The following is a 57,671-nucleotide window of genomic DNA, read 5'->3' on the forward strand; positions in this document are numbered from 1 at the left end:
TATGGCATCTGTTGAGGGACGGGACCCTTATCAAGATTTTGTTACAATTAATAATGAATTGAAAGAATATCATATGCGTCTGACCGAGCGTCCGATGATTATCGCTGCTAATAAAATGGATATGCCTGATGCAGAGGAAAACTTGAAAAAATTTAAGGAGCAATTAGAAGAAGATATTCCAATATTTCCAATATCAGCAGCAACAAGACAAGGGATTCGAGAATTACTTTATGCAGTTGCCGATACATTAGAAAAAACTCCTGAGTTTCCGTTACATACCGATGAGGAAAATGATACCATTAACCGTGTTGTTTATAAATATGAAAAAGAAAAAGAAGATTTCATCATTACTCGTGATCCAGATGGTGCTTTTGTACTAAGTGGCGAGAAGATCGAAAAATTATTTAAAATGACCGACTTTACCCATGATGAATCTGTCCGTCGATTTGCGCGTCAATTGCGTGGTATGGGAGTAGATGAAGCATTACGGAAACGTGGCGCACAAGATGGCGACACAGTCCGATTATTAGATTTTGAATTTGAATTTATTGAATAATAGGCAGTTTAAGGACATCCTTTTGATAACAAGTATGAAACTTGGTTATCAAGGATGTCCTTTTTTATATATTAAGAAGTAAAAGAGTTTTTGATTATGTATATATTTCCCTCACAAACTCACATAAAATAGCATTTTTTATCATAAGTTTTTACGAGAATGATTAGCAATTTGCCCACTCTTTCATACAATAAGAACGACAGAAAATTAGGAGGGAAATTGAGTGAGGATTCATATTGTCCAAAAGGGAGATACGCTTTGGAAAATAGCCCAAAAATACGGTGTTGATTTTGAACAATTAAAAAGCATGAATTCACATTTATCCAATCCAGATATGATTATGCCAGGTATGAAAATAAAAGTTCCAACGAAAAGCGGCTCTGTAAAAAAAGAGATGCCGATGGCAGAACAACCTTTTGCCCAAAAAGAAACACCTGTTATGCCCGTAGAACAACAACCAGTGAAAGAACAGCCAAAGGAAACGAAAAAAGAAGTACCGAAACCAGTGAAGAAAGAAGTACCTAAACCAATTTATATGCCTAAACCACCTCAACCAATCATACCAGAGATTGACATTAATAATTATTATTTATTAAACATGCAAAAAATGAATATCGAGCAACAACAGCCTGCACCACAACCTGTACAACCAATCCTAGAAGTTCCTGAACTGCCAGAAATACCTAAGGAAGAACCAATAAAAGAAGAACCTGTCAAAGAAGAACCTGTTGCCCCTGTTCAGCCGCAAATGTACGTTCAACCAATGCCATGTCAACCATGCTATCCGATCACACCAGTACTTCCTGGTTCAGGATTACCATGTATGCCAATACCGTGTTATCCGATAGGATATGCTCATGGATGGGGTGGTCATCAGCCATTTATGGGAGGAGTATATCCGCAAATGATGCAACCCCAAATGGGTCAAGAGATGGCAACATACGATCCTTCTATGATGTATCAGCAAACACCGACCAATGAAGGGATGTATAGTTCAAATACTGGAGATCAATCGATGTGGCAACAGCCGCAAAATCAAATGAATGTACAACCAATGTATGATGATTATGACAATAATGATTATAACAACGATGATCAGAACGATTATGATACGGCCCAACTGCCTATGTCACAGGTCCAAGGTGCTTATGATATGAACGATATGAACCCAGGAGGAATGCCGCAATGGGGTTTGCAACCTATGTATCCTACAATGATGCCGCATTATCCAATGCAACAGCCAATGTATCCAATGACGCAACAGTCTGATTGTGGTTGCGGATCTCATCAACTAGTAGGAACGTATGGTCCAGAGACAACGTCACAACCGTCACATTTACAATTTCCGACAGGAGGTTTTGTAACTCCAGATATGATGGGCGGTATGCCAATGCAACAACAAGGGGATGGACTGATGTATAGTAATCAAATGCCACAAACGATGTACGGTACAACTCCTTATTTTGGTCCGATGTCAAATGGGCAAGTTCAAGGTATGGATATAAACTATCCATTTAATCAGTACAGACCTGAAGACGATTATGATGAAGACGGTGAATAAAAGAAAAATGAAGCTAAAATTTGTAAGTATGAGCGGATGAACAAGTGTTCATCCGCTTGCTTTTTTAATAGGGTTTATCTTAAGTGTGAAAAATAAATTTACAGGTTTTAATTTAATGAATTAGGAAAAATTAATAAAGAAGTGTAAATACATTGATAAGGGTGAGAAAAATCAATATGAAGATTCGAATATTCATTATGATTGTCCTCATCATACTAGCAATATTAGATTTGTTTGTTTTTAAGAAAGGTACAATTAAGGTACACGCTGAAAATGGAACGAATATTGAACAACAAGAACTTGATGAGCTTCAATTCAAATTACAATTACTATATATTGACGGTGAAGTTACCGGAGAAGTAATAAAAGAGGATGTCAATGATATTGAACAGTTGTGGAATGAATATAAAGATTGGCATTTAGTTGAGATTAATGTCGATCACATTATTTTTGAAAAAGAAATTAATGATATTTCACCAGTATTGAAGGCAAATGGTTATTTTGGTCTCACGGATGAAGGGATGTTAACCGTTTTTTATGGTAAGCCGGAAAACAACAACAAGATTCGCTCATTCTATCAAATTGACTTAGAAAAATTAAAAAACATCCAACGTGAGCAATTAAAAAAGGGCATTCCCGTTCAATCTAAGGAAAATTTTCAACATATCTTTAATACCTTTAAACAATATAAGAAAACAGCCTCACAATAACCTACAAATTTCGTAGATTCTTTTCCGTAAAATTGCACGATATAGCCATTTTTTGCATGGTTATGTAGTGCAATTTTTTTATGTCTTAGAGGAATTCCAATCCTGTAATTTCAATATTGCTTCGAAAAGTTTTTTTAATATGGTAAAATAGTCTAGGTTATATAAACGATCAATCATCGAGGCAATAAAAAATACTAAGTCACTTTAACACCTCAAATAAAAACCCTTCGAATGACTACCATTGATTTCCAAATTGCGTGGAAAGGAAAATGCACAATGAAGTACATCACGATTGAAAATTTAGTTAAAACTTTTTCACTTGAAGTTCTTGCAGGCGAGAAAAATTTAGATAAGAAAGTAACGAAAGCAAGAACATATCGACCTGGACTTGAGTTTACCGGTTACTTTGAATATTTCCCACAAGAAAACATTCAAATTTTAGGGCGGAAAGAAGTGACTTACTTACATCAATTTAGTCATGAAGAACGAAGGAAAAGAATCGGGAATGTAGTAAAATATCATCCGCCATGCTTTATCGTAACAAGCGGTCAGGAAGGGTTGCAATATTTAACACAGTATTGCAATGAGGAAGGGATACCTTTATTACGAACGGAAGAACCGAGCTCGGAATTCATTGATAAATTAAATGGGTATTTAACAAATAAATTAGCTCCGGAAGTGACCATTCATGGAGTTTGTATGAATGTGTACGGCCTAGGTATTTTAATTCGAGGTTCATCCGGGATTGGAAAAAGTGAAACCGCCCATACTCTACTTGGCAAAGGACATCGTCTTATTGCTGATGATGTTGTCGTCTTGAAAAAAATTAATTCGAAAACGATTATCGGAACCCATAATGAAGTAAATAAGGAATTTCTTGCGTTAAGAAGTATCGGTTTATTAAATATTGTTCGTATGTTTGGTCGCAAGTCGTTCCAGGAGGAGACAAGAATTGCCCTTGATATTGAACTAATGAAGTGGGAAGAGAAAGAATTACATAATGATTTAATCCTTGAACCCAAATATACGGAATATTTAGGGGTAAAAGTTCCTCATGTTGAAATTCAAGTTCATCCAGGTCGAGATATAGCGGGGCTTATCGAAGCAGCAGCCAATAACTGGTATTTAACAAACCAAGGTTATAGTGCAGCGGACGAATTTTTTTCACGAATAGAAAAAAAGATGAATAACGCTTAAAGGTATAACAGTCATTTAGACCATAACATGTACATCGTATGGTAAAATGATAACAGTTAAAGGAGAGAGAACACGTTGTATGAATATATTATCGGAACGGTTGAATATGTCAGTCCACAATACATCGTTGTGGAAAATAACGGGATCGGTTATCAAATTTTTACACCAAATCCTTATCTTTTTACAATGGACGGGGAAATCCAAAAAGTTTATACGTATTTGCATGTACGGGAAGATGCACAAATTTTATACGGATTTAAGAATTTAGAAACAAAAGCGTTTTTTATCAAACTGATTAATGTTTCAGGGATCGGTCCAAAAGGGGCACTGGCTATCTTGGCTTCCGGTAAACCTAATACAATTGCTCATGCGATTGAAGAGGAAAATTATAAATTTTTAACGACATTTCCAGGTGTTGGTAAAAAAACAGCACAACAAATTATTTTAGATTTAAAGGGGAAATTACACGAGTTTCTGCATGACTTTCCTGAGAAGTCTGAGACAACTCAACATATAGAAAAAAATCGTGAGTTGGAAGAAGCTTTACTTGCTCTTGAGGCTCTCGGCTATTCGTCTAGAGAAATTAATCGGATAAAAAATGGACTGGCCAATGAAAAATTAACAACAAATGAATATATTAAATTAGCATTAAAAAAATTATCAAACAGTTAGGGGGGATTTTCATTGTCAGAACGAATAATATCTGATCATGCAGATTCAGAAGATTTATCGTTGGAACAGCATTTGCGCCCCCATTCATTTGATCAATATATCGGACAAGAACAAGTAAAGCACAATTTGCACATTTTTATTGAAGCGGCAAAAATGAGGAAGGAAACATTAGACCATGTTTTGTTATATGGACCGCCAGGCTTAGGGAAAACGACACTAGCACAAATTATTGCCAACGAAATGGGAGGGAGTCTTCGAATGACTTCAGGTCCTGCGATTGAACGACCTGGTGATTTAGCTGCCATATTAACGAGTGTTAAACCGGCAGATGTATTGTTTATAGATGAAATTCATCGACTTCCTCGTTCGATCGAAGAAATATTATATCCGGCAATGGAAGATTTTTGTCTTGATATTGTTGTCGGGAAAGGTGAAAGTGCTCGATCCATTCGCATTGATTTACCTCCTTTTACCCTAGTAGGTGCAACAACAAGAGCAGGTGCCTTATCTGCGCCATTACGAGATCGTTTTGGTGTTTTAAGTCGACTCGAATATTACACGGCAGATGAATTGAAAGAAATTATTTTACGTACTGCACAAGTATTGGAAACGGAAATAGATGATGAAGCAGCAAGCGAAATAGCCTTGCGATCTCGTGGAACACCTCGAATTGCCAATCGACTTCTCAAACGTGTTCGGGATTTTGCCCAAGTAAAAGGGGATGGTAGAATTACCGTAGAGCTTTCTACTGAAGCACTCGATTTAATGCAAGTTGATCAATTAGGATTAGACCATATCGATCATAAATTATTAAAGACGATCATTGAAAAATTTAACGGTGGACCCGTTGGGTTGGAGACGATAGCTGCTACGATTGGAGAAGAAGCTGGAACAATTGAGGATGTATATGAACCTTATTTATTGCAAATCGGCTTTTTGCAACGAACGCCTAGGGGACGTGTTGTCACACATGCGGTTTACAACCATTTTCAAATGGAGGTGCCAAAAAAGTGACAGGTTTTGGGAAATTGTTAATGGTGTTAGGTGGTATTATATTTGTCGTAGGTTTACTCATGCAATTTACGAAAATCGGAAAATTACCTGGTGATATTGTTATTGAAAAGGGAAATACAACCTTTTATTTTCCGATCGTAACTTGTATCGTATTAAGTATTGTTCTTTCGTTAATATTTTATATTGTAGGTAGATTTAAATAGAAGTTGGTGGATATATGAAATTAAAAGACTTTGACTTTACATTACCTGAAGAATTAATTGCACAAACCCCGCTTGAAGATCGTTCAAGTAGTCGCCTGATGGTGTTAGATAAAAATTCAGGAGAGATTGAGCATCGAAAATTTAAAGACATCGTTCATTATTTGAATGCTGGTGATTGCTTAGTATTAAATAATACGAAAGTAATGCCTGCTAGATTATTCGGCATAAAAGAAGAAACAGGTGCCCATGTTGAGATTCTTTTATTAAAACAATTAGAAGGAGATCAGTGGGAAACGTTAGTAAAACCAGCAAAAAGGGTGAAAGTTGGGACGGTTATTGATTTTGGTGAAGGAAAATTGAAGGCGAAATGTATCGACACATTAGAACATGGTGGGCGAATCTTTCAATTTTCCTATGACGGCATTTTTTATGAGATTTTAGACGAGCTAGGTGAAATGCCGTTACCACCGTATATTCATGAACAATTAGATAATCCAGACCGTTATCAGACTGTGTTTGCCAAGGAGATTGGTTCGGCTGCAGCACCAACAGCAGGTCTGCATTTTACAGAAGAGTTATTGGATGAAATTCGTGCAAAAGGTGTAAAAACTGTGTTTGTAACGTTGCATGTGGGACTCGGTACTTTTCGTCCTGTCAGCAGTGAAAATATAGAGGAACATGAAATGCATGCCGAGTTTTACCATATGTCTGAAGAGACCGCTGAACAATTAAATGAAGTTCGTAAAAACGGCGGCAGAATTATCTCGGTAGGAACTACTTCCACCCGAACCCTAGAAACGATTGCCAATCGTCATAATGGTAGATTTGTTGGTGAAAGCGGTTGGACGGATATATTTATATATCCCGGATATCAATGGCGAGCAATTGATGGATTAATCACGAATTTTCATTTACCTAAATCTTCTCTCGTTATGCTCGTGAGTGCTTTAGCGGGCAGAGAAAATATATTACGTGCCTATCACATTGCTGTAAAAGAACGTTATCGTTTCTTTAGCTTTGGTGATGCAATGTTTATTCGTTAATTGTTTTAAAAATGTTGCATCAATGTCAAGAATAAGAGATAATGAGTTGGTGTCTATAATTTTTTATTATTTGTGTAAAAAAGATTAAAGTTATACAGCTGAAAGGGGTAGCAAAATTTGGCTGCTATTCGTTATGAATTAATCAAAAAGGACAAGCAAACCGGTGCAAGATTAGGCATTTTACATACGCCCCATGGCTCATATGAAACACCGATGTTCATGCCTGTGGGAACCCTTGCGACAGTGAAAACAATGTCGCCTGAGGAACTGAAAGAATTAGGTGCCGGTGTAATTTTAAGTAATACATACCATTTATGGCTCCGTCCGGGACATGAAATTGTTCGGGAAGCTGGTGGCCTTCATAAATTTATGAACTGGGATCAAGCAATCTTAACGGATTCTGGCGGATTTCAAGTGTTTAGCTTGAGTCAATTTCGTAAAATTGAAGAAGAGGGAGTTCACTTCCGTAACCATTTGAGTGGTGAGAAACTCTTTTTATCACCTGAAAAAGCGACAGAAATCCAAAACGCACTCGGTGCAGATATTATGATGGCTTTCGATGAGTGTCCTCCTTTCGATGCGGATTATAATTATATGAAACAATCCGTTGAGCGAACTTCTCGTTGGGCAGAACGATGCTTAAAGGCCCATTCTAGATCACATGATCAAGCCTTATTTGGTATTGTTCAAGGCGGTGGAAATGAAGATTTACGAAAACAGAGTGCGAGGGACTTGATATCACTTGATTTTCCGGGTTATGCGGTTGGAGGACTTTCGGTTGGTGAACCGAAAGAAGAAATGAATCGGGTATTAGAATTTACGACCCCTTTACTTCCTGAAAATAAACCTCGTTATTTAATGGGAGTCGGCTCTCCAGATTCACTTATCGACGGTGCCATCCGTGGAATTGATATGTTTGATTGTGTGTTACCTACTCGTATTGCAAGAAATGGTACTTGCATGACATCTTCGGGTCGCTTAGTTGTAAAAAATGCAAAGTATGCACGAGACTTCAGGCCGATAGATGAACATTGTGATTGCTATACATGCCGGAATTATAGCCGTGCATACATCCGACATTTGATTCATACAAATGAAATTTTCGGATTTCGACTTTGTACTTATCATAATCTCCATTTTTTGATAAAATTGATGGAGCAAGTACGTCAAGCGATTCGTGAAGACCGCTTGCAAGATTTCCGTGATGAATTTTTTGAACAATACGGATTTAATAAACCAAATGCAAAAAACTTTTAATTTTAAGGGGGTGAAATAAGTGAGTCAATCAGCATACAGTATTATTATGCTTATTGTCATGTTTGCGATTTTCTATTTCCTATTAATTCGTCCGCAACAAAAACAACAGAAAAAAATCCGCCAAATGCAAGCAAGTCTTGAAAAAGGAGACAAAGTTGTAACAATTGGTGGTTTACACGGCTATATCGATGCGCTTGATGAAGGAACTGTTGTCATTAAGTGCGGTGATGGAAGTCGTCTTACATATGAACGTGGTGCTATTCGCGACGTTATAGAAAAAGCAAACGAAAATTAATCCTAAAATAGGAGGCTATCGAAAACGGTAGCCTCCTTTATTTATCTTTACAACAACTATTTCCTTGATTAGTGTTCTAAGATTCCCTTGTCGGACTACTAAACATATTCACTCCCAAAATACCGCCCATAACTGCTGTTAACGTGAAACACATATAGTAGATCCATTGCTGAGTGGTGAAAATAGTATCATATCCTAAATATTGGAAAAGAAAATTAATGACCGTATAGAGTAGCCCTGTTAACCCTCCTAAAAGCCATCCTTTTTCTTTCGCTCGTCCGCCAGCAACAAGTCCGCCCATAAATAAGGCAATAAAAGATATGATTGTAATAATTAAACTTAACTGATCTTCTTGGGCAGAAGTAAACTTCAAAATTAGTGAAAAAATGAAACTAAAAAGGGCTGCAACGACGTAAATGACCCCCAAACCAATTAATACAGAACTTGTTATTTTACTCGTATTCATTTTCTCTCCCCCTAAACCCACTCATATCATCATCCATTCATTTTATATATGAGAGCATTGCTACTCGATTATCTTGCTTCAGTACAAGCATATTCACGAGTCGGCTTGTTTAGAATAGAAAAATTTAAAAAGATATAATATTTCATCATTTTGAACATCACTTTATTTTCTAAATATAAAATTCTTAAGAGCATAAAAACTAGAATTCAAGGCAAAATATGGGGTGATAGGAGGAGATTTTGTTGAACATGTATTTAACGATTCTCATTCGAACGTTTATTTTATATATAGTGATCACGATTGTATTCCGTTTAATGGGAAAGAGGGAAATCGGTGAACTAGGGGTTGTAGACTTGGTTGTTTCGGTTTTAATTGCTGAAATGGCTGCATTAGCATTAGAAAAAAATGAAGAACCATTATTAAAATATATACTTCCCATTATGCTTCTTGTCATCATCCAAATTCTATTTTCATTTATATCCTTAAAAAGTCGTAAGTTTCGAAAACTTGTTGATGGGGAGCCCTCAATGATTATAAAAAAGGGGAAAATTGATGAAAGAGAAATGAAAAAGCAACGATATAATTTTTATGACTTGTTAATGCAACTTCGAGAAAAAAATATTCGTAATATTAAAGATGTTGAATATGCAATTTTGGAACCAACAGGGAAGTTATCAGTCTTTGAATATGAAAAAGACAAAGGGGTTACGATTCCATTAATTTTAGAAGGCAAAATCCAAGAAGAAAAGTTAAACGAATTAAATTTGTCAAAAGAATGGCTTCTAACGGAACTTGCTAAAAAAGGGATTATCGATATAAAAAACATTTCTTTTTGTAGTTACCAGAATGGTGAGTTATATATTGACTTCTTCGATGAAAAAAATGAAGATTAAGGGCTGTCCAATGTCAGCCCCTATTTTTATCTTTTGTGAGGGAAAATGAATGATATTGCTTTATTTATATCTTTTATGTTGACAACTTTTAATAGTAAAGATATCAGTATAAAAATGATGGCCATGACTAAAGCTGTTAGGAAAACAGCCATTAAGATGGAAGTTTGTTCTGTAAAGTTTGCGTAAATATAGGTACCGGCAATCCCTGTTATAATTGTGACGAGTAAAATTTTGAAGTAATATGTTGCGTAAAAAGTTAGAGGAATGACTTTTAATATGGTTGCATAATGCAGTAACGTAACGAGCACAAAACCAACAATAATTCCAATCGCTACACCATTAATACCAAAGGTCGGATTTGAAGCAAGTGTGAACATGAGGATTAGTTTAACAACAGCACCAATTAAACTATTGATCATTGCAGCACTTGCTAAATCTAAAGCTTGTAAAACTGCTTGTAGCGGTGATTGTATGTAACTTAATATAATAAATGGTGCAATGATTTTAATAAATATGACACCGCTTGTTGAGTTGTACAGGATCGTCATGAACGGCTCTGCTAAAATATATAAAATTACGATTGGTAGTGCACCGGTTATGACACAAAATTTTAAAGCTTGTTGGATCCGTTTTTCAGCTGATGCAAAATTTTTTACTGAAACGGCTTCTGATATGGCTGGAATAAGGGCTGTACTTAAGGCAAAAGTAATAAAAGACGGTAAAAATAATAGAGGTAAAGCAAGTCCTGTTAAAGCGCCATATTGTTTTGTTGCCATAACTGCTGATAAACCGGAAAGTGCTAAAGCTTGTGTGACAACAATTGGTTCTAAGAACCAAGATAACGATCCAATCATACGACTCCCGGTTGTAGGAATGGCAATGGTCATTAATTCTTTAAAAATTGGACGGGTACTTGTTAAACTTTTAAAAAAGTTCTTTCTTAGAGGGAAGGCTTTCCTTAGTTTGAACATGGTGATTAAATAAATAAATGAAGCAAGTTCACCGATAATGGTTGCAACCATTACAGCCGCTGCTGCAAATTCAATTCCATAAGGTAAGGCGATTCTTGTTAAGATAGCGATAAATATGATTCGAATGAACTGTTCTATTAATTGGGAGTAGGCTGAAGGCTTCATGTTTTGTTTACCTTGGAAATAACCTCGTATGATTGAACTTACCGCAATAATTGGAATCACCGGTGCTATAGCAATAATTGGATAGACAATTCGTTCATCCGTAAAGATCGTTTTTGCAAGAATGGGTGCTCCAAATAATAATAATGGTGTAAAAATAATGGACAAGGTTAAAGTGGTAACAAGCGATACGACTAAAATCTTCTTTATTTTTCTTGAATCCCCTAATGCTTCGGCTTCAGCCACCCGCTTCGAAATGGCTACAGGTAAACCCATTTGTGTAAGGGTTACGACTAAAATAAACGTCGGATAGGCCATCATATATAACCCTACACCTTCTTCTCCAATAAAACGGGCAATTAATATTCGATTAATAAAGCCTAAAATTCTCGTGATTAATCCAGCAAATAAAAGGATTAACGTTCCTTTCAAAAATTTTGACATTTATTTCCCAGCCTTCTCAAATCCGTATTTTTCCTTTACAATGATATATATGCGAATAGTAGGACAAACCATGACTAAATTTGTAAGAATTTACAGACTTGTTTTTCTTGCTTGGACAAGCGCGTTATAATGAAAATTAGTTATCGTTTCATTGGATTTTTTTATATTAAAGGAGGATTATGAAGGTAATGGAGCACCCTTATACAAAATTTCGGCCAGAGCTGGAGATTGTCTTGCAATCCAAAGTTGATGAATTTGCAATATACGAGTATACCGAATTAACAACGGATCGCTTGTGGGAATTTTTGATCATGAAAAAATGGGCAAAACCAAAGGAAAATATTCATTTATATGAGCTTGTAAGTGACATTCTTTCTTTAAGAGTGAGCGATATTATGACCTTTCAAACGGTAGAGCATTTAAAAGGACCAGATTGGTTTTCAGAAGAAGGGATGAATGACTTACAAGCATTATTAAACCCTAAAAAAAATTGACAGTGAAAACATACTGTTTCATAATGAATTTATTCGATTTACTTAAGCTATTAAATAAAAGGACTACTTCATTTCGTTGCTTTTATAAACTAAATGAGTTCTCTCTTATTTCTAGGTCTTGTTTATAAGAAAGACAACATAAGTAAGTTTTGAATTTATATTTTATCTTTTCATCTCAGGGTGTTCTCTTTTAAGGAGGATTTTTAATGGTAAAAAAGAATCGAATTCTATCTTTTGTTCTAATCATATTCGCATTTGCTGCATTAATTGGATTGACAATTAAAGATATCGTTAGTGATGTAAAACTGGGTTTGGATTTACAAGGTGGTTTTGAGGTTCTGTATGAAGTCAGTCCATTAAATGAAGGCGATCAAATCAATAGTAACACGTTAGCAAGTACAGCTGATGCACTAGATCGACGAATTAATGCACTTGGCGTCAGTGAACCAAGGATTGAAATAGAAGAAGGAAATCGCATCCGTGTGCAACTGGCTGGAGTGGAAGATCAACAACAAGCAAGAAAAATGTTATCGACAACGGCAGAACTTACATTTCGAGATGCCAATGATAAAGAATTATTAAATGGGTCTGACCTTGTCGAAGGCGGTGCAAAACAAGCTTTTGACCAAACAAACAGACCGATTGTCACTCTTCAATTAAAGGATGCCGACAAATTTGCCGAAGCAACGAAACATGTCCTTCAACAATCAAACAATGTGATGGTCATTTGGTTAGACTTTAATGAAAATGAAGATTCTTTTGCTAAAGAAATTACTAAGGAAAACCCCAAATATATTTCTGCACCGGCGGTAACGGAGGTTATTCGCAGTACAGAAGTTCAAATCACAGGGGACTTTACGGTTGAAGAGGCACAAAACTTAGCAAATCTCTTAAATGCAGGTTCTTTACCGGTGAAACTTACAGAAATATATTCAACCTCTGTCGGTGCCCAATTTGGTGTTGATGCATTACAAAAAACGGTTTTCGCTGGTATTATCGGTATTGCCGCTATTTTCCTATTCATGCTTTTCTACTACCGATTACCAGGTTTAGTAGCCGTCATTGCACTAACAGTATACATATGGTTAATTTTATTCGTATATGAAGGCTTAAACGCTGTTTTGACATTGCCGGGAATCGCTGCTTTAGTATTAGGAATTGGTATGGCTGTGGATGCAAATATCATTTCTTATGAACGGCTTAAAGAAGAATTGCGTGTTGGTAGATCCCTTCAGGCCGCCTTTAAAGAAGCAAATAAATCTTCTTTTATTACAATATTTGACGCACAAATTACGACTTTAATTGCCGCCATTGTGTTATATGTTTATGGTGAAAGCTCAATTAAAGGTTTTGCGACAATGTTAATTGTCAGTATCCTATTAAGCTTTATTACGAATGTGTATGTATCTAGATTTCTTCTCGGATTCCTTGTTCATAGTCGTCTATTTGATAGGAAATTACGTTTATTCGGTGTAAAACCATCGGAGATTCATGAATTAAAAGAAGGTCTTGAAACAACAGAATTAACGACGAAATTTGATAAAATTGATTTTGTCAAACATAAGTCGAAATACTTTACAGCATCAGGTGTCCTACTTTTAGCCGGGCTCGTTTTACTCATTATCTTTAAATTGAATTTATCAATCGATTTTACAAGTGGTACCCGGATTGAAATTATGTCTGATTCGGAAATAACAACAGAAGAAGTGAAAAACGAACTTGCAAAATTCGATGTTGAGACCGATGATATTGTTATTTCTGGAGAAGACCATGATAGAGCGACTGCCCGTTATAAAGGGACATTGGAACAAGACGAAATCAATGATATGAAAGCTTATTTTCTAGATAAGTATGGAGTAGATCCGAATATTAGTGTTGTAACACCAACGGTCGGTAAAGAGATTGCTAAAAATGGTATGACGTCGGTAGCGATTGCATTTGTTGGTATCAGTATATACGTTGCACTCCGTTTTGAATGGAGAATGGGTTTGGCTGCTGTACTCGCCTTAATTCATGATGCATTCTTTATGGTAGCTGTTTTCAGTATTACTCGATTAGAAGTTGACTTGAACTTCATAGCTGCTGTATTGACCGTTATTGGCTTTTCGATCAATGATACAATTGTGACTTTTGACCGTATGCGTGATCATTTACGGAAGCATAAAAAGATTCGTGAATATCATGTGCTAGAAGAAATTGTTAACAAGTCGTTGCGTCAAGTCATGACACGTTCCATCAATACATCTTTATCGACACTTTTACCAGTTGTTTTCTTACTGTTGTTCGGTAGTGAAGCGATTACGAATTTCTCTTTAGCTATGTTTATTGGTCTTGTTGTAGGGGTGTATTCTTCCATATTCATCGCAGCCCAATTATGGCTTGTCTGGAAAGGAAAAGAATTAAAGAAAAAGGGTGTATTAATTACTTATACAGAAAAGAAAAAGTTTGCAGGCGATGAGCCTCAAGTTTGAATCCAATATAGTTGTTTGTAAAAGGACCTTGTTTTAGGTCCTTTTTCCATTTTTGTATGCTGTTTGAATACGATTTTTATGATAAAATCAGTCTTCTTTTTGTTAAAAAGAATCCATACATTGAATATCTGCTAGCTCTTTTGTATAATAGACAGGTTGAGAGGTGAAACGTTATGTTGCAGTCTAAAACGCACTGGAAGATTCGTCAAGATCATGAAGTAAATATTAATCATTTCGTGAACGAACTAAATTTAACACCTCTAGTTGCGAGATTATTAGTGAATCGTGGCATTGAAACGGTAGAAGAAGCAAAGTCTTTTTTATTTCATAATGGTGAATGTTATGATCCTTTTTTATTAGAAGATATGCATATTGCTATTGAAAGAATTAATCAGGCAATTCGGAATAAAGAAAAAATTACGGTATATGGAGATTATGATGCCGACGGTGTAACAAGTACGTATGTTTTGTTATCGACACTGAAAAAGCTTGGTGCAAATGTTGATTTCTATATTCCGAATCGATTTACTGAAGGGTATGGTCCAAATGAAGAAGCATTTCGTTTTTTAAAGGATCAAGGTACAGACTTAATCGTTACTGTTGACAACGGAATTGCTGGTATACATGAAGCCAATGTTGCTAAAGAAATTGGATTAGACTTGATTATTACGGACCATCATGAACCAGGTCCAGAGCTTCCAGATTGTTTGGCCATTATCCATCCGAAGCGACCGAACTCCATATATCCCTTTCAAGAATTAGCAGGGGTTGGTGTGGCTTTTAAATTAGCTACTGCTTTATTAGGAGAAGTATCTGAAGAACTGTTACCATTTGTTGCAATTGGCACAGTTGGAGATCTAGTTTCGCTAAAGGATGAGAATCGTTTATTAGTTCAAAAGGGATTAAAATTGATCCCTTCCTGTCAAAATCTCGGTTTAAAAGCATTGTTAAAAGTAGCTGGTGCCGATATACATCATGTTAATGAAATGACCATCGGGTTTACGCTTGCACCGCGCATTAATGCACCAGGAAGATTAGAACATGCGGATCTTGGTGTTCATTTGTTTTTAACAGAAGATCCTGAGGAAGCATTTGCCATTGCTCAGGAAATTAATGATTTAAATAAACAAAGGCAATCGATTGTTGATGAAATAGCAAAGGAAGCGATTGCCGAGTTTACTGAGAACGAAAAATACAAAGACGATCAAATCATTGTTTTAGGAAAAGAAAATTGGCATCCAGGTGTTATAGGAATTGTTGCTTCCCGTTTAGTTGAAACTTTTTCAAAGCCTGCCCTCGTTTTTTCATATGACTACACAACCGGACTTGCCAAAGGTTCTGCTCGAAGTATTCCTAGATTTGATTTGTTCGAAAATTTAAGTAAATGTCGTGATCTTTTACCTCATTTTGGTGGCCATAAGATGGCAGCTGGAATGACGTTAAAAATAGAAGATGTCGATAAACTTCGACAGAGATTAAATACATTAGCAAAAGAACAATTAACACCAGAAGATTTTATCCTAGAAACTGAAATTGATGGTGTTATATCATTGAATGAGATCAACTTAGAAACTATTGAGCAGATGGAACGATTAGCCCCCTTTGGTACAGATAATCCTAAACCAATCATCATGGTGAAAGATGTTCAACTTCCTAATATTCGTTCTGTTGGGAGTGACGGAAAACATTTGAAAATGACAATGGCTAATCATTCAGTGGAGGTCGATGGAATCGGATTTAATTTAGGAGAATTAGCCGATCACATTTCACCATTAGCCAATGTTTCTTTAATTGGAGAGTTAGACATAAACGAGTGGAATCATATTCGGAAACCGCAAGTATTAGTAAAAGATATCCAAATTAACGAATGGCAGTTATTTGATTACCGTGGCCATCGTAAAATAGAACAATGGGTAGATAAATTACCAAAAGAAAATTGCAAGTTTATTGTTTTTCAAGAGGAATCCATTGGAAAATTAAATTTGGCGCCTTATTTAAAAGATGTCCTTTTGATTTCGACAATGGATGAAGCAAAAGATGCCGTTATTCAAAACACCCATCTTGTTCTTGTCGATTTACCACCAAATTCAATGTATCTAGAAACCCTTCTTTCAAATAAAAGTATCTCACGCATTTATGCATATTTTTATCAAGAAGATACTGCGCTATTCAGTACAATGCCGAAACGAGAACATTTTAAATGGTATTATTCTTTTTTACGAAAACAAGAAACTTTCGATATTCAAAATAGGGGACATGACTTAGCCAAATTCAGTGGTTTATCCATTGAAGCAATAAAATTTATGACACAAGTGTTTTTTGATTTAGAGTTTGTTAAAATGGATAATGGCGTTGTGTCGATTGTCCAATCACCACAAAAACGTAATTTGACGGATTCAACAACCTATAAACGAAGAATTGAACATATGGAATTGGAAAAAACTTTACTTTATTCAACCTATAGTGAATTAAAAAAGTGGTTTGATCAATTTATAAAACAAGTGAATATTGAGGAGGAAAACACATGGATTTAGAAAAATATATCGCGATTGTAGAGGATTACCCTTCAAAAGGAATTAGCTTCAAAGATATTACTCCTTTAATGGCGGATGGAGAAGCATTTCGTTATGCAACAGATCAGATTGTGGAATATGCCAAAGAAAAAGAAATTGATATTGTTGTAGGACCTGAAGCACGCGGATTTATTATTGGTTGTCCGGTTGCTTATGCATTAGGTGTTGGTTTTGCTCCGGTACGTAAACCAGGCAAATTACCTCGTGAAACGATTCAAGTGGATTATGCGCTGGAATATGGCACAAATACGCTTACCATTCATAAGGATGCAGTTAAACCTGGCCAACGAGTTTTAATCATTGACGACTTGCTCGCTACGGGTGGTACAATAGAAGCAACGAAGAAATTAGTTGAAAAATTAGGCGGTAAAGTTGTTGGTGCTGCATTTTTAATTGAATTGTCCTATTTAAACGGCCGTGACAAATTAAAAGATATTGAGATTAAAACGTTATTATCATATTAGTAACCTTTGATAAGAATAGCTTGGCAAATCTAGCCAAGCTGTTCCTTTATTTACAAGTAGAACAGGATCAATCCATTCTATTGTTAAAAAGTATACAAAGGGCTTTACAATTTCCTTATTTTTATTGATAATAAAAGCAATTAAACTTTTTTCATAGGTATTATTATTTAATATTGATTACATTTTTTGACAATTATGATTAATCCTACCGTTGGATATATTTGTAAAGGTGATATTATGAGTTCTGATCGGGCTATTACAATAGATGATTGCATGATGAAAATTAAAAGTTATTTAAATAAGGAGCATTCTGATTTAGTATATCGTGCTTATAAGTTTGCGGAAAAGGCCCATGACGGTCAAGTACGAAAATCTGGTGAGCCGTATATTATTCATCCGATTCAAGTTGTCGGGATATTGGCGGATTTAAAAATGGATCCAGCCACCCTTTGTGCAGGTTTTCTACATGATGTGGTAGAAGACACCTCCGTTACTATTGAAGATTTGGAGCGGGAATTTGGTTCGGAAATCGCTATGCTCGTCGACGGAGTGACGAAACTCGGAAAAATTAAGTTTAAATCCCACGAAGAGCAACAAGCTGAAAACCACCGAAAAATGTTTGTCGCTATGGCAAAAGATATACGAGTCATATTAATCAAGTTTTCTGACCGATTGCATAATATGCGCACATTAAAACACCTTCCAGAGCAAAAGCAAAGAAGAATCGCCAATGAAACACTAGAAATATTTGCTCCTTTAGCCCATCGGTTAGGGATTTCGAAAATCAAATGGGAATTGGAAGATACTGCGCTTAGATTTTTAAATCCTCAACAATATTATCGAATCGTTAACTTAATGAAACGAAAACGGGCTGAACGCGAAGAACATATTCAGGTTGTAATTGATGAAGTGAAAAAGCGACTCGATGAATTGAATATTCAAGCAGAAATTACCGGTCGTCCAAAACATATATATAGCATATATCGGAAAATGGTCCACCAAAATAAACAATTCAATGAAATATATGACTTGTTAGCAGTCCGGATTATCGTCAATAGTATTAAGGATTGTTATGCAGTACTCGGGATTATCCATACAGCATGGAAACCAATGCCAGGACGATTCAAAGATTATATTGCGATGCCAAAGCAAAATATGTATCAATCATTGCACACAACGGTTATAGGACCGAAGGGTGATCCATTAGAAGTTCAAATTCGTACTCATGACATGCATAATATTGCTGAATACGGGATTGCGGCTCATTGGGCATATAAAGAAGGGAAAAAAGCAAATACCGGTAATCATTTCGAGAAAAAATTAACTTGGTTCCGGGAAATTCTCGAATTTCAAAATGAATCACAAAATGCGGAAGAATTCATGCGATCATTAAAAGTCGACCTCTTTTCGGATATGGTTTATGTATTTACGCCAAAAGGAGATGTCATTGAGCTACCAGCAGGTTCGGTACCTATTGATTTTGCTTATCGTATTCATACCGAGATTGGTAATAAAACGATCGGTGCGAAAGTGAACAGCAAGATGGTACCATTGGATTATAAATTAAAAACCGGTGATATTGTAGAAATATTAACATCGAAACATTCCTATGGGCCAAGCCGTGACTGGATTAAACTTGCACAGACCTCTCAAGCGAAAAATAAAATTAAACAATTTTTCAAACGTCAACTAAAAGAAGAAAACATTATTAAAGGTAAGGAACTAGTAGAAAAAGAGGTTCAAAAGCTTGAATTTGATATGAAAGAAGTTATGACGCCGGAAAATATTAAACGGGTGGCTGAGAAATTTAACTTTGCTAATGAAGATGATATGTATGCTGCTGTTGGTTATAATGGAATTACTGCTGCTCAAATTGCGACTCGTTTAACAGAGCCGCTTCGCAAGAAGAAGGAAATTGAAGATGAAGCTATATTACATGAGATCAATGACCTAAAATCAAATCAGTCACCGAAAAGACGTGATGCGGGGGTTCGCGTTAAAGGAATTGACAATCTCCTAATTCGCCTGTCAAAATGTTGCAATCCGATTCCAGGTGATGAAATTGTCGGCTATATTACAAGAGGACGAGGAATTTCAGTTCATCGAGCAGATTGTCCAAATACGCAAGATGTTAATATTAAAGACCGGCTAATTCCTGTTGAATGGGAAGGCTATGCTTCAAATAAAAAAGAATATAACGTGGATTTAGAAATTAACGGTTTTGATCGTAGAGGCCTATTAAATGAAGTATTACAGGCGGTAAATGAGACAAAAACACATATTTCTGCTGTAAATGGAAAAACCGACCGTAATAAAATGGCTGTGATCCATCTTTCTATTTCCATTCATAATGTTGCTCATTTACAAAAGGTCGTTGAGCGTATTAAACAAATTCATGATATTTATGCAGTCCGCCGTGTCCTAAACTAAAGGAGGCATTATATGCGAATCGTATTACAAAGAGCAAAAGATGCTAAAGTGATCGTTAATGGAGAAAGTGTTGGTGCTATTGAAAAAGGTTTTGTACTTTTAGTCGGTATCACTCATGATGATACGGAAGCAGATGCAGATTATTTAGTGGAAAAAATCGCTGGTTTGCGCGTCTTTGAAGATGATAATGGAAAAATGAATTTATCGATCCAAGATGTCGGTGGTGCCATCCTTTCTGTATCCCAATTTACATTATATGGGGATACAAGAAAAGGTAGACGACCAAATTTTATGGCTGCTGCTAAACCAGAATATGCTAAAAAACTGTATGATTATTTTAATGAGAAGTTAAGGGGAAAAGAATTAACCGTTGAAACAGGGATTTTTGGTGAAATGATGGATGTTCAATTCACGAATGACGGTCCGGTTACACTATTACTGGAATCAAAATGAATATCCTCAAGGAAGCTTTGTTTGCTTTCTTGAGGTCTCCTATTATCCACATACACTCCATGAAAGATTTGTTTGTTTTTCGGACATACTATTAAAACGAACAAAAGTCTTCTGTTTAATAAAGGAGTGTATGCATTGCGTTCAAGTGATAAACATAGTCATTCGAATAAAGCTTCGAAAAGCCTATTCGGCGTAAATTTTCATGAATTCATCGACCAGCAAGATCAAAGTACGATGTATGAACTAGCTTCTGATTTTGGCATATCACTCGGTGAGGTAAAAAAACTAAAAAAACGATTAAATCGCTCATAATACTAGTTATTTCAATAGCGGAAACTCTTGAGATGAAAGATGATATCAACCATCGTTACCCCCTTGACAATTTTTTCATCATTCCGTAATATAATCGAAGAAGAAAAATACATATGTCGATCTAATGATGGAGAAAAGTAATTGTGATCCAGGTGTAAAGAGAGGGGATGCCGTGGCTGAAAGCATTCCTACATACTGCCACAATGAAAGACACTCCTGAAGATAGCTCTGAAAGACGTTGTTTCGTTTAGTAAGGGTATTACGTAAACAGGCGTTAACTGGTAAGTGGAAGAGGAATGTTCTTCTTCAATTAGGGTGGCACCGCGAGATAGGCTCTCGTCCCTTGTTTCGACAAGGGGCGGGGCTTTTTTATTATGGAATCTTATCAGTTGCGAGTGAATAAATGACGGATGCTTAAAACTAAGGAGGAATTAAAATGAATGTAAAAATCCCACGTGGTACCCAGGATATCCTTCCTGAACAAGTAAAACTATGGCAATGGATAGAAGATAAAGTCAGACACATCACAAAGAAATATCGTTATGAAGAAATTCGTACTCCGATTTTTGAACATACGGAAATTTTCCAAAGGGGAGTCGGTGATACAACCGATATCGTTCAAAAAGAAATGTATTCTTTCCAAGATCGTGGTGGAAGAGACCTTACATTAAGACCAGAAGGAACAGCCTCCGTTGTTCGTTCTTTTGTTGAAAATAAAATGTTCGGCCACCCAAATCAACCAATAAAATTGTATTATATGGGACCGATGTTTCGATATGAACGTCCACAGTCGGGGAGATATCGTCAATTTGTTCAGTTCGGCGTTGAAGCGTTAGGAAGTGCTGATCCTGCTATAGATGCCGAAGTGATCGCCTTAGCATTAGAGATCTATCAAACGGTAGGCTTGAAAAATTTAAATCTCGTCATTAATAGTTTAGGTGATATTGAGTCTCGTCTAAAACATCGTGAAGCGTTAATTAATCACTTTAAACCAAGAATTGGCGAGTTCTGTAAAGATTGTCAAAGTCGGTTAGAAAAAAATCCACTTCGGATATTAGATTGTAAAGTTGACCGCGAACATGAATTGATGAAAACAGCTCCTTCGATTCTAGATTATTTAAATGAGGAATCTCAAGAATATTTTGCCAAAGTACGTCAATATTTGGATCAACTCGGTGTTGAATATACCGTTGACCCGACCCTTGTTCGTGGACTAGATTACTATAATCAAACAACTTTTGAGATTATGAGTTCTGCACCAGGTTTCGGTGCCATTACAACCCTATGTGGTGGTGGCCGCTACAACGGTTTAGTTGAAGAATTCGGTGGTCCAGAAACACCTGGTATAGGGTTTGCTTTAAGTATTGAACGTTTAATTGCCGCTATGGAAGCAGAACAAGTAGAGGTGGCCTTTGATGACCAATTAGATTTTTACATTGTTGCTTTAGGTGACAAAGCTAAGGATTATTCGGTAAAATTGCTAGCCGATTTACGTAATAATGGTTTTTCAGCAGATCGTGATTACTTGGATCGGAAAATGAAAGCTCAATTGAAATCTGCGAATCGGTTAAATGCGAAATATACCATTATTATTGGCGAAGATGAACTGGAAAAAGGAGAAGTTCAAGTAAAAAATATGGAATCTGGTGAGCAAAAAGAAGTGAAATTAGCTGAATTCATAGATGTTGTACAGAAATGGTCTAATAGGAAGGAGAAATAACATGTTTGGAAGAACACATTATTGCGGAGAACTATCGGAGAAAAACGTTGGTGAATCTGTTGTATTAAAAGGCTGGGTCCAGAAAAGGCGAGATCTAGGGGGACTTATTTTCATTGATTTAAGAGATCGGACCGGTATCGTTCAAGTTGTGATTAATCCTGTTGATTCACCGGAAAGTTTTAAACTTGCAGAAAGTGTACGTAGTGAATATGTCCTTGATGTAAAAGGGAACGTCATTCGTCGGGCAGAAGGGACAGAGAACAAAAAATTAAAGACCGGTATGATAGAAATCCAATGTGAACAATTGACTATTTTAAACGAAGCGAAAACACCACCATTTCCAATTGAAAATGAAATGGATATTACAGACGAAACACGCATTAAATATCGTTATCTTGATCTTCGTCGTCCTGTTATGTATGAAACGTTACGTTTAAGAAGTAAAACGGTAAAAGCGATTCGTGACTTTTTAGATGCTGAAGAGTTTTTAGAAGTGGAAACACCGATTTTAACGAAAAGTACCCCGGAAGGTGCCCGGGATTATTTAGTACCAAGTCGCGTTCATCCAGGTCACTTTTATGCTTTACCACAGAGCCCACAAATTTTTAAACAATTGTTAATGGTTGGAGGCATTGACCGCTACTATCAAGTTGCTCGTTGCTTCCGTGATGAAGATTTACGTGCTGACAGACAACCGGAATTTACACAAATTGATATTGAAACAAGTTTTATGAGCCAAGAAGATATCATAGCACTTATAGAACAAATGATGAAAAAAGTAATGAAAGACGTAAAAGGCATCGATATTACGACACCTTTCCCACGTTTAACTTATCAAGAAGCAATGGAGCGATATGGTTCGGATAAACCTGACACACGTTTTGGCTTGGAACTTGTCGATGCCTCTGAGATTGTGAAAGACTCAGAATTTAAAGTGTTTGCAAGTACTGTTGCCAATGGCGGTCAAGTAAAAGGCATAAATGTGAAACAAAGTGCAGAGCAATATTCTCGTAAGGATATTGATGCTTTAACAGAGTTTGTGAAAATCTATGGTGCAAAAGGTTTAGCATGGATTAAAGTTACAGAAGAAGGTTTTACAGGACCGATTGCAAAATTCTTTGACGATAACATCCAAAATCAATTAAAAGCATTATTTGATGCTGAAGCAGGCGACTTATTATTATTTGTTGCTGATAAAAAATCCGTTGTTGCCGATAGTTTAGGTGCCTTACGTTTAAAATTAGGAAAAGAATTAGGTTTAATTGATGAAAGTAAATTTAACTTCCTTTGGGTAACGGATTGGCCGCTATTAGAATACGACGAAGAAGAAGGCCGCTACTATGCTGCACACCATCCGTTTACGATGGCTGTACGCGAAGATTTACCTTTACTTGAAACAGATCCTGGGCGAGTTCGTGCACAAGCCTATGATATTGTATTAAATGGTTATGAATTAGGCGGAGGCTCTATTCGAATTTTTGAACGGGATGTTCAAGAGAAGATGTTTAAAGTTTTAGGTTTCTCAGAGCAGTCAGCCCGCGAACAGTTTGGTTTCCTTATGGATGCCTTCGAATATGGTACACCACCACATGGAGGAATTGCGATCGGGTTAGACCGTTTAATCATGCTACTGGCAGGTCGGAGCAATTTACGGGATACGATTGCCTTTCCAAAAACGGCAAGTGCAAGCGATCCGTTAACGAATGCACCGAGTGAAGTAAGTTCTAGCCAGTTAGATGAATTGAAGCTGTCTATAAATATGAAGGAAAGGAAGTAATTTCCGATTCTTGTATATTGAATTAAAATCAAAAGATATGTTATTATACTAACAAACAGAGAGTCCTGATGTGTCCGTTAGTTTTACCAAGTTTTGACCGAACACATTGCCAAAAGGGAGTCCGGAAGTTCTTAAATGGCGCAAATGCCCGTTTTACCGGGACTTGCAAAGTTTAAGACAGGACACCCACCTGCCTATAGCGGGTTCAAAACGTTGGCATCTATAACGACGGCACAATTGGGACCTCTTTTTTTTTAAAAATATAAATATAAAGTTAAAAAATCACAAAAATGAACTGCACTTATTGGTTTGCTTTACAAATCATTGAGTGCGGTTTTTTCTTTTTACTCGTCTATTCCCATTTGATCATCATTAAAAATCATTTATAAGACAAAAGGGATAATGACAAAGAATATTAAAGTTATTTTGAATAAAGCATACCGTAACCCAACGTCATGCTGTTGAATCATGTTTTAATCAAATTCTGAATAAAAATAATAATTTGATTACTATACCATCTATTGTTAACATGACACTATATTCTCTTTGGTGCATTTGACATCACTTTTTATTACAAAATGAGATATTAACATAAACAACCAATGAGAATAAAAATGAGGAGAAAAGGAGGTGGCCAATTGATAACCAAACATACAAGTATACAATATATCAATCCAACTGATGTTGATGGACGAGACATGTATGAACTTGTAAAAAGTTCTACGCTCGATTCAAACTCTCCTTACTGCTATATCATGATGAGTAAATTTTTTAAAAAGACATGTATTGTTGCGAAGGCTAAAGAAACATTAGCAGGTTTTGTTACAGGTTTTGTTCAACCGGATCGACAAGATACCGTTTTTGTATGGCAAATTGGTGTTGATCAACGTTACCGAAAGCAAGGAATTGCAACAAAGATGTTAAAAGCGCTGATTGAAAGTGAAGGTTGTCAACATGTATCGTACATAGAAGCAACCGTAACTCCTTCGAATTATGCATCTAAATCCCTTTTTACAGGATTTGCTGAAAAGATGAACACAAATTATACCGTTCATCGATGTTTTCCAAAAGAGTGGTTTCCGGATGATTCCCATGAGCAAGAACTACTTTATCGAATTGGACCGATAAAAAAATAATGATGATTTATTGGAGGTATGTCCAGAACAATGTCCAAAAAATATAAAAATTCGCTGGCAATTTTTGAACAATTAGAGTCTGAAGTCCGTGCTTATTGTAGAAGTTTCCCCACCGTTTTTACAAAGGCGAAGGGAAGTAAATTGTGGGATGAAGAGGGTAAGGAATATTTAGATTTTTTATCGGGCGCTGGTGCCTTAAATTACGGTCATAATAATCAAAAAATGCAAGATGCTTTAGTCCGTTATATTTTACAAGATAATATCTCCCATAGTCTTGATATGGCAACTGAAGCGAAACGAAATTTCTTAGAAAAATTCAATGAAGTGATTTTGAAACCAAGAAATTTACAATATAAAGTGATGTTTACTGGTCCGACAGGAACAAATGCTGTAGAAAGTGCATTAAAACTTGCACGAAAGGTAACTGGTCGGACAAATATTATTAGTTTTACGAATGGTTTCCATGGTATGACCCTCGGTTCTCTTTCTGTTACAGGAAATGCAATGAAACGCAAAGGTGCCGGAGTCCCATTGCAAAATACAATTTCAGTTCCATTTGACAATTATTTTGAAGAGGATTTCGACACAGTGGAGTATCTCAAGCAAATTTTGGAAGACAGTGGTAGTGGCTTGGACAAACCCGCTGCAGTAATACTTGAGACAGTCCAAGGTGAAGGAGGCATCAATGCGGCTAGATTCCATTGGCTAAAAAGAATTGAAGAAGTTTGCAGAGAATATAACATTTTATTAATTGTGGATGATATTCAAGCTGGAATTGGCCGAACAGGAACGTTCTTTAGTTTTGAACCCGCTGGAATCAAGCCAGACATTGTTTGCCTATCGAAATCCCTTAGTGGCTATGGGCTTCCAATGGCTATCACTTTATTTAAACCCGAACTGGATCAATGGAAACCAGGTGAACATAATGGAACGTTTCGTGGCAATAACTTAGCATTTGTTACCGCTGTAGAAAGTTTAAATTATTGGGATGACGATTCCTTTGAAAAAGATATTCAGAAGAAAGCAAATGTTGTAACGGACTTTTTGCAAAGGTTGGTAAAGGACTTTCCTGAACTGAAAGGAAACCGACAAGGTCGTGGCTTGATGCAAGGGATAAAATGTGGAGCAAAAGACTTAGCTGCAAAAGTTTGTCAAGAAGCATTTAAGAGAGGTTTGATTATGGAAACTTCTGGGCCAATAGATGAAGTGTTCAAACTATTTCCACCATTAACAATTGAAATAGAGGAATTGAAAAAAGGATTTGAGATTATTGAACAAAGTATTGATGCAGTGGTGAAACAACAAAAACTGATTACTGTATAAGTAAATGTGAAAAATATTACTATAGTTTTTTATACGGAGGAATAAATATGAAAGTTGTTCATTTAGATCAAATTATAGGGACTGAGCATGACGTAGATGGTGAAACTTGGATTAGCAGACGGTTGTTAACTAAAAAAGATGGCATGGGGTTTTCCGTAAATGATACACTTATAAAAGCGGGGACAGAAACACATATATGGTATCAAAACCATTTAGAAGCGGTATATTGTATTGAGGGTGAAGGTGAAGTAGAAACCCTTTCGGACGGGAAGGTGTATAAAATTACACCAGGTACCTTATATGCTTTAGATCAACATGATGAACATATTTTACGCGGTGGAAAAGTTGATATGCGTGTCGTTTGTGTATTTAACCCACCCCTTACAGGTCGTGAAGTTCACGATGAAAATGGTGTATATCCAGTAGACGATGATTAGTTTTATTACGTCGAATAACAATATAACATTCCCCTTTTTTTATATTTTCACTTTATATATGATGACAAGAATAAACCGCCCAAGTCATTCGGGCGGTTTTCCTAAGTTCTTTAAAGTACACAATGATGATGAAGGAATGAATGGTTTTATATATAATATATTTAAAGATGAAATTTTATTTCAAATCAGTGAAACAAATTGAGGATGTGAAAAAATGAGTTCTTTATTATTACGAATCGAACAAAATTTAAACAAACTATCAGATGCAGAAAGGAAAATCGGGGAATACGTATTGAAACATCCGGAACTAGTACCGAATATGACTACAAAAGACTTGGCTAAAAATAGTGATGTCAGCGAGTCAAGTGTTGTCCGATTTTGTAAATCGATTGGTATCGGTAGCTTTAAATCCTTTAAATTAGAACTAGTCAAAGATATTACCCTCTCAGACTTAAATTTAACCGATTTTAATATTTTGCAAAAACGGGATAAACCTTATGATTTATTTCAAAAAGTGACGTATGTGAATAAATCAGCGATCGAGGCGACGCCAGCATCTTTAGACAGAAAAGAATTTGAAAAAGCAGTAGAATTATTATATGAAGCGGATCGAATCGTCTTTTTTGGTGTTGGAGGGTCTGCTACGGCTGCTATTGACGGTTATTATAAATTTACTCGGTTAGGGTTTCAATGTACAACACATCAAGATTTTCATTTTTTATTATCATTAATTCCGTTTTTAAGTGAAAAGTCTGTATTAATAGCGGTAAGTATGTCAGGAAAAACAAAAGATGTGTTAGAATTGGCAAGATTTGCTAAATCGAAAGGTGTTACCGTGATTGCGATCACGAATATGGACAAGTCACCACTATATAAAGAATCTGATATAAAATTATGTACTCCAGTTGTAGAGCATGATTATCGGATTGCGAGCATCCCTTCAAGAATGACTCAACTAACAATTATCGATGCGCTGTATTTAAGTGTATTTCATATGAAAGGTGAACAAGTCATTCATCAATATAAAGAAGCTAGAGATGAAGTTATACGACTAAGAAGATAAAAAATATGAAAATGAAAGGGGGAATATTCCATCGTTTGAAATTTTATTTCACAAAAATAATTAAAATGGTTGACACTTTATTTCTATAAAGGTAAAATAAAAGTATGAAAGAAAACTACACAAAAGGGTGAGACGATGCTAGAAAAATTAACAACAGAATTAAGAAACCCAAAAAGCATGGAATTAGATAATAAGTCGATTAAAGAGGTTTTATTATTAATGAATGAAGAAGATGCTACCGTTCCTTTGGCCGTAAAAAAAGAAATTGACAATATTGAAAGCGTTGTCAAAGGAGTGGTGAAAGCTTTCAAAAATGGTGGGAGATTGATCTATGTCGGTGCGGGGACTAGTGGTCGTCTTGGTATATTAGATGCTTCCGAATGTCCGCCTACTTTTGGGGTTGAACCTACATTAGTTCAGGGATTGATTGCAGGAGGTGAGAAAGCCATTTTAAAAGCCATTGAAGGTGCGGAAGATGATGAAGAATCAGGTCAACTGGATTTGAAAGCGATTTCGATTAACGAAAAAGATGTCGTTGTTGGAATAGCTGCAAGCGGTAGAACACCATATGTTATTGGTGCACTCAAATACGCGAACGAAGTCGGAGCAACCACCGCTAGTATTAGCAATAATAAACATTCAGTGATAGGAAAAATCGCCCAAATCGCGATCGAAGTTGAAACAGGTCCTGAAGTATTAACGGGGTCAACTCGATTAAAAGCTGGTACTGCGCAAAAACTTGTGCTCAACATGATCTCAACTGCTTCTATGATTGGAATTGGAAAAGTATATGAAAATCTAATGGTAGATGTACAGCCTACAAATAAAAAGTTAGTAGAACGTTCAAAGAGAATCATTATGGAAGCTACAGGGGTTGATTACGATACTGCACAAACCTATTTTCTACGAGCGAACCAAGAAGTAAAACCAGCCATTGTAATGATTTTATTGAATTGCTCCTATGAAGAAGCGCTTGACAAGTTAGAAAAGTCAAATGGGTTTATTAGAAATACGAAATAAAACCTTAACAGTGGAGGGGAAGTTATGAAAAAAGAAGAGTTGTTGGCAAGGGGGATACTGGAACACATTGGTGGAAAAGAAAATATTCATTCTTTTACCCACTGTATGACAAGGGTCCGCATTAATCTAAAAGAAGATGGTAAAGCCAATATTGCTCAATTAAAAGAGTTAGACGGTGTTATGGGCGTAATTGAAGATGATACGTTGCAAATTGTTGTCGGACCTGGGACAGTGAATAAAGTATCCGAACAGATTTCTCGTATAACAGGAATTAAAATGGGTGAGGTCATGGATGTGAATGAAGACGATCCCGTCAAACTGAAAAAGAATGAGCTTAAAGGGAAAAACAATACACCAGTCAAAAACCTTTTACGAAAAATTGGAAGCATTTTCATCCCTTTAATACCTGGACTTGTTGCATCAGGAATTATAAATGGAGCTGTTGGCTTTCTTAAAAATGCCGGTGTTGATGAAAATTTAACTTGGATGCAAATCTTGGCAATATTGGGCGGAAGTTTATTCGCTTATTTAGCCATCGTTGTTGGTTGGAATACAGCAAAAGAATTTGGGGGAACACCAGTATTAGGTGCGATCGCTGGTATTATTACAATGCATCCTGGATTAGCGGATGTTGTACTGTTTGGACAAAATTTAGTACCCGGCAGAGGCGGATTGTTTGGTGTCATGTTTGCAGCAGGCTTGATGGTTTTCTTTGAAAAACAATATCGGAAATTTGTACCGAATGCAGTTGATATTATTATAACGCCATTATTAACGCTCTTAACAGTAGGTCTTTTAACAATTGCGGCTGTTCAGCCAATAACAGGTTACATTTCCGATGGTATTACAAACGCGATCCATGTCATCCTTGATATAGGTGGAATTGTAGCTGGTGGTTTATTAGCAGGATTCTTCTTGCCACTAGTTATGTTAGGACTTCATCATGGATTAACACCAATTCATATGGAGTTAATTAATACCGTCGGTTCTACTGCCTTACTTCCAATCTTAGCCATGGCTGGTGCGGGTCAAGTTGGTGCTTCGATCGCCATTTATGTAAAAACCAAAAATAAACGAATGAAAAATGTCATTAAAGGTGGACTACCAACCGGTTTCTTAGGAATCGGAGAACCATTATTGTATGGGGTTACCTTGCCTTTAGGACGTCCGTTTATTACCGCTTGTCTTGGTGCGGCTGTTGGTGGTGCATTCCAAGCTGTAATGCATACAGCAGCACGTGGAATAGGTGTTTCAGGTATACCTTTAATCCCACTTATTGTGGACAATAAATATTTGGTTTACTTCCTAGGATTATTAATCACTTATACTGCTGGTTTTCTATTTACGTATTTCTTCGGATATAAAAAAGAGATGGATGAAAACTTTTAATGATGAAACATTGAAATGGGGATGAACGTCCCCTTTTTTTATTAAGAAAATATTAAACGGTTTTCACCTATTAAGGAGAGGAGTTTTTGATATGCTAGGTATCTCCATTTACTTAAATGAGCCAATATCTGATCATCAAAGAGAATATATTCACACCATGAGTAATCTTGGATGTAGAGGTATATTTACTTCACTCCATATTCCAGAAGATGACCCAAGTCTATATGCAACCCGTCTAAAAGAACTTGGTTCATTGGCCAAACAATACAAAATGGAGCTAGTTGCAGATATATCACCCAAATCTCTTGTTTATTTAGGCGTTACTTGGGAAAAAGCAGAAAAATTGAAGGAGTGGGGAATAACAGGGTTACGAGTGGATTATGGATTATCAGAAGAATTAATCGCAAATCTTTCTAGAAAAATGAAAATTGCCTTAAATGCCAGTACGTTAACGGAAGAGAATGTAAATAAACTAAAACAATATAATTTTATTCCATCATCTGTAGAAGCTTGGCATAATTTTTATCCGCGTCCTGAAACAGGCTTAGATACAAAAGAGTTTTATCAACGGAATGAGTGGTTAAAGTCTGAAAAATTAAGCGTAATGGCGTTTATACCTGGAGATGGAATAAGAAGAGGTCCTTTATATAAAGGATTGCCTACGATCGAGGAACATCGTGATTTAACCACATTTGCAGCATATCTTGATTTCTATCACCATCCATCAGTAGATAAAATCTTTATTGGTGATCCAACAATTTGTCAGTCATCGGCTAAACAATTTGCATATTTCAAAGATGGAACTATCTTCCTTAGAGCACATCCTTTTACAGATGACAAACGAATCATGGACCGATTTAAACAAATTCAAACGAATCGTCTCGATGCAGCAAGGGATGTAATTCGATCGGCTGAATCACGTTTATATGGCTTAATGGGCGATTTTTCTGTAGAACCATATAACACTATCGATCGTCCTGTTGGCGCTATAACTGTTGACAATCGTCTATATGGGAGATATCAAGGAGAAATACAGATTACAAAACGTTCTTTGGAAGCTGATCAAAAGGTAAACGTGATCGGGCAAGTCATAAAAGAAGATCTACATCTATTAAACTATATCAGAGGGGGAACGAAATTCATGATTGAGTGGAACGAATAACCATATGATTGTAAGAGGGGGAGGGAGTCTCCCCCAACTATTTATTTGTTGTTTAAACGCTCCTACATTTACTTCTATTTGTTTTTTAATTTATTTATGTTTTCATAAACTTGCGCTAGAGCCGTTTCATATTTTCCTGTCTTCTTCGGTTCATAATACTTTCTGTCTTTTAACGTATCTGGCAGATACTGTTGATCAACCCAGCCACCGTTATAATCATGCGGGTATTTATAACCAATCCCACGACCTAAATTTTTCGCACCGCTGTAATGGGCATCTTTTAAATGATCCGGGACTTCTCCCCCTTTCCCATTCTCGATATCGGAAATCGCTGCATCGATGGCTAAATAGGCCGAATTTGATTTCGGCGATAAGCAAAGATCAATCACCGCATTGGCTAGAGGTATCCGTGCTTCGGGAAAGCCAATCCGTTCAGCCGTTTGTACAGCAGCCAGCGTTCGTACTGCCGCCATTGGATTGGCGAGACCAACATCTTCATAAGCAATCACCAATAGTCTTCTTGCGATACTTGGTAAATCGCCGGCTATAATTAATCGTCCGAGGTAGTGTAAAGCGGCGTTAACATCACTGCCCCGGATGGATTTTTGAAAACCGGATAATACATCATAATGAGCATCTCCGTCTTTGTCATGGTTTAAACTTTTTTTCTGTATACATTCTTCAGCAACAGATATATCGATATGTATCCACCCGTCTTCCTTTTTTTCCGTAGAAAGGACAGCTAATTCAAGACCGTTTAAAGCACTGCGGACATCCCCGTTTGATCGTGTCGCAATAAATTCTAATGTTTCATCTTCAATTTTTACTGGGTATTTGCCAAGCCCTCGTTCTTTATCTTTAAGTGCTCGTTGTAATACAATTTTTACATCTTTCGGTTGTAAAGGTTTTAATTCAAAGATTTGGCATCGGCTTCTAATCGCAGGGTTGATCACATGGTATGGGTTTCCAGTGGTTGCACCAATTAAAACAATCATTCCGTTTTCTAAGTATGGTAAAAGAAAATCTTGTTTAGCCTTATCGAGCCGATGAACTTCATCAAGAAGTAAAATCACTTTTCCGCTCATTTTCGCTTCTTCAACGACGATTTCCATATCTTTTTTATTATTGGTAACGGCATTTAACATGCGAAAGGCATAATCTGTACTACCGGCAATGGCGCTGGCGATGGATGTTTTGCCGACTCCAGGGGGACCGTATAGAATCATCGATGACAATTGTCTTGCTTTGACCATCCGGTGAATGATTTTTCCTTCTCCTACGAGATGTTGTTGTCCGACAACCTCATCGATTACCCTTGGTCGCATGCGATATGCCAATGGTTTTCCACTCATCTTTTTTCACCTTCAATCGATTTTCACAATCAGAATATATGTTCTATGTTTAATGTAGCATAAAGAAAACGTTGGGAAAAGGAGTGAGTCTTTTTCAGCATAATATTCAAAATCTTTTCTTTTTTCGTTGAGATCCATCATTTGCATATAGTTTTACAATGGAAATTATGCTATAATTCGATAGATATGGGTAGCTTTCCCCTGTTCAGAGAGGTGGTAGATCCTTCGATGAAGATAAGAGAAAAAATTGTGCAATTTACCATCTTTTTTATCGGAATAATGATGATGTCCTTCGGGATTGTACTGACGATTCAAGCTGATTTAGGCGTATCACCATGGGATGTGTTACATATTGGCTTATACCAACAATTCGGTTTGTCCATTGGCACATGGAACATTATTGTTGGTATTATTATTTTAGGAACGTCTGCAATCATACTAAAAAGCTGGCCTAAACCCGGAGCTTATTTTAATTTATTATTTGTCGGTGTGTTTGTGGATTTATTTCTACTTTTGCCGATCGAACCTATTTACTTTTGGAGTAAGCTCCTTCTATTATTAGTAGGGATCATCATTATGGCGATCGGAATGGGAATTTATATTTCCGCTCAGTTTGGGACCGGACCGAGAGATAGTTTAATGATGGCTTTGCATTTAAAAAAGGGTTGGAAAGTACCCAATGTACGGTTAATCATGGAAGTTTCTGTATTAATGATTGGTTCGCTTTTAGGGGGACCGGTTCATATTGGAACGATCATCATTAGCTTAACAATCGGGCATGTGTCTGGAGCAGCCATTACATATTTTTATAAAGTGACAAATAAGATTATGGACATAGTAAAAGTGGCGAAAATTGTCAACAATGAAATTGTAAGTGGTAAAGAGGTGCAAAAATGAAGATTTCAACAAAAGGAAGATATGGCTTAACCATTATGATTGAATTAGCTAAAAAGTATGGAGATGGTAATCCACTTCCATTAAAAACAATTGCACAATCGAATAATTTATCCGAACATTATTTAGAACAAATTGTATCTCCATTACGAAATGCCGGTTTAGTAAAAAGCATACGAGGCGCTTACGGTGGTTATATTTTATCAAAAGAACCACAAAAAATTACTGCGGGTGATATTATTCGAGTGTTGGAGGGGCCAATCCAATTGGTGGAAGGGATTGAGGAAGAGGAACCTGCCAAACGTGAGCTATGGATTCGGATTAGCGACGCTATTAAAAACGTATTAGACCAAACAACTTTAGCGGATTTAGCCCAACATCATGAATCTGAAGATGATGATATGAGAGGCTATATGTTTTACATTTAATGTTACTTGTTGTAAATTGATTTGAGTAATTATTTTTCAAAAACAAGAGCTTTTTAAAATAAAGTAGGTGTAATGATGAATAAGTATTATGCAGATTATGCAGCAACATCTCCGATTCATCCAGATGTCGTTGAAGAAATGACAAAGGTTATGCATCATATATACGGCAATCCATCAAGTATTCATGCTTACGGACGTGAAGCAAGAAAGATAATAGATGAGGCAAGAAACGTCATTGCGAAATCCATTCATGCTAATTTCAATGAAATTATTTTTACAAGCGGTGGGACTGAAGCAGATAATATGGCTTTAATTGGTACGGCTTATGCGAACAAGGATAAAGGAAAACATATTATAACGACAGCCATTGAACATCATGCAGTTCTGCATACTTGTGAATTTTTAGAGCAAAATGGGTTTGAAGTGACGTATTTGCCTGTTGATAAAACAGGGCGCGTATCTGTTGAAGATGTGAAAAATGCCTTACGGGATGATACGATTTTGGTCTCTGTTATGTTTGCAAATAATGAAGTCGGTACAATACAACCGATTGCTGAAATTGGTCAGCTTCTCTCTGATCATCAAGCATATTTTCATACAGATGCCGTTCAGGCTTATGGATTGTTACCGATTGATGTAAAAAAAATGCATATCGATTTATTATCCGTTTCCGCCCATAAAATTAACGGACCGAAGGGGATCGGTTTCCTATATGAAAACACAGGTGTCCGATTACAACCGTATTTCTATGGGGGCGAACAAGAACGGAAACGTCGAGCAGGTACAGAAAATGTTCCAGGGATCGCTGGTTTTAAAAAGGCAGTTGAAATTATACAAAAAGACCGTCAAAAGAAATATGATTTTTATGAACAGTTACGAGAAAAATTCATTCAACGGTTGAAAGAAGAATCCATCAACTTTAAAATCAATGGAAGTGAATCGAATTATCTACCGCATATTATCAATGTTTCATTTCCAGGAACAGATGTGGAAGCTTTTTTAGTGAATCTAGATCTTGAAGGGATTTCGGCTTCCAGTGGTTCTGCTTGTACTGCGGGTTCCTTAGAACCGAGTCATGTGTTACGGGCGATGTATGGTAGTGAATCTGATGAATTATTTAATTCCATTCGATTTAGTTTTGGATTAGGGGTCACCCTTGAAGATGTAGAAGATATAGCTAAAATCACGGCAAAAGTTGTGAAAAGACTTACAGATTAAAAGTGGAGGTAAAGCAATGAAAGACCCAAAAAATACCCGGGTTGTTGTCGGTATGAGTGGCGGTGTTGATTCCTCGGTAGCGGCCTATCTATTAAAGGAGCAAGGTTATGATGTGATCGGTATTTTTATGAAAAACTGGGATGATACAGACGAATTTGGTGTTTGTACAGCAACGGAAGATTATGAAGATGTGATTCGCGTTGCAAACCAAATTGGCATTCCGTATTATGCGGTCAACTTTGAAAAAGAGTACTGGGACAAAGTATTTACGTACTTTTTAGATGAATATAAAGCTGGTCGGACACCGAATCCAGATGTAATGTGTAATAAAGAAATCAAATTTAAAGCATTTCTTGACCATGCACTGAAATTAGGAGCTGATTATTTAGCGACAGGTCACTATGCCAGAGTTATCGTAGAAGATGGCGAAACAAAAATGCTTCGTGGTGTTGATTCTAATAAGGATCAAACGTACTTTTTGAATCAATTGTCCCAAGATCAAATTTCCAAAGTTATGTTCCCGCTAGGCCATTTAACGAAACCTGAAGTACGAGAAATTGCCAAGAAAGCAGGATTAGCAACGGCAAATAAAAAAGATAGTACAGGCATATGTTTCATTGGTGAGCGGAATTTTAAAGAATTTTTAAGTCAATATTTACCTGCGCAACCGGGAAGAATGGAAACATTGACGGGTGAATATAAAGGTGAACATCAAGGATTAATGTATTATACAATTGGTCAACGGCATGGACTTGGCATTGGTGGTGACGGTGATCCTTGGTTTGTGGTTGGAAAAGATTTAGAACGGAATGTCCTACTAGTCGGTCAAGGTTTCCATAATGAGGCGTTATATTCAGATGCTATTATTGCTACAAAAGTAAGTTGGGTTTCAAATAAGGAAAAACCGAAGGAATTTCGTTGTACGGCAAAATTCCGTTACCGTCAACCAGATAATAATGTTACAGTACGTTTACTTGACAATGATGAAGTGGAAGTTATTTTTGATGAACCGATTCGTGCTGTCACACCTGGTCAAGCTGTTGTGTTTTACAATGGTGAAGAATGTTTAGGTGGCGGGACAATTGATAAAATCTTTAAGAATGAAAAGCAGTTAACTTATGTCGGTTAACTAGATGAAATAAGGACTAGTCACTTTAATTCAAGTGCTAGTCCTTCTGTTCTTTTATCTAACTTTTGACTATAATGATGTTAGGAAAATGTTCAAATGATACAATTTGTTATGTTGTTGACATATATTTAAAAAATTAGTATAGAAAGGGGGAAGCATCCATGAATGAAGCATTGGAAACATACATAAAAGGCCATCCAATCGTAACGATCTTTCGAAATGAAGAAAATCTTTATACCGTCTTACGAATTAAAGTGGAGGAAACAAATATAGAATTCAAGGAAAAGGAAATCGTTGTTATTGGATATTTCCCCCATGTTTATGAAGAGGAAACATATATTTTTTATGGGAAGTTTCAAGAACATCCGAAATACGGCCGCCAGTTTAATGTAACACATGTCCGAAAAGATATACCGAAAACCAAACAAGGGATAATTCAATATTTGTCTAGTGACCTATTTAAAGGTATTGGTAAGAAAACGGCAGAATCAATAGTGGACCTGCTAGGAGAAAATGCAATTTCTAGAATACTTGAAAATCCTTCCTTACTGGATACAATCCCAAAATTGTCAGCGGACAAAGCAAAAACAATATATGAAACACTTGTGGAACACCAAGGTCTTGAAAAAATTATGATTGGATTAAATGAGCTAGGCTTTGGAGCGGCTTTAGCGATGCGCATCTTTCAAGTTTACAAAGATGAGACGTTAGAAATTATTCAATCGAATCCCTATCGTCTAGTAGAAGATGTAGAAGGTATCGGCTTTAGCCGAGCTGATGAACTTGGATCAAAATTAGGGATTCAAGGTAATCATCCTGACCGGATTAAAGCAGCATGTTTATATAAATTAGATGCTGATTGTATGCAGGAAGGTCATTGTTATTTGGAAAAAAGTGAATTTGTTTTTTCAGTAAAACAAATGCTCGAATCTACTCAACCTATTGAAATCCCGCTCGAAGATATAGAAGTTGAATTATTAAAACTTGAAGAAGAAGGAAAAGTAGTATCAAAAGAAGACCGCGTTTATTTGGCTTCCATTTTTTATTCGGAAAAGGGACTTGTAAATAATATAAAACGTATTTTAGATCAAAAAGAATTTGCTGAAAGTTTTCCTGAATCGGAATTTTTACTAGCGCTAGGGGAATTAGAAGATCGTTTAGGGATTGAGTATGCTCCATCCCAACGGGAAGCCATTCAAACCGCACTTTCCTCACCGATGTTAATTTTAACGGGTGGACCTGGTACTGGGAAGACAACGGTTATAAAGGGAATTGTTGAATTATATGCGGAATTACATGGATGTTCCCTCGACCCGAAAGATTATAAAAAAGATGAGGTGTTTCCGTTCGTATTAGCTGCGCCTACAGGGCGTGCCGCAAAAAGGATGACGGAATCAACAGGGTTGCCGGCTGTTACGATTCATCGGTTGTTAGGTTGGAACGGTTCCAACACGTTTGATTTTAACGAAGAAAATCCAATTGAAGGAAAAATCATCATCCTCGATGAAATGTCGATGGTTGATATATGGCTAGCCCATAATCTTTTTAAAGCAATACCAGATCATGTGCAAGTGATCCTAGTCGGAGATGAAGATCAATTACCATCTGTAGGTCCTGGACAAGTTTTAAAAGATTTGCTTGCAGCCGATTTGATTCCAACTGTACGTTTAAAAGAAATATATCGTCAAGAAAGCGGATCTACCATTATTCAGTTAGCCCATTCAATAAAAAATGGAAAACTGCCGGAAGACTTGAAAAAACCACAAAGGGATCGTTCCTTTATATCTTGTAGTACAAGCCAAATTCCAGAAGTTGTTAAACAAGTGGTTGGTCACGCTGTTAATAAAGGTTATACTTCCAAGGATATTCAGGTGTTGGCACCGATGTATCGCGGACCTGCCGGAATTGATCAATTGAACAAAATTTTGCAAGGAATTTTTAATGGAAAGAACGACTCAGACAAAAAACGAAGAGAACTGAAATTTGGTGATGTTGTCTATCGTGTCGGTGATAAAGTGTTGCAATTAGTAAATCAACCGGAAAAGAACGTATTTAATGGCGATATTGGTGAAGTTGTCAGCATATTTTTTGCGAAAGAAACAGAAGACAAAACCGATCAACTAATCGTTTCCTTTGAGGGGACGGAAATTACATATACGAGACAGGATTTAAGCCAAATTACGTTAGCCTATTGCTGTAGTATTCATAAATCACAAGGTAGTGAATTTCCCGTTGTGATATTACCAATGGTTCGTGGTTATTATCGCATGCTGCGGCGGAATTTATTATACACTGCTATTACAAGGGCAAAAGATAAGTTAATTCTATGCGGGGAAGAAGAATCATTTCAAATAGCTGTTAATCAGACAGATGTCAATTTCCGCAATACAACGTTGACAGAACGGTTATTGAAAAAAATGGTTCCAATAAAAGAACAAAATCAAGAAGTTGAAATAACCAACGATGCTTTGGCGATCTCATATGAAGAAGCATTAATGAATACTGACCCGATGATTGGAATGGGAGATATCACACCATATGACTTTATGGAAGAACAAGAAAAAGTAAATGAAGGATGATACCTATATTTTTAAAAGATGGCCGTTGATAAGACGGCCTTTTCTATTTATACACGTTTATTTTGAAGGCAATTTGGACATAATCTTAGCATATTTACCATAAATTGCGAGGTGGTATGGAATGGAACTAATTTGTCCAAATTGCCGGAGTAAAGATATCGGGAAAATTGGTATCAATCAATATTACTGTTGGCACTGCTTTATTGAATTATCGCTTTCAAAAGGGATTATTCATACGCATCAAGTGGAAGAAGACGGTACACTATCCTCACTTGATGATTTATTTTCTGAAGAAGAACGGCGTTACCATGCATAAAGTTTACCGTTTCTCCCAAACTACATTTGGGAGGCTTACTGATGGATATTAAGGTCAAATGGTTTTACCGCTTAGGTTTTTTACTTTTATTATTTATCGTTTTATTTGTTTTTATTAAAATAAGTCCCATTTGGCAACCGATTTTACGAGTGATTTTAACTGTTGCTTTCCCTTTTGTATTAGCCGCCTTTATCGCTTATTTACTTTATCCTTTTATTCACAAATTACATGAAAATGGTTTGCAATGGTGGCTATCCGTCATGATTGTTTATATCCTATTTTTTGGTGGGATCGGGTATGGAATCTATAAAGGGATACCGGTATTTATCCAACAATTACGGGATTTATCTGAGAATTTACCACAATTTTTTGCCCAATTAGAAGGAATTGTTGATACGATTGAAAAAAAGACAAAGTCGTGGCCGTTAGGTATACATAAACAAATTAATGAAAGTTTACATGTCATCTATGGTGAATTTGAACAAATTTTAGACCGGGTGAAAAACTTTTTTCTTTGGCTTTTGGAGTCAATCTTTTTAATTTTACTGATTCCTTTTATTGCTTTTTATATGATTAAAGATATTTCCTATTTAACGGATGCATTTTGGTCAATCGTTCCTAAAAAATGGCGCAAACAGATGAAAATATTTATTAGAAATGTAGATACTTCACTAGGAAGTTATATTCGTGGGCAGTTTATTGTATCTGCTACGGTCGGTACGATTTCAGCACTTCTTTTTTGGCTAATAAAATTAAAATATCCATTATTGCTAGGAGCTGTACTCGGGATGACCAATGTGATCCCTTATTTTGGCCCCATTATTGGAGCTGTTCCTGCAGTGATCGTGGCTGCTACAATGTCCATGAAGACCGTTATCCTTGTTATTGTCATTGTTATTGTGCTTCAATTTTTAGAAGGGAATGTTCTATCGCCATTAATTATGGGAAGATCATTACAAATGCATCCATTGATGATTATCTTCTCAATTTTGATCGGTGGTGAAGTCGGCGGTGTTGTTGGATTGATCTTTGCTGTCCCTATCGTTGCGATAATCAAAACGACCTTAAAACAGATCTTTGATCAAATTCAAAGTCGTGAAATTGAAGATGATCAAAATAAAATGGAAGAACAATGAAATAAAAAATACTGACGACTCGAATTTGACAAAAGTTTGAATGATGAAATATAATCCAATTAGGATAATTCATAACAATGAACACGTTGATGGAACGAGTATGTTACTACTAACTTTAAGAGAGGAATTTCCGTGGCTGAAAGAAATTCCAGTATAGGGTAACAGAAGGCTACTCCTGAGTGCAGCTAATCCCTGCCGCAAACCGGCGTTATCGGTTTTGAGTGATGGAAATCTTTCTAGTTTAGATTTTCATAACCAGGGTGGTACCACGGATACAAACTCTTCGTCCCTGAATTTTGGGAGAAGAGTTTTTTATTTGCTGTAAGTATGTATAACAGCTTTCGTTAACCATTTTAAATTATATGTTTTCTATAAATTCTCGTTCCAAAATGAAAGTTTAAAAGGAGGAAAACAATTATGAAAAAACTAACGAGTGCACAAATTCGTCGTATGTTTTTAGACTTTTTCCAAGAGAAAGGTCATAAAGTTGAACCTAGTGCTTCTTTAGTTCCAGTAGATGATCCGTCTCTTCTTTGGATAAACAGCGGTGTAGCTACATTGAAAAAGTATTTTGATGGACGTGTAAAACCTGAAAATCCAAGAATCACAAATGCACAAAAATCAATTCGGACAAATGATATTGAAAATGTTGGAAAAACTGCACGCCACCATACATTTTTTGAGATGTTAGGCAACTTTTCAATTGGAGATTACTTTAAGGAAGAAGCGATTCTTTGGGCATGGGAATTTTTAACAAGTCCAAACTGGATTGGTTTTGAACCAGAAAAATTATCTGTTACGATTCATCCGGAAGATGATGAAGCCTATAAAATTTGGCATGAAAAAGTTGGTATACCGGAAGAACGCATCATTCGATTAGAAGGGAACTTTTGGGATATTGGGGAAGGACCAAGTGGACCAAACTCAGAAATTTTCTATGATCGAGGATCAGAATATGGTGATGACCCAAATGATCCAGAATTGTATCCAGGTGGGGAAAATGAACGCTACTTAGAAATTTGGAACTTAGTGTTCTCTCAATTTAATCATAACCCAGATGGTACATATACCCCACTACCTAAGAAAAATATTGATACCGGTATGGGACTAGAACGGATGGCATCCGTTATACAAAATACGAAAACAAACTTTGAAACAGATTTATTCTTGCCGATTATTCAACAAACCGAAGCGATTTCGGGGATGAAATATGGGGAAAATACAGACCAGGATGTTGCATTTAAAGTGATTGCTGACCATATTCGAACGGTAGCTTTTGCAGTCGGTGATGGTGCATTGCCTTCTAATGAAGGACGTGGATATGTGTTACGTCGTTTACTACGTCGTGCAGTTCGCTACGCAATGAAAATTGGCATTGAACGTCCGTTCATGTATGAATTAGTTCCAGTTGTTGGTGAAATCATGGCAGATTACTATCCAGAAGTACGCCAAAAGTGTGATTTTATCCAACGCGTGATAAAAAATGAAGAGGAACGATTCCATGAAACCATTCATGATGGATTAGCTATCCTTTCTGAAGTGATTAATAAAGCGAAAGAAAATGGCAAAGAGACAATTGATGGGGTTGATGTTTTCCGTTTATACGATACGTATGGATTTCCGGTGGAATTAACAGAAGAATATGCGGATGAAGCTGGTTTGAAAATTGATTTAGACGGATTTGAAAAAGAAATGCAAGCGCAACGGGAACGGGCAAGACAAGCGCGTCAAGATGTCGATTCCATGCATGTACAAGGCGGAGATTTAGGTGATTTCACAGCGGAAAGTAGTTTTATTGGATACGATAAACTAGAATCTGAAGCAAAAATTATTGGCATATTTAAAGATGGTATAAAACAAGATTCTGCTTCAGCCGGTGAAGAAGTCCAAATTATCTTAGATCAAACACCTTTTTATGCAGAAATGGGTGGTGAAATTGGCGACCGAGGTGAAATTCGTGGAGAAGGTTTTAAACTGGAAGTAAAAGATGTTCAAAAAGCACCTCACGGTCAAAATTTACACCATGTAAAAATTGTTGAAGGTACGATTCAAGAAGGATTACATGCATTTGCCCAAGTTGATTCGATCAGCCGAAACAATATCGAGAGAAACCATTCCGCTACGCACTTGCTTCATCAAGCGTTAAAAGATGTACTCGGTTCACATGTTAATCAAGCAGGATCTCTTGTTGAATCTGACCGGTTACGGTTTGACTTTTCCCATTTTGGACAAGTGACTGAGGAAGAAATTGAACAAATTGAACGACTTGTTAACGAACAAATTTGGGCTTCAATTCCTGTGGAAATTTCCTATAAGCCATTGGAAGAAGCTAAAGCTATGGGAGCCTCGGCATTGTTTAGTGAAAAATATGGTGATGTCGTTCGTGTCGTTCAAATGGGCGACTTCTCCATCGAATTATGTGGTGGTTGTCATGTAAATAATACGGCTGTAATCGGTAGTTTTAAAATTATTTCTGAAAGCGGAATTGGTGCAGGAACTCGTAGGATTGAAGCAGTAACAGGTGAAAAAGCTTATCAATTTATGCGTGATCAAATGAACCTTCTAAAAACGGTCGCTAAAAAGTTAAAAACTAAAGTGGAGGATATACCAACAAAAATCGAACACTTACAACAGGAAATCAAGGAATTGCATAAAGAAATCGAGTCATTAACAGGAAAACTTAGCCACTTAGAAGCTGGAAACTTACTTGATGCAGTAAAACAAATTAATAGTATAAATGTGTTAGTAAGTAAAGTTGAAATTACGGAATCCAATCAATTACGAACAATGTTGGATGACTTAAAACAAAAAATTGGATCCGGTATAATTGTCCTGGGAACTGTCCATGATGAAAAAGTACAGTTAATTGCAGGTGTTACGAAAGACCTAACCGATCAATACCATGCAGGAAAACTAATAAAAGAAGTCGCTGCAATCTGTGGTGGCGGCGGTGGTGGACGTCCAGATATGGCTCAAGCAGGCGGTAAAAATCCAAACAAGCTAAATGAAGCTCTTCAATTTGTCGAAGAATACGTAAAAAACATTTCATAAAATGGATAAGTAGTGTACAATGAAAGCAAGAAGTGTTTGAAGGAAGTAGAGAGCGAGGTGCTTTTCCTATGGGTTCACTTGACCGGACGATGAAATTTAATTTTTCCGAAGAACCGTTAGAACAAGAAGTTAAAGAAGTAATATTCCAAGTTTTTTCTGCCCTCGAGGAAAAAGGGTATAATCCGATTAATCAAATTGTCGGATATTTATTGTCTGGTGATCCTGCTTATATTCCAAGACATAAAGATGCGCGGAATATTATTCGTAAACTTGAACGAGATGAAATTATTGAAGAATTAGTAAAATCCTATTTACAACGACAACGTGAGGAAATGTAATGCGAATTATGGGTTTAGATGTCGGGTCTAAAACGATAGGCGTTGCAGTGAGCGACGCCTTTGGTTGGACCGCACAGGGAATTAAAACAATTAAAATAGATGAAGAGAATGAGCAATTTGGACTAGATGAACTTAAGGAAATCATCGATCAGTATGGAATAGAAAAGATCGTGATCGGTTTACCGAAAAATATGAACGGTACGATTGGTCCGCGAGGGGAAGCAAGCATTGCTTTTAGTGAACGAATAAAAGAAACGTTTACTCTCCCGGTTGTCCTATGGGATGAACGTCTATCTACAATGGCCGCAGAACGTGTTTTATTAGAAGCCGATGTAAGCCGAAAAAAACGGAAAAAGGTCATTGATAAAATGGCAGCTGTTATGATTTTACAAGGTTATTTAGACAGCCAAAATCATTAACGGAAATGTGTATTGAATTTTCTATATAGGAGGATATTTTTATGGAGGATGCAAATCAAATTACAATCATTGACGAAGACGGTAATGAAGAACTGTGTGAAATTCTTTTTACTTTTGAATCTGAAGAGTTTGGCAAATCATATGTACTTTATTACCCAGTAAGTGCAGAAGAAGATGAAGATGGTGAAATTGAGATTCATGCTTCTAGTTTTAAACCAGGTAAAGATCAAGGTGAATTAATGCCGATTGAAACCGACGAAGAATGGGATATGATTGAAGAAATGCTTGCTACGTTTATGGCGGAAGATGAAGAATAAAGGAATGATGATGGAAGAGCGACTTTTTAAGTCGCTCTTTTTTATTACGAATATTAATGAAAAAAATTAAAATTATAGTATAATGGTTCAAGGAGAATTTTCGAGGAAAAACTACAATTTTCTCGCTCTTCAAAAGGAGGATTTTTCATGACTACAAAGGAAGAAGAGAAAAATAACGGGAAGGAAAACGCCATGGTTGATAAATATAAAGAAGCAAAATTGACGAGAAGAATTGTATTTATCATAACATCGACCATTCTATTGCTCTTAGCAGGAACCATTACAGGAGTTGTTCTATTTGTTAGTTCTGCATTAAAACCAGTAGATCCAGATTCAAATGAAAGAATTGAAGTTGAAATTCCGCTTGGTTCTGGTTCTTCTACAATTGCCCAAATTTTAGAAGAGCATGGAATTATAAAAAATGCAACGGTGTTTAAATATTACTTAAAATTAAAAAATGAGACAGACTTTCAAGCGGGTACTTACTCATTAACACCATCGATGACGTTGGATGAAATAATTGCAAGTTTGAAAACTGGTAAAGTTATTAAAAATGAGCTTGTCATAACAATACCAGAAGGACTACATTTAAAAGAAATTGCAGAACAAATTGCTAAAAAAACAGATTATAGTGAAAAGGAAATATTAGATAAAGTGAACAGTGTTACATTTATTCAAACTGTTCGTGAAAAATATCCACAATTAGTAACGGAAGATGTGATGCAAGAAGATATCAAATATCCGTTGGAAGGTTATTTATTCCCTGCAACTTATGGTTATGATGAAAAAAATCCATCAATAGAAGAGATCATTATGCCGATGATCGATAAGACAAACGAAGTCATCCAACCTTATTTGAGTGATATACAAAACAAAGGATTTACAGTACATGAAGTGCTTACTCTTGCTTCTTTAATTGAAGAAGAAGCACCGGATGAAGAAAATCGAAAAATAATTTCAAGTGTATTTTATAATCGAATGGAAGAAGGCATGGGATTGGAGACTGACCCGACGGTAATTTATGCTATGGGAGAACATAAGGAGCGGTTGACGTTTAAAGATTATCAATATCAAGACCCTTATAATACTTATGTTATTGAAGGTCTACCCCCTGGACCGATTGCCAATTGTGGAGTCAGTTCGATTGATGCAGCCCTTTACCCACCAAATACCGATTATTTATTTTTCTTAGCAACACCTGAAGGGGAAGTGTTGTACTCGGAAAACTATGAACAACATCAAAAATATTATGATGAACATATTGCGAATCGGAAATAATCATTTATCGTTACTGTAAATCACGGAAAGATTACTATCGCTTTTTAAAATGATTTATGGTAAAATAATCTAAGTATTTTAGCCGTGTTTAAAAAAGCGTCATTTATGATGGAAAATGCCTAGCGATTTCCCTCATAATGACTCTTTTTTCTTGTATTTAAGTTCTTTCGTTCTATATGAAAGATATTTTTTATATGGAAAAAATTTTAGACTTCTAAAGGAGTTTTCGCCTACATGTTGGATCAAAACTTAATCGCATATTTATACGAAAAATTGCCAAAACGAACAAATTTGTTTCAAGAGATAGAACAATTGGCAAAGGATAACCATGTCCCGATTATGGACCCGTATAGTATGGAGACAGTCCTCCAAATATTGCGTATTTTTCAGCCGACCAAGATTTTAGAAATTGGGACAGCCATTGGTTATTCCGCTTTACGGATGTCGGATGCGACCAATGCTCAAATTGTCACTATTGAACGTGACGAAGAAAGAATAAAGACGGCGGAAGCTTATATTGAAAAAGCAAATAAATCAGATCAAATTGTTTTATTAAAAGGAGATGCATTTGATCTCTTAAATGAAGTTCGTACACACGGTCCTTTCGATTGTTTGTTTATTGATGCAGCAAAGGGCCAATACAAACGCTTTTTTGAAAATTTCACACCTTTTTTATCGAATCGTAGTCTCATTATTACAGATAACGTTTTATTTAAAGGTTTTGTTTATGAATATGAAACAGAAAACAAACGCTTACAAAAGTTAGGGAAGAAAATTAATCAATTTAATGATTGGTTAATTAATCATCCAGACTATCATACCGTTATATTGCCAGTTGGTGATGGAATAGCCATTACTGTAAAAAAAGTGAATGAAAAAGGTTAAGAGGTGGAATAAATGAATAAACCAGAGTTATTACTAACACCTACCAGTGTGAATGATATCTTACCTTTAATTGAGGCTGGTGCTGATAGTTTTGTAGTGGGAGAGGAGCGTTTCGGTCTACGACTTGCTGGCGAATTTTCAAGAGAAGATGTAAAAAAGGCGATTGAACTTGCCCATTCTAAAAATAAAAAAATATATGTAGCGATGAATGGAATTTTTCATAATGATAAAGTCGATGAACTAGAAGATTACTTAAAATTTGTTTATGAAGCTGGTGCCGATGCCGTTTTGTTCGGTGATCCATCCGTAATCATGGCCAAAAAGGGATTAGGTATTGATCTTCCTTTACATTGGGATCCACATACGTTGGCTACCAATTGGTATACATGTAATTACTGGGGAAAAAAAGGTGCAAAACGTGCCGTTTTATCTAAAGAGCTTAGTATGGACGAAATTATTGAGATAAAAGAAAATGCGGAAGTGGAAATTGAAGTTCAAGTACACGGTATGACCTGCATGTTTCAGTCAAGACGTCCATTAGTACATAATTATTTTGAATATAACGGCAAACAATTAAAAGTGGAAAAGGATAAAGATAACCTTTATTTATACGATCCTGATCGAGACAACTATTATCCGGTTTTTGAAGATTCAAATGGCACCCATATCATGAGTCCAAATGATATGTGTATTATAGATGAACTTCAGGAATTAATCGAGGCTGGAATTGATTCTTTTAAAATTGAAGGAATCTTTAAATCCCAAACATATCTTGTTGAAGTAACGAAATTATATCGTCAAGCGATCGATACTTGTGTTCGTGATGTTGATGAGTATGAAGAATTGGCTTCCGACTGGTTGGAAAAAATGGAGGCCATTCAACCAGAAAATCGCCCACTCGATACGGGATTTTTCTTTAAAGAAACGGTTTATTAAGGAGTGAAACAAATGGTTCAAGCATTAAATCGTATTTCTGAAATAAGAAATGGGAAACGAGTGATCGTTAAAAAGCCTGAGTTACTCGCTCCAGCTGGAAATCTTGAAAAATTAAAAATTGCCATCCATTATGGTGCTGATGCGGTATATCTTGGTGGTGAAGAGTATTCGTTACGTGCAAACGCCGATAACTTTACCTTAGAAGAAATACGCGAGGGTGTAGAATTTGCAAAAAAATATGGTGCAAAAGTTTATGGAACGACGAATATTATCGCACATAATGAGAATATTGTTGGATTAGAAGACTACTTAAAGGCATTACAAGATGTTGGGGTCACGGGGATTATTGTTGCTGACCCGTTAATCATTGAAACATGTAAACGAGTGGCACCAAAATTAGAAAGACATTTAAGTACGCAACAATCATTATCGAACTGGAAAGCTGCGCAATATTGGAAAGAAGAAGGTTTAGAACGAGTCGTATTGGCTCGTGAAACAAGTGCAGAAGAAATCCGTGAAATAAAAGAGAAAGTTGATATTGAAGTTGAGGTCTTTGTTCATGGTGCCATGTGTATTGCCTACTCAGGTCGCTGTGTGTTAAGCAATCATATGACAGCTCGTGATTCAAATCGTGGTGGTTGTTGTCAAAGTTGTCGTTGGAATTATGATGTATTCCAACACGCTGATCAAAACTTTATTCCTTTAAGCACAGAAAATACACCATTTACAATGAGTGCCAAGGATTTAAATTTATTGCAACATGTGCCAGAGTTGGTTGAATTAGGTATTGATAGTTTCAAAATTGAAGGGCGCATGAAATCTATTCATTATGTTGCAACGGTGGTTAGTGTTTATCGAAAAGTAATTGATGCATACTGTGCCGACCCAGACAATTTTGTTTTCAAAGATGAATGGTTAACGGAATTAGCAAAATGTGCAAATCGTGATACAGCCCAAGCATTTTTTAAAGAATTTCCTGGTGTCGATGAACAATTATTTGAAAATCATAGTCATAAAACGTCCCATGATTTTGCAGGTTTAGTTATGGATTACGACCATGAAACAAAAATGGTCACACTCCAACAACGCAACCATTTTAAAGTGGGAGATGAAGTAGAATTTTTTGGACCAGAAATTGACAATTTTACAATGGTAGTGGATCAACTATTTGATGAAAATGGTAATGAAATAGATGCGGCAAGACACCCATTACAAATCGTGCGATTCCGCGTCGATCAACCTGTTTACCGTTACAACTTGATGCGAAAGGAGAACTAGGATGCGGAAAAAACCCGTACTAATCGGTATTGCTGGTGGGTCTGGCTCAGGAAAAACAACTGTGACTCGATCGATTGTCAATCATTTTGGCGAAGACTCCATTGTCTTAATTGAACAAGATTCATATTATAAAGATCAAAGTGATAAACCGTTTGAAGAACGTTTAAAAACGAATTACGACCATCCATTTGCGTTTGATAATGATTATTTAATAGAACATCTTCAACAACTGTTAAATCACAAGCCGATTGATAAACCGGTATATGATTATACTGTGCATACTCGTTCTGAAGAAGTTATCCATATTGAACCGAAAGATGTAATCATTTTAGAGGGAATTTTAGTATTAGAAGATGAACGATTGCGTAATTTAATGGATATCAAGCTTTATGTGGATACAGATGCTGATTTACGCATAATCAGACGTTTATTGCGTGATACAAAAGAACGAGGTCGGACGATGGATTCTGTCATCGAACAATATGTATCTGTTGTTCGGCCGATGCATAATCAATTTATCGAACCAACGAAACGATATGCCGACATTATCATTCCTGAAGGTGGAAGTAATGTTGTAGCCATCGACTTAATTGTTACAAAAATTCAATCAATTATTGAACAAAAGTCATTTTTATGACAAAATATCATAAATGATTATAGTAATACACCCGTAATTGATAAATCATTAAATGAACAATATTTTTTGCGGGATTATATATTAAGGAGTGGACTATATTGGCACAAGAAAAACAATATCCAATGACTTTGGAAGGGAAACAGAAATTAGAACAAGAACTAGAATATTTAAAAACTACAAAACGGAAAGAAGTTGTTGAACGAATCAAAATTGCACGGAGTTTCGGAGACTTATCCGAAAACTCAGAGTACGATTCTGCAAAAGATGAACAAGCCTTTGTTGAAGGTCGAATTGCAACATTAGAGAAAATGATTCGTAATGCTGTAATCATCGAAGAAGATGAAACGAATAAAGACACTGTAACTCTCGGAAAATCCGTTACATTTGTGGAATTACCAGACGGTGATGAAGAAACTTATACGATTGTAGGTAGTGCAGAAGCAGATCCATTTGAAGGGAAAATTTCCAACGATTCTCCGATTGCTAAGAGTTTGCTTGGAAGAAAGATTGGTGAAGAAGTAACAGTACAAACACCTGGTGGAGAAATGGTTGTAAAAATTATCAATGTAAAATAGTGTTTTTTGCAATCATTATCATTATCCTGATTTAACTTAAGATCATAGGACTGAGACACGTCAAGACATTCTGTATGCTATACGACAGAAGAAATCAATGGCTGTGTTTCAGTCCTTTTTGTTTGTTTTTTATCGTTTTACGAACGGTTAAAATCCCTCCTTGCCGTCAACAATGGGAATGGGGAGGGAAGAAAATGATACACAAGCGAATAATTCGAACTGGTGTGATTGTTATAATTGGAATATCCATTATTCTAATCAGGCTGGCACAAATTCAATTATTTGATACGAAAAGCTTTTCACATCGAAATATTGATTTAATACATGAAAGTGTTAAACAACGTTCTCAAGAAGTTATTATTGATAATGGGCGTGGAAAATTTTATGATCGAAACATGGTTCCACTGACCCATGAAGCGATACCGACTTTAGTATTGTTTCCGTTTTTAAATCATATGGATTGGGATATTGAAAAGCTAGCAAAAATTATCAATGTACCAGCAGTTGAAATAAAGAAGGTGTTACAGGAGGCAAAAGGCCCTGTTGTTTTTGGAGAACCTAATCCTTTAGTATTAACTCCAGAACAAATGGAGGCAATCAATCATTTAGAAATTCCCGGTGTGTTTGCCGTTGAAAAACAGTTTGATAGAAAAATAACTCCAGCAGCTCAACTTATTGGGATCCTGGGGGAAAATCCTGAAGAATTAAAAAAGCGGTACCCTGATCGAGAAATTCCGATCAATACGATGATTGGTATTTCTGGATTGCAAAAAAGTTTTGATGAGTTTTTAATTCAAGAAGAAAGTACAAAATTAATTTATCATGTCGATGGCCGTGGATCACCATTATTTGGTATTGATGTTAAATTTGTTGATCAATCCAATCCGTTTTATCCAGTAAAAGTACAAACAACAATTGATTATGAGATTCAAAAAAAGGCCGAACAAATTGTTGATCAGTATCAAATAATGAAAGGTGGTCTTATTTTACTAGATATTGAATCAAATTCGATCTTGGCATCCGTTTCAAGACCATCTCTGGATATCTCGCATCCATATGCTAATAATGGTATAAAAGATATGATGTTGACTGCCCATACACCGGGATCCGTTTTTAAAACGGTGATTGCCGCTGCAAGTATTGATCATCAACTCGCTCCCCCAGATCGTACCTTTAATTGTAGTGTGACAATTCATGGCGACATTGATGAACAATACGATCATGGTATATTAAACTTTAAAGATAGTTTTGCAGCTAGTTGTAACAATACATTTGCTACCTTAGCCAAGGAATTAGCTGAAAAAGATGAAACAATAATTGAAACGTATGCCCATATGCTTGGATTAAATGAGTTGACTGGATGGGTTGGGAATGTTTATCATATAGAAAATTTTAAGCAATTAGCAGATGAAGAAAAGGGATATATTTATTTAGAGGATGAAGAAAGGAAAGATTTGAAACTTAATGCCCAAACCGGTATCGGTCAGCAAAGTGTACGAATTACACCGCTTGCTGCCGCTAATATGATGGCGACGATAGCTAGAGGCGGGGAAAAAAAGATGGTTCGTGCTGTTGAAAGTATTCAATATAAAAACGGAACAGAGCTTTATCGCTTCCCGAAAAAATCTTTGGAAGGTGACCATATATCTTCCTATACGGCTAGTAAATTACAACAATTGTTGCGGGAAGTTGTTGTCAATGAAAAAGGAACAGGGAAATCTTTGAACGATCTGCCGTATCCAGTTGCAGGAAAATCAGGTACAGCAGAGACATATCGTCAAGATAAACAAGGAAATGAATTATTGAATCGATGGTTTGTTGGATATTTCCCATATGAAAAACCTAAATACGCAATGGCTGTCGTTAATCTAGACGTGATTGAAGGCGAAGGATCGGTCATTCCACTATTTAAGGATATGGTAAACTTTTTATTTGAATTTGACCAACAAAGGACCGAGTGACAACTCATACTTTTTACCTTTGACAAATATGTTATTCACTGTAAAATTATTGTTATAGAAAAATAACTATACACTTTTGTATAAGTTCATTCATAATTAAATGGAAAGCCTTATTTACAATTGTACAATTGAATGGGGGAACAGACAGATGGCCAATCAAAAACAATCATCACGAAAAAGTCGGATTGAAAAACATGCAAAAAAGAAAAAAGAAAATTTTATTTTAAATATTTTGATTGGTGTTGTTTTTATACTTGTGATCATCGTAGGAGCAAATATTTTGCTTAATAATGATACAAAAGCAACCGTTAATGAAAACCAATCAGAACAAAAAGCGACCGAGAAAGAAAACGCGGATGATAAAGCAGATAAAAATGAGTCTAAAGAATCTTCCGAGTCAGAAGATACTGAAGCGGATTCTTCTTCAGAACCTACTGATGAAAATGCAAACGCAACTGAAGATGAAAAAACTGAAGATGAAAAAACTGAAGATGTGACAGAGGATCAAGAAAGTGAAGAGGACGAGGAAGAAAACGAAATCATCTATGGTCAAAGTGAAGATCCAAATGTAGATCAAGTGATGATTAATCAAAATTGGAAGCCGATCGGCACTGTGCAAACAGGGGATCATATCTCTTCCTATGATAAAGGGACAACAGACCGAGAAGAAATGGAAAAAGCGATGGAATATGCAACAGGGGTCTCCGTTGATAATATGATCGTTTGGTGGGTAGGAAATGGTGGCAAACCAAACGAGAATGTAGTAGGAACGATCTCCAATAAAGATAAAAGCCAAATTTATCGCGTATATATGGATTGGGTCGATGGACAGGGTTGGAAGCCAACCAAAGTTGAGAAACTAAAAAGTATAGATAGATAATAGGAGAGAAGAAGATGAAAATTGCTATTATTGGCGCAATGGAAGAAGAAGTTCAAATTTTACGGAAAAAAATTGAAAACGGGGAGACGAAGGTCGTCGCGAATAGTGAATTTACTTCAGGAACGCTATGCGGAAAAAATGTAGTTCTATTAAAATCTGGAATAGGAAAAGTAAATGCAGCGATGTCGACAACCATTTTAATGGAACGTTACCAACCAGATATAATAATTAATACAGGATCTGCTGGCGGATTTAACCCACTTTTGAATGTCGGTGATATTGTCATATCAAAAGAAGTCACTCATCATGATGTAGACGCTACTGTCTTTGGTTATAAATACGGTCAAGTACCGCAAATGCCTGCAACTTATGTTGCGGATGAAAGACTAGTAAAAATAGCGGAAGAAGCTGCAAAAGAACTAATAAATTTGAAAACCGTAACAGGTTTGATTGCATCCGGAGACTCTTTTATGAGTGATCCTGAACGAGTGAAAGAAGTGAAAGAAAAGTTTCCACATATCCAAGCAGCTGAAATGGAAGCAGCAGCTATTGCTCAAGTGGCATATCAATATAATGTACCATTTGTTATTATCCGTTCATTATCTGATATTGCTGGTAAAGATTCAGGTATCACATTTGACGAATTTCTCGATACAGCTGCCAAAAATTCGGCTCAACTCGTTGTTTCGATAGTGAAAAAATTGAATTAGTAAAAATGCGCCCCATTATGGTAAGACACCCCAAAGTTAGTATAAAAAGTTTAACTTTTAAGGGTCCTACCAATTCGGGGCGCTTTTTTGATCCTTTTTTCTTTATTCATCTTCAATTACCTAAAATTACATAGTCAATTCGATAAATATTCATGTTAATCTATTAACATAAGTAAAAATTAGCGGGTGAAAGAAATGAATGAGAAACAAAAATTACAATGTTTAGTAGAAGATTTTAGGAGATATTCAATTATACTGATTGCTTTTTCGGTGTTGGTTTATATCGGAATGATGATTAAAGGTTTTACTAGTTCTAACGAGAAGTTAATGTTCCTTTTAGCCATTGAATTTGTTTTAATAACATTGGCGTTTTTAGCGCTTCAACGTTATAAAAAATATAAACAACGATTAATGGATATGGATGAAAATATGTAAAATTGTTGACACATTTTGCCCCTCTTCATCATAGGTATAGTTTATAGGCATTCGTGGAAAAATTTCTGGAGGTGTGCAGAAGTGTCAGGAATTTTGTCAGCTTTAACAATGTTTTTCAAAGAACTCGTGTTTTTAGTTTCTTATGTTAAAAACAATGCTTTCCCACAGCCCCTCTCCCCCGAAGATGAACAAAAATATTTAAAGCGAATGGCACAAGGTGATCCAGAAGCTCGAAATTTATTGATTGAACACAATTTGCGCTTAGTTGCTCATATTGTGAAAAAGTTTGAAAATACCGGTGAAGATCAAGAAGATTTAATTTCTATCGGTACGATTGGCTTAATAAAGGCAATTGAGAGCTTTTCAGAAGGAAAAGGTACTAAACTGGCTACATATGCCGCCAGATGTATAGAAAATGAAATTCTTATGCATTTGCGAGCGTTAAAAAAGACGAAGAAAGATGTTTCGTTACATGACCCAATTGGCCAAGATAAAGAAGGGAATGAAATTAGTTTAATTGATGTTTTAAAATCGGATTCAGAAGATGTTATTGATACGATCCAATTAAATATGGAACTTGAAAAAGTAAAAAAGTATATTAATGTACTAGATAAACGTGAAAAAGAAGTTATTATCGGTCGTTTTGGTTTAGGAATGCAAAAAGAAAAAACACAAAGAGAATTGGCGAAGGAACTTGGAATCTCGAGAAGTTATGTTTCCCGAATTGAAAAACGGGCATTAATGAAAATGTTCCATGAATTTTATCGTGCTGAAAGGGAAAGAAAAAATCAGCAAGACAATTAAATAAAAATGTGGATGGAAAGGGAGAATAACTCTACTTTCCATTTTTTTATTAAAAAATAAAAGGCTGTCCCATGAAGTGGCTCAGCCTAACAAACAAATGGATTTATAGGGAAAAGTCGAAGCATTATCTTTATGAAAGTGCTTTAATCTTGTGGGATATTGAGCGACGTTCAATCTCTTTTTCAATGAGGCGAATAAACTCTGGAGATAATTTCAATTCTATTGCTTTAAAATAAGATTCAATCAATAACTCATCCGATAATTTATCCATTTTTTTCGGTTTTCACCTTCACCCCCCTGCATAAAATTAAAGCAACAATCATATAATAATATTTTTAATTTTTTCATATTAACTTTATCAAATAAGTAAAAATAGAACAACTGTTCCGTTTATCCACAACAACCGGTGGATAAGTTGTTAGTATGTTGTTAAAAATTAGCGAAAAGCGTAATATATCAATGTAGAAAATGTGTATAAATTTATCCACAACTGTAGAAAAGGGTCGAAATTGTCGAAAAGTTTTTTTGAGTTTGTCTATCGGTTGTTCCTTTTGTCGAAAATCTAAGTTTATTGTAGATTACAATAATTCCTTTATTCATATTCTAATCTTGATAAAATAATGGAATAAAAATAAGATAGTGATATACTAAATTTTATTGAAGAAACCTTTGAAAAAGTGATCTTTTTTCAGTATGATGAATGACGTTGAATAAATTATCGAGGTGCAACATGTTAAGAAAATTTTTACCGAATGATTATGTTAAAAATGTATTTGAAATTACGCCTGAGTTTTTAAAAGAACGTAACATAAAAGGGATTATTACAGATTTAGATAATACATTGGTTGAATGGGACAGGCCGTTGGCTACACAAGAGCTTGTTGATTGGTTTTCACTTTTAAGAAATCATGGAATTAAGGTTGTCATCGTTTCAAACAATAATGAAAAACGAGTCAATAAATTCTCACAACCTTTGAACATTCCTTATATTTATAAGGCAAGAAAACCACGCAAAAAAGCTTATTTAAAAGCATTACAAATGTTAAATTTGCCGAAAGAACAAGTCATTGTCGTTGGTGATCAATTGTTAACAGATGTCTTAGGTGGAAACAATGCTGGTTTCCATACCGTATTAGTCGTTCCAGTAACCAATACGGATGGTATGGTTACGAAGTTTAATCGATTGATTGAACGGAGAATTTTAAAATGGTTTAACAAAAAAGGCTTACTAGAGTGGGAGGTACAAAAAGGTGGAAAGTGACAAACTCATTTGTATCGGTTGCGGTGTAACCATTCAAACGGAAGATCCTGAAAAACCTGGATTTGCACCGAAATCCTCATTACAAAAAGAAGATGTTATTTGTAGACGTTGTTTTCGATTAAAACATTATAATGAGGTACAGGATGTCGAACTGACAGATGATGATTTTTTGAAAATATTAAATGGGATTGGTGAATCAAAGGGATTAATCGTTAAAATTGTTGATATTTTTGATTTTAATGGAAGTTGGTTACCGGGCATTCATCGGTTTACCGGTGGCAATGATGTTCTATTAGTTGGGAATAAAGTAGATTTATTACCAAAATCTGTTAATCACAATCGAATGAAAAATTGGCTGCAACATCAAGCGAAGGAACTAGGTTTAAAACCAGTTGATGTTGCATTAATTAGTGCTGAAAAAGGAATACATATAAAAGAAGTGATGTCCCTAATTGATCAATATCGTAATGGACAAGATGTTTATGTGATCGGTTGTACGAATGTTGGGAAGTCAACATTTATAAACCGAATTATTAAAGAAGTAACAGGAGAAAAGGATATTATCACAACTTCTCATTTTCCTGGTACAACACTTGATATGATAGAAATCCCACTAGATGATGGACAAGCGATTTTTGATACACCAGGTATTATCAATCATCATCAAATGGCCCATTTTGTAAATAAAAAGGATCTGAAAGTAATTACGCCGAAAAAAGAAATTAAGCCAAAAGTATATCAATTAAACGAACAGCAAACGTTATTCTTTGGTGGACTGGCCCGTTTCGATTTTATAAAAGGAGAACGTTCATCCTTTGTGTGTTATTTATCAAATGAACTGCATATCCATCGGACAAAATTAGAAAAGGCTGATGAAATATATAATACTCATGTCGGTGAAATGTTAAGTCCGCCAAGAAAAGATGATTTAGGAAATTTTCCAGAATTCGTCCGACAAGAATTTTCTATTAGAGAGGGAAAGAAAGATATTGTTTTTTCAGGACTTGGTTGGGTGATGATTCCGGAAGGTGGCGTAGTTGTAGCGGCTTATGTACCAAAAGGTGTAAAAGTATATGTTCGTGATTCTCTAATTTAATATACGGTTACGGTGGGAGGAGATGCATTTGTTGTTTGGTGTTGTTGGTGATCCGGTCGAACATTCATTATCACCTGTTATTCATGAAGA

56 protein-coding genes, 1 other RNA gene and 2 other annotated features (2 of these 59 cut by a window edge) are annotated in these 57,671 nt (G+C 36.0%); of the genes, 53 read left to right on the plus strand and 4 right to left on the minus strand.

Features of this window, described 5'->3' with window-relative positions:
- The 10 genes from obgE to yajC all read left to right on the plus strand — a co-directional run.
- A protein-coding gene (obgE, locus tag OEV82_RS00280) for a GTPase ObgE (RefSeq protein WP_263060637.1) crosses the window boundary here: on the plus strand, window positions 1-556 show its 3' portion. 734 nt of this gene lie to the left of the window's left edge; the window shows 556 of its 1,290 coding nt (coding positions 735-1,290); the start codon falls outside the window, past its left edge; it ends in the stop codon at window positions 554-556.
- Between the two features lie 223 nt (window positions 557-779).
- Window positions 780-2,117 carry a SafA/ExsA family spore coat assembly protein gene (safA, locus tag OEV82_RS00285; RefSeq protein WP_263060638.1) on the plus strand — a complete coding sequence of 446 codons (1,338 nt, stop codon included), beginning with the start codon at window positions 780-782 and terminating at the stop codon, window positions 2,115-2,117.
- Between the two features lie 176 nt (window positions 2,118-2,293).
- Window positions 2,294-2,827, plus strand: a complete 534-nt coding sequence (locus OEV82_RS00290; protein WP_173658444.1) for a BofC C-terminal domain-containing protein — start codon at window positions 2,294-2,296, stop codon at window positions 2,825-2,827.
- Window positions 2,828-3,103: 276 nt separating this feature from the next.
- Window positions 3,104-4,024, plus strand: coding sequence for an HPr(Ser) kinase/phosphatase (gene hprK, locus OEV82_RS00295; RefSeq protein WP_263060639.1), 921 nt, complete (start codon window positions 3,104-3,106; stop codon window positions 4,022-4,024).
- 75 nt (window positions 4,025-4,099) lie between these two features.
- Window positions 4,100-4,696, plus strand: a complete 597-nt coding sequence (gene ruvA / locus OEV82_RS00300; RefSeq protein WP_173660064.1) for a Holliday junction branch migration protein RuvA — start codon at window positions 4,100-4,102, stop codon at window positions 4,694-4,696.
- 12 nt (window positions 4,697-4,708) lie between these two features.
- Window positions 4,709-5,710 (plus strand): Holliday junction branch migration DNA helicase RuvB, encoded by a 1,002-nt coding sequence (gene ruvB / locus OEV82_RS00305; RefSeq protein WP_263060641.1) that lies wholly within the window; start codon window positions 4,709-4,711, stop codon window positions 5,708-5,710.
- Window positions 5,707-5,913 (plus strand): DUF2905 domain-containing protein, encoded by a 207-nt coding sequence (locus tag OEV82_RS00310; protein WP_263060642.1) that lies wholly within the window; start codon window positions 5,707-5,709, stop codon window positions 5,911-5,913. Before ruvB ends, OEV82_RS00310 begins: the two co-directional genes overlap by 4 nt.
- Window positions 5,914-5,927: 14 nt before the next feature.
- Window positions 5,928-6,956 carry a tRNA preQ1(34) S-adenosylmethionine ribosyltransferase-isomerase QueA gene (gene queA / locus OEV82_RS00315; RefSeq protein WP_173660060.1) on the plus strand — a complete coding sequence of 343 codons (1,029 nt, stop codon included), beginning with the start codon at window positions 5,928-5,930 and terminating at the stop codon, window positions 6,954-6,956.
- A 117-nt stretch (window positions 6,957-7,073) separates the two neighbouring features.
- Entirely contained in the window at window positions 7,074-8,213 is a 1,140-nt protein-coding gene (gene tgt / locus OEV82_RS00320) for a tRNA guanosine(34) transglycosylase Tgt (RefSeq protein WP_173660058.1), read from the plus strand.
- A gap of 46 nt (window positions 8,214-8,259) precedes the next feature.
- Window positions 8,260-8,508 (plus strand): preprotein translocase subunit YajC, encoded by a 249-nt coding sequence (yajC, locus tag OEV82_RS00325; protein ID WP_173660070.1) that lies wholly within the window; start codon window positions 8,260-8,262, stop codon window positions 8,506-8,508.
- 76 nt (window positions 8,509-8,584) lie between these two features.
- On the opposite strand, the gene OEV82_RS00330 is transcribed toward yajC, so the two are convergent.
- Window positions 8,585-8,974 carry a TIGR04086 family membrane protein gene (locus OEV82_RS00330; RefSeq protein ID WP_173660056.1) on the minus strand — a complete coding sequence of 130 codons (390 nt, stop codon included), beginning with the start codon at window positions 8,972-8,974 and terminating at the stop codon, window positions 8,585-8,587.
- Between the two features lie 242 nt (window positions 8,975-9,216).
- Between OEV82_RS00330 and OEV82_RS00335 the strand changes: the two genes are divergently transcribed.
- The gene (locus tag OEV82_RS00335; protein WP_407672710.1) at window positions 9,217-9,867 is read left to right on the plus strand and encodes a DUF421 domain-containing protein; all 651 of its coding nucleotides are present in this window, start codon (window positions 9,217-9,219) and stop codon (window positions 9,865-9,867) included.
- Window positions 9,868-9,893: 26 nt separating this feature from the next.
- Here the strand turns inward: OEV82_RS00335 and spoVB are convergent, their stop codons facing one another.
- A complete protein-coding gene (gene spoVB, locus OEV82_RS00340; RefSeq protein WP_263060643.1) occupies window positions 9,894-11,444 on the minus strand; it encodes a stage V sporulation protein B in 1,551 nt (516 codons plus the stop codon).
- 179 nt (window positions 11,445-11,623) lie between these two features.
- Here spoVB and OEV82_RS00345 point away from each other — a divergent pair, with 179 nt between their 5' ends.
- The 17 genes from OEV82_RS00345 to OEV82_RS00425 all read left to right on the plus strand — a co-directional run bounded on the left by OEV82_RS00345 (window position 11,624) and on the right by OEV82_RS00425 (window position 31,668).
- A complete protein-coding gene (locus OEV82_RS00345) occupies window positions 11,624-11,938 on the plus strand; it encodes a post-transcriptional regulator (RefSeq protein ID WP_263060644.1) in 315 nt (104 codons plus the stop codon).
- A 206-nt stretch (window positions 11,939-12,144) separates the two neighbouring features.
- Complete coding sequence (secDF, locus tag OEV82_RS00350) at window positions 12,145-14,409, plus strand: protein translocase subunit SecDF (RefSeq protein WP_263060645.1); 2,265 nt, start codon at window positions 12,145-12,147, stop codon at window positions 14,407-14,409.
- Between the two features lie 173 nt (window positions 14,410-14,582).
- Window positions 14,583-16,943: a single-stranded-DNA-specific exonuclease RecJ gene (gene recJ, locus OEV82_RS00355; RefSeq protein WP_263060646.1), complete on the plus strand. Its 2,361-nt coding sequence runs from the start codon at window positions 14,583-14,585 to the stop codon at window positions 16,941-16,943.
- Entirely contained in the window at window positions 16,934-17,446 is a 513-nt protein-coding gene (locus OEV82_RS00360) for an adenine phosphoribosyltransferase (RefSeq protein ID WP_173658592.1), read from the plus strand. The genes recJ and OEV82_RS00360 overlap by 10 nt, the downstream gene beginning before the upstream one ends.
- A 237-nt stretch (window positions 17,447-17,683) precedes the next feature.
- Window positions 17,684-19,876, plus strand: coding sequence for a RelA/SpoT family protein (locus OEV82_RS00365; protein WP_263060647.1), 2,193 nt, complete (start codon window positions 17,684-17,686; stop codon window positions 19,874-19,876).
- 12 nt (window positions 19,877-19,888) lie between these two features.
- Window positions 19,889-20,329 (plus strand): D-aminoacyl-tRNA deacylase, encoded by a 441-nt coding sequence (dtd, locus tag OEV82_RS00370; RefSeq protein ID WP_263060648.1) that lies wholly within the window; start codon window positions 19,889-19,891, stop codon window positions 20,327-20,329.
- Window positions 20,330-20,455: 126 nt separating this feature from the next.
- Window positions 20,456-20,641: a hypothetical protein gene (locus tag OEV82_RS00375; protein WP_317630490.1), complete on the plus strand. Its 186-nt coding sequence runs from the start codon at window positions 20,456-20,458 to the stop codon at window positions 20,639-20,641.
- Window positions 20,642-20,756: 115 nt separating this feature from the next.
- Window positions 20,757-20,988 (plus strand) — a binding site (T-box leader).
- Between the two features lie 89 nt (window positions 20,989-21,077).
- Window positions 21,078-22,361, plus strand: a complete 1,284-nt coding sequence (hisS, locus tag OEV82_RS00380) for a histidine--tRNA ligase (RefSeq protein WP_263060649.1) — start codon at window positions 21,078-21,080, stop codon at window positions 22,359-22,361.
- A 1-nt stretch (window position 22,362) separates the two neighbouring features.
- Window positions 22,363-24,138, plus strand: coding sequence for an aspartate--tRNA ligase (gene aspS, locus OEV82_RS00385; RefSeq protein ID WP_263060650.1), 1,776 nt, complete (start codon window positions 22,363-22,365; stop codon window positions 24,136-24,138).
- A 59-nt stretch (window positions 24,139-24,197) separates the two neighbouring features.
- Window positions 24,198-24,386, plus strand: a non-coding RNA gene (ssrS, locus tag OEV82_RS00390) — 6S RNA.
- A gap of 390 nt (window positions 24,387-24,776) precedes the next feature.
- The gene (gene ectA / locus OEV82_RS00395; RefSeq protein ID WP_263060651.1) at window positions 24,777-25,274 is read left to right on the plus strand and encodes a diaminobutyrate acetyltransferase; all 498 of its coding nucleotides are present in this window, start codon (window positions 24,777-24,779) and stop codon (window positions 25,272-25,274) included.
- Window positions 25,275-25,304: 30 nt separating this feature from the next.
- The gene (ectB, locus tag OEV82_RS00400; protein ID WP_263060652.1) at window positions 25,305-26,597 is read left to right on the plus strand and encodes a diaminobutyrate--2-oxoglutarate transaminase; all 1,293 of its coding nucleotides are present in this window, start codon (window positions 25,305-25,307) and stop codon (window positions 26,595-26,597) included.
- Window positions 26,598-26,644: 47 nt separating this feature from the next.
- Window positions 26,645-27,034: an ectoine synthase gene (locus tag OEV82_RS00405; protein WP_173658600.1), complete on the plus strand. Its 390-nt coding sequence runs from the start codon at window positions 26,645-26,647 to the stop codon at window positions 27,032-27,034.
- A gap of 214 nt (window positions 27,035-27,248) precedes the next feature.
- Window positions 27,249-28,097: a MurR/RpiR family transcriptional regulator gene (locus OEV82_RS00410; RefSeq protein ID WP_173658601.1), complete on the plus strand. Its 849-nt coding sequence runs from the start codon at window positions 27,249-27,251 to the stop codon at window positions 28,095-28,097.
- Between the two features lie 135 nt (window positions 28,098-28,232).
- Entirely contained in the window at window positions 28,233-29,117 is an 885-nt protein-coding gene (gene murQ / locus OEV82_RS00415) for an N-acetylmuramic acid 6-phosphate etherase (RefSeq protein ID WP_263060653.1), read from the plus strand.
- 24 nt (window positions 29,118-29,141) lie between these two features.
- Window positions 29,142-30,506: a PTS transporter subunit EIIC gene (locus OEV82_RS00420; RefSeq protein ID WP_263060654.1), complete on the plus strand. Its 1,365-nt coding sequence runs from the start codon at window positions 29,142-29,144 to the stop codon at window positions 30,504-30,506.
- A gap of 91 nt (window positions 30,507-30,597) precedes the next feature.
- Complete coding sequence (locus OEV82_RS00425) at window positions 30,598-31,668, plus strand: DUF871 domain-containing protein (RefSeq protein WP_173657734.1); 1,071 nt, start codon at window positions 30,598-30,600, stop codon at window positions 31,666-31,668.
- A 74-nt stretch (window positions 31,669-31,742) separates the two neighbouring features.
- Here OEV82_RS00425 and OEV82_RS00430 read toward each other — a convergent pair whose 3' ends face one another.
- Complete coding sequence (locus tag OEV82_RS00430; protein ID WP_173657735.1) at window positions 31,743-33,020, minus strand: replication-associated recombination protein A; 1,278 nt, start codon at window positions 33,018-33,020, stop codon at window positions 31,743-31,745.
- Window positions 33,021-33,248: 228 nt separating this feature from the next.
- On the opposite strand from OEV82_RS00430, the gene OEV82_RS00435 reads away from it, so the two are divergent.
- The 22 genes from OEV82_RS00435 (at window position 33,249) to sigK (ending at window position 55,224) form a co-directional block, all read left to right on the plus strand.
- Complete coding sequence (locus tag OEV82_RS00435) at window positions 33,249-33,917, plus strand: YczE/YyaS/YitT family protein (RefSeq protein ID WP_173657736.1); 669 nt, start codon at window positions 33,249-33,251, stop codon at window positions 33,915-33,917.
- Window positions 33,914-34,342 (plus strand): cysteine metabolism transcriptional regulator CymR, encoded by a 429-nt coding sequence (gene cymR, locus OEV82_RS00440; protein ID WP_173657737.1) that lies wholly within the window; start codon window positions 33,914-33,916, stop codon window positions 34,340-34,342. Before OEV82_RS00435 ends, cymR begins: the two co-directional genes overlap by 4 nt.
- Before the next feature lie 75 nt (window positions 34,343-34,417).
- Window positions 34,418-35,560, plus strand: a complete 1,143-nt coding sequence (locus tag OEV82_RS00445; RefSeq protein ID WP_263060656.1) for a cysteine desulfurase family protein — start codon at window positions 34,418-34,420, stop codon at window positions 35,558-35,560.
- 16 nt (window positions 35,561-35,576) lie between these two features.
- A complete protein-coding gene (gene mnmA / locus OEV82_RS00450) occupies window positions 35,577-36,689 on the plus strand; it encodes a tRNA 2-thiouridine(34) synthase MnmA (RefSeq protein WP_173657739.1) in 1,113 nt (370 codons plus the stop codon).
- 161 nt (window positions 36,690-36,850) lie between these two features.
- The gene (recD2, locus tag OEV82_RS00455; RefSeq protein ID WP_263060657.1) at window positions 36,851-39,268 is read left to right on the plus strand and encodes an SF1B family DNA helicase RecD2; all 2,418 of its coding nucleotides are present in this window, start codon (window positions 36,851-36,853) and stop codon (window positions 39,266-39,268) included.
- A gap of 121 nt (window positions 39,269-39,389) precedes the next feature.
- Complete coding sequence (locus tag OEV82_RS00460) at window positions 39,390-39,584, plus strand: hypothetical protein (protein ID WP_263060658.1); 195 nt, start codon at window positions 39,390-39,392, stop codon at window positions 39,582-39,584.
- Window positions 39,585-39,625: 41 nt separating this feature from the next.
- Window positions 39,626-40,720: an AI-2E family transporter gene (locus OEV82_RS00465; RefSeq protein WP_263060659.1), complete on the plus strand. Its 1,095-nt coding sequence runs from the start codon at window positions 39,626-39,628 to the stop codon at window positions 40,718-40,720.
- Between the two features lie 77 nt (window positions 40,721-40,797).
- Window positions 40,798-41,014: a binding site (T-box leader), on the plus strand.
- Between the two features lie 123 nt (window positions 41,015-41,137).
- Window positions 41,138-43,771, plus strand: coding sequence for an alanine--tRNA ligase (alaS, locus tag OEV82_RS00470; RefSeq protein WP_263060660.1), 2,634 nt, complete (start codon window positions 41,138-41,140; stop codon window positions 43,769-43,771).
- Window positions 43,772-43,839: 68 nt separating this feature from the next.
- Window positions 43,840-44,109, plus strand: coding sequence for an IreB family regulatory phosphoprotein (locus OEV82_RS00475; protein WP_173659950.1), 270 nt, complete (start codon window positions 43,840-43,842; stop codon window positions 44,107-44,109).
- On the plus strand, window positions 44,109-44,528 hold the full coding sequence (gene ruvX, locus OEV82_RS00480; RefSeq protein WP_173659948.1) for a Holliday junction resolvase RuvX: 420 nt from the start codon (window positions 44,109-44,111) through the stop codon (window positions 44,526-44,528). Before OEV82_RS00475 ends, ruvX begins: the two co-directional genes overlap by 1 nt.
- Window positions 44,529-44,569: 41 nt before the next feature.
- The gene (locus OEV82_RS00485; protein WP_173659946.1) at window positions 44,570-44,845 is read left to right on the plus strand and encodes a DUF1292 domain-containing protein; all 276 of its coding nucleotides are present in this window, start codon (window positions 44,570-44,572) and stop codon (window positions 44,843-44,845) included.
- A gap of 147 nt (window positions 44,846-44,992) precedes the next feature.
- Window positions 44,993-46,123, plus strand: coding sequence for an endolytic transglycosylase MltG (mltG, locus tag OEV82_RS00490; protein WP_263060661.1), 1,131 nt, complete (start codon window positions 44,993-44,995; stop codon window positions 46,121-46,123).
- Between the two features lie 234 nt (window positions 46,124-46,357).
- The gene (locus OEV82_RS00495) at window positions 46,358-47,008 is read left to right on the plus strand and encodes an O-methyltransferase (protein WP_263060662.1); all 651 of its coding nucleotides are present in this window, start codon (window positions 46,358-46,360) and stop codon (window positions 47,006-47,008) included.
- Window positions 47,009-47,020: 12 nt separating this feature from the next.
- Entirely contained in the window at window positions 47,021-47,944 is a 924-nt protein-coding gene (locus tag OEV82_RS00500) for a peptidase U32 family protein (protein WP_263060663.1), read from the plus strand.
- Window positions 47,945-47,956: 12 nt separating this feature from the next.
- Window positions 47,957-49,222 (plus strand): peptidase U32 family protein, encoded by a 1,266-nt coding sequence (locus OEV82_RS00505; RefSeq protein WP_263060665.1) that lies wholly within the window; start codon window positions 47,957-47,959, stop codon window positions 49,220-49,222.
- Window position 49,223: 1 nt separating this feature from the next.
- The gene (gene udk / locus OEV82_RS00510; protein ID WP_173658376.1) at window positions 49,224-49,859 is read left to right on the plus strand and encodes a uridine kinase; all 636 of its coding nucleotides are present in this window, start codon (window positions 49,224-49,226) and stop codon (window positions 49,857-49,859) included.
- 98 nt (window positions 49,860-49,957) lie between these two features.
- Entirely contained in the window at window positions 49,958-50,434 is a 477-nt protein-coding gene (greA, locus tag OEV82_RS00515; RefSeq protein ID WP_173658377.1) for a transcription elongation factor GreA, read from the plus strand.
- 194 nt (window positions 50,435-50,628) lie between these two features.
- Window positions 50,629-52,395 carry a peptidoglycan D,D-transpeptidase FtsI family protein gene (locus tag OEV82_RS00520; protein WP_263060666.1) on the plus strand — a complete coding sequence of 589 codons (1,767 nt, stop codon included), beginning with the start codon at window positions 50,629-50,631 and terminating at the stop codon, window positions 52,393-52,395.
- Window positions 52,396-52,543: 148 nt separating this feature from the next.
- Window positions 52,544-53,275 (plus strand): DUF1510 family protein, encoded by a 732-nt coding sequence (locus OEV82_RS00525; RefSeq protein WP_263060667.1) that lies wholly within the window; start codon window positions 52,544-52,546, stop codon window positions 53,273-53,275.
- Window positions 53,276-53,289: 14 nt separating this feature from the next.
- Window positions 53,290-53,985, plus strand: a complete 696-nt coding sequence (gene mtnN, locus OEV82_RS00530; protein WP_173658380.1) for a 5'-methylthioadenosine/S-adenosylhomocysteine nucleosidase — start codon at window positions 53,290-53,292, stop codon at window positions 53,983-53,985.
- A 195-nt stretch (window positions 53,986-54,180) separates the two neighbouring features.
- Complete coding sequence (locus tag OEV82_RS00535) at window positions 54,181-54,420, plus strand: YrhC family protein (protein WP_173658381.1); 240 nt, start codon at window positions 54,181-54,183, stop codon at window positions 54,418-54,420.
- An 81-nt stretch (window positions 54,421-54,501) separates the two neighbouring features.
- Window positions 54,502-55,224, plus strand: a complete 723-nt coding sequence (gene sigK, locus OEV82_RS00540; protein WP_173658382.1) for an RNA polymerase sporulation sigma factor SigK — start codon at window positions 54,502-54,504, stop codon at window positions 55,222-55,224.
- 130 nt (window positions 55,225-55,354) lie between these two features.
- Here sigK and sda read toward each other — a convergent pair whose 3' ends face one another.
- Window positions 55,355-55,495 carry a sporulation histidine kinase inhibitor Sda gene (sda, locus tag OEV82_RS00545; protein ID WP_173658383.1) on the minus strand — a complete coding sequence of 47 codons (141 nt, stop codon included), beginning with the start codon at window positions 55,493-55,495 and terminating at the stop codon, window positions 55,355-55,357.
- Window positions 55,496-55,954: 459 nt separating this feature from the next.
- Between sda and OEV82_RS00550 the strand changes: the two genes are divergently transcribed.
- The 3 genes in view from OEV82_RS00550 to aroE are tightly spaced (at most 22 nt apart) and all read left to right on the plus strand, a layout consistent with a single transcriptional unit that may run on beyond the window.
- Complete coding sequence (locus OEV82_RS00550; protein ID WP_263060668.1) at window positions 55,955-56,485, plus strand: YqeG family HAD IIIA-type phosphatase; 531 nt, start codon at window positions 55,955-55,957, stop codon at window positions 56,483-56,485.
- Window positions 56,475-57,581 (plus strand): ribosome biogenesis GTPase YqeH, encoded by a 1,107-nt coding sequence (gene yqeH / locus OEV82_RS00555; RefSeq protein ID WP_173658385.1) that lies wholly within the window; start codon window positions 56,475-56,477, stop codon window positions 57,579-57,581. Before OEV82_RS00550 ends, yqeH begins: the two co-directional genes overlap by 11 nt.
- A 22-nt stretch (window positions 57,582-57,603) precedes the next feature.
- Window positions 57,604-57,671, plus strand: the start of a protein-coding gene (aroE, locus tag OEV82_RS00560; RefSeq protein WP_173658386.1) for a shikimate dehydrogenase. 775 nt of this gene lie beyond the right edge of the window; 68 of the gene's 843 nt are visible here — the first part of the coding sequence; it begins with the start codon at window positions 57,604-57,606; its stop codon lies beyond the right edge, outside the window.

The organism is Pallidibacillus thermolactis (genome assembly GCF_025660415.1).
Classification (GTDB): Bacteria; Bacillota; Bacilli; order Bacillales; family Caldibacillaceae; genus Pallidibacillus; species Pallidibacillus thermolactis.

Coding starts and splice junctions, on each gene's coding strand:
- OEV82_RS00290 (WP_173658444.1), top strand. CDS start 2,294: ATGAAGATTCGAATATTCATTATGATTGTCCTCATCATACTAGCAATA.
- hprK (WP_263060639.1), top strand. CDS start 3,104: ATGAAGTACATCACGATTGAAAATTTAGTTAAAACTTTTTCACTTGAA.
- queA (WP_173660060.1), top strand. CDS start 5,928: ATGAAATTAAAAGACTTTGACTTTACATTACCTGAAGAATTAATTGCA.
- yajC (WP_173660070.1), top strand. CDS start 8,260: ATGCTTATTGTCATGTTTGCGATTTTCTATTTCCTATTAATTCGTCCG.
- OEV82_RS00330 (WP_173660056.1), bottom strand. CDS start 8,974: ATGAATACGAGTAAAATAACAAGTTCTGTATTAATTGGTTTGGGGGTC.
- spoVB (WP_263060643.1), bottom strand. CDS start 11,444: ATGTCAAAATTTTTGAAAGGAACGTTAATCCTTTTATTTGCTGGATTA.
- OEV82_RS00345 (WP_263060644.1), top strand. CDS start 11,624: ATGAAGGTAATGGAGCACCCTTATACAAAATTTCGGCCAGAGCTGGAG.
- secDF (WP_263060645.1), top strand. CDS start 12,145: ATGGTAAAAAAGAATCGAATTCTATCTTTTGTTCTAATCATATTCGCA.
- recJ (WP_263060646.1), top strand. CDS start 14,583: ATGTTGCAGTCTAAAACGCACTGGAAGATTCGTCAAGATCATGAAGTA.
- OEV82_RS00360 (WP_173658592.1), top strand. CDS start 16,934: ATGGATTTAGAAAAATATATCGCGATTGTAGAGGATTACCCTTCAAAA.
- OEV82_RS00365 (WP_263060647.1), top strand. CDS start 17,684: ATGAGTTCTGATCGGGCTATTACAATAGATGATTGCATGATGAAAATT.
- dtd (WP_263060648.1), top strand. CDS start 19,889: ATGCGAATCGTATTACAAAGAGCAAAAGATGCTAAAGTGATCGTTAAT.
- hisS (WP_263060649.1), top strand. CDS start 21,078: ATGAATGTAAAAATCCCACGTGGTACCCAGGATATCCTTCCTGAACAA.
- aspS (WP_263060650.1), top strand. CDS start 22,363: ATGTTTGGAAGAACACATTATTGCGGAGAACTATCGGAGAAAAACGTT.
- ectB (WP_263060652.1), top strand. CDS start 25,305: ATGTCCAAAAAATATAAAAATTCGCTGGCAATTTTTGAACAATTAGAG.
- OEV82_RS00405 (WP_173658600.1), top strand. CDS start 26,645: ATGAAAGTTGTTCATTTAGATCAAATTATAGGGACTGAGCATGACGTA.
- OEV82_RS00410 (WP_173658601.1), top strand. CDS start 27,249: ATGAGTTCTTTATTATTACGAATCGAACAAAATTTAAACAAACTATCA.
- murQ (WP_263060653.1), top strand. CDS start 28,233: ATGCTAGAAAAATTAACAACAGAATTAAGAAACCCAAAAAGCATGGAA.
- OEV82_RS00420 (WP_263060654.1), top strand. CDS start 29,142: ATGAAAAAAGAAGAGTTGTTGGCAAGGGGGATACTGGAACACATTGGT.
- OEV82_RS00425 (WP_173657734.1), top strand. CDS start 30,598: ATGCTAGGTATCTCCATTTACTTAAATGAGCCAATATCTGATCATCAA.
- OEV82_RS00430 (WP_173657735.1), bottom strand. CDS start 33,020: ATGAGTGGAAAACCATTGGCATATCGCATGCGACCAAGGGTAATCGAT.
- OEV82_RS00435 (WP_173657736.1), top strand. CDS start 33,249: ATGAAGATAAGAGAAAAAATTGTGCAATTTACCATCTTTTTTATCGGA.
- cymR (WP_173657737.1), top strand. CDS start 33,914: ATGAAGATTTCAACAAAAGGAAGATATGGCTTAACCATTATGATTGAA.
- OEV82_RS00445 (WP_263060656.1), top strand. CDS start 34,418: ATGAATAAGTATTATGCAGATTATGCAGCAACATCTCCGATTCATCCA.
- mnmA (WP_173657739.1), top strand. CDS start 35,577: ATGAAAGACCCAAAAAATACCCGGGTTGTTGTCGGTATGAGTGGCGGT.
- recD2 (WP_263060657.1), top strand. CDS start 36,851: ATGAATGAAGCATTGGAAACATACATAAAAGGCCATCCAATCGTAACG.
- OEV82_RS00460 (WP_263060658.1), top strand. CDS start 39,390: ATGGAACTAATTTGTCCAAATTGCCGGAGTAAAGATATCGGGAAAATT.
- OEV82_RS00465 (WP_263060659.1), top strand. CDS start 39,626: ATGGATATTAAGGTCAAATGGTTTTACCGCTTAGGTTTTTTACTTTTA.
- alaS (WP_263060660.1), top strand. CDS start 41,138: ATGAAAAAACTAACGAGTGCACAAATTCGTCGTATGTTTTTAGACTTT.
- OEV82_RS00475 (WP_173659950.1), top strand. CDS start 43,840: ATGGGTTCACTTGACCGGACGATGAAATTTAATTTTTCCGAAGAACCG.
- ruvX (WP_173659948.1), top strand. CDS start 44,109: ATGCGAATTATGGGTTTAGATGTCGGGTCTAAAACGATAGGCGTTGCA.
- OEV82_RS00485 (WP_173659946.1), top strand. CDS start 44,570: ATGGAGGATGCAAATCAAATTACAATCATTGACGAAGACGGTAATGAA.
- mltG (WP_263060661.1), top strand. CDS start 44,993: ATGACTACAAAGGAAGAAGAGAAAAATAACGGGAAGGAAAACGCCATG.
- OEV82_RS00495 (WP_263060662.1), top strand. CDS start 46,358: ATGTTGGATCAAAACTTAATCGCATATTTATACGAAAAATTGCCAAAA.
- OEV82_RS00500 (WP_263060663.1), top strand. CDS start 47,021: ATGAATAAACCAGAGTTATTACTAACACCTACCAGTGTGAATGATATC.
- OEV82_RS00505 (WP_263060665.1), top strand. CDS start 47,957: ATGGTTCAAGCATTAAATCGTATTTCTGAAATAAGAAATGGGAAACGA.
- udk (WP_173658376.1), top strand. CDS start 49,224: ATGCGGAAAAAACCCGTACTAATCGGTATTGCTGGTGGGTCTGGCTCA.
- OEV82_RS00520 (WP_263060666.1), top strand. CDS start 50,629: ATGATACACAAGCGAATAATTCGAACTGGTGTGATTGTTATAATTGGA.
- OEV82_RS00525 (WP_263060667.1), top strand. CDS start 52,544: ATGGCCAATCAAAAACAATCATCACGAAAAAGTCGGATTGAAAAACAT.
- mtnN (WP_173658380.1), top strand. CDS start 53,290: ATGAAAATTGCTATTATTGGCGCAATGGAAGAAGAAGTTCAAATTTTA.
- OEV82_RS00535 (WP_173658381.1), top strand. CDS start 54,181: ATGAATGAGAAACAAAAATTACAATGTTTAGTAGAAGATTTTAGGAGA.
- sda (WP_173658383.1), bottom strand. CDS start 55,495: ATGGATAAATTATCGGATGAGTTATTGATTGAATCTTATTTTAAAGCA.
- OEV82_RS00550 (WP_263060668.1), top strand. CDS start 55,955: ATGTTAAGAAAATTTTTACCGAATGATTATGTTAAAAATGTATTTGAA.